This is a genomic window from Stenotrophomonas sp. SPM (genome assembly GCF_003105135.1).
GTDB lineage: Bacteria > Pseudomonadota > Gammaproteobacteria > Xanthomonadales > Xanthomonadaceae > Stenotrophomonas.
In genome coordinates this window covers 1-49,389 of record NZ_QETL01000017.1, presented here as the reverse complement: position 1 = coordinate 49,389, position 49,389 = coordinate 1, and the positions used below count along the sequence as shown (strand labels likewise).

At 67.4% G+C, this 49,389-nt stretch carries 46 protein-coding genes; 18 read left to right on the top strand and 28 right to left on the bottom strand.

The window, feature by feature from the left end; translation table 11 throughout:
* The first annotated feature begins 184 nt into the window (after window positions 1-184).
* Entirely contained in the window at window positions 185-2,293 is a 2,109-nt protein-coding gene (locus DCO49_RS06490; RefSeq protein WP_116863317.1) for a TonB-dependent receptor, read from the top strand.
* A 39-nt stretch (window positions 2,294-2,332) separates the two neighbouring features.
* On the opposite strand, the gene DCO49_RS06485 is transcribed toward DCO49_RS06490, so the two are convergent.
* The 4 genes from DCO49_RS06485 to DCO49_RS06470 form a co-directional block, all read right to left on the bottom strand.
* Window positions 2,333-2,812, bottom strand: coding sequence for a hypothetical protein (locus DCO49_RS06485; RefSeq protein WP_243402678.1), 480 nt, complete (start codon window positions 2,810-2,812; stop codon window positions 2,333-2,335).
* 61 nt (window positions 2,813-2,873) lie between these two features.
* Window positions 2,874-3,662 carry a hypothetical protein gene (locus DCO49_RS06480; RefSeq protein WP_133249398.1) on the bottom strand — a complete coding sequence of 263 codons (789 nt, stop codon included), beginning with the start codon at window positions 3,660-3,662 and terminating at the stop codon, window positions 2,874-2,876.
* Between the two features lie 71 nt (window positions 3,663-3,733).
* Window positions 3,734-4,513 carry a hypothetical protein gene (locus DCO49_RS06475; protein WP_116863314.1) on the bottom strand — a complete coding sequence of 260 codons (780 nt, stop codon included), beginning with the start codon at window positions 4,511-4,513 and terminating at the stop codon, window positions 3,734-3,736.
* Between the two features lie 79 nt (window positions 4,514-4,592).
* Window positions 4,593-5,174, bottom strand: coding sequence for a TetR/AcrR family transcriptional regulator (locus DCO49_RS06470; protein WP_116863313.1), 582 nt, complete (start codon window positions 5,172-5,174; stop codon window positions 4,593-4,595).
* Between the two features lie 69 nt (window positions 5,175-5,243).
* Here DCO49_RS06470 and DCO49_RS06465 point away from each other — a divergent pair, with 69 nt between their 5' ends.
* Complete coding sequence (locus DCO49_RS06465) at window positions 5,244-5,789, top strand: thioesterase family protein (RefSeq protein WP_116863312.1); 546 nt, start codon at window positions 5,244-5,246, stop codon at window positions 5,787-5,789.
* Between the two features lie 9 nt (window positions 5,790-5,798).
* Here DCO49_RS06465 and DCO49_RS06460 read toward each other — a convergent pair whose 3' ends face one another.
* The 8 genes from DCO49_RS06460 to DCO49_RS06425 form a co-directional block, all read right to left on the bottom strand.
* Window positions 5,799-6,266, bottom strand: coding sequence for a hypothetical protein (locus DCO49_RS06460; protein WP_133249397.1), 468 nt, complete (start codon window positions 6,264-6,266; stop codon window positions 5,799-5,801).
* A gap of 31 nt (window positions 6,267-6,297) precedes the next feature.
* On the bottom strand, window positions 6,298-7,092 hold the full coding sequence (locus DCO49_RS06455) for an SGNH/GDSL hydrolase family protein (RefSeq protein ID WP_116863310.1): 795 nt from the start codon (window positions 7,090-7,092) through the stop codon (window positions 6,298-6,300).
* Between the two features lie 8 nt (window positions 7,093-7,100).
* Window positions 7,101-7,520 (bottom strand): hypothetical protein, encoded by a 420-nt coding sequence (locus DCO49_RS06450; protein WP_116863309.1) that lies wholly within the window; start codon window positions 7,518-7,520, stop codon window positions 7,101-7,103.
* Window positions 7,521-7,613: 93 nt separating this feature from the next.
* A complete protein-coding gene (locus tag DCO49_RS06445; RefSeq protein ID WP_116863308.1) occupies window positions 7,614-10,001 on the bottom strand; it encodes a GH92 family glycosyl hydrolase in 2,388 nt (795 codons plus the stop codon).
* Window positions 10,002-10,137: 136 nt separating this feature from the next.
* Window positions 10,138-10,479 carry a hypothetical protein gene (locus DCO49_RS06440; RefSeq protein ID WP_116863307.1) on the bottom strand — a complete coding sequence of 114 codons (342 nt, stop codon included), beginning with the start codon at window positions 10,477-10,479 and terminating at the stop codon, window positions 10,138-10,140.
* An 18-nt stretch (window positions 10,480-10,497) separates the two neighbouring features.
* Entirely contained in the window at window positions 10,498-10,824 is a 327-nt protein-coding gene (locus tag DCO49_RS06435; RefSeq protein ID WP_116863306.1) for a hypothetical protein, read from the bottom strand.
* Window positions 10,825-10,946: 122 nt separating this feature from the next.
* Window positions 10,947-13,409, bottom strand: a complete 2,463-nt coding sequence (locus DCO49_RS06430; protein ID WP_116863305.1) for a prolyl oligopeptidase family serine peptidase — start codon at window positions 13,407-13,409, stop codon at window positions 10,947-10,949.
* A 181-nt stretch (window positions 13,410-13,590) separates the two neighbouring features.
* The gene (locus tag DCO49_RS06425) at window positions 13,591-13,920 is read right to left on the bottom strand and encodes a hypothetical protein (RefSeq protein WP_116863304.1); all 330 of its coding nucleotides are present in this window, start codon (window positions 13,918-13,920) and stop codon (window positions 13,591-13,593) included.
* Window positions 13,921-14,076: 156 nt separating this feature from the next.
* Between DCO49_RS06425 and DCO49_RS06420 the strand changes: the two genes are divergently transcribed.
* Complete coding sequence (locus DCO49_RS06420; protein ID WP_108769241.1) at window positions 14,077-14,853, top strand: HipA family kinase; 777 nt, start codon at window positions 14,077-14,079, stop codon at window positions 14,851-14,853.
* Window positions 14,831-15,223, top strand: coding sequence for a DUF3037 domain-containing protein (locus DCO49_RS06415; RefSeq protein WP_116863303.1), 393 nt, complete (start codon window positions 14,831-14,833; stop codon window positions 15,221-15,223). The genes DCO49_RS06420 and DCO49_RS06415 overlap by 23 nt, the downstream gene beginning before the upstream one ends.
* 114 nt (window positions 15,224-15,337) lie before the next feature.
* Here DCO49_RS06415 and DCO49_RS06410 read toward each other — a convergent pair whose 3' ends face one another.
* The 8 genes from DCO49_RS06410 to ligA all read right to left on the bottom strand — a co-directional run bounded on the left by DCO49_RS06410 (window position 15,338) and on the right by ligA (window position 28,445).
* On the bottom strand, window positions 15,338-16,750 hold the full coding sequence (locus DCO49_RS06410; protein WP_116863302.1) for a serine hydrolase domain-containing protein: 1,413 nt from the start codon (window positions 16,748-16,750) through the stop codon (window positions 15,338-15,340).
* 89 nt (window positions 16,751-16,839) lie between these two features.
* Window positions 16,840-19,380, bottom strand: a complete 2,541-nt coding sequence (locus DCO49_RS06405; protein WP_116863301.1) for a membrane-bound PQQ-dependent dehydrogenase, glucose/quinate/shikimate family — start codon at window positions 19,378-19,380, stop codon at window positions 16,840-16,842.
* 215 nt (window positions 19,381-19,595) lie between these two features.
* Window positions 19,596-22,310, bottom strand: a complete 2,715-nt coding sequence (gene gyrA, locus DCO49_RS06400) for a DNA gyrase subunit A (protein ID WP_116863300.1) — start codon at window positions 22,308-22,310, stop codon at window positions 19,596-19,598.
* A 193-nt stretch (window positions 22,311-22,503) separates the two neighbouring features.
* Window positions 22,504-23,568 (bottom strand): S-methyl-5-thioribose-1-phosphate isomerase, encoded by a 1,065-nt coding sequence (gene mtnA, locus DCO49_RS06395; protein WP_116863299.1) that lies wholly within the window; start codon window positions 23,566-23,568, stop codon window positions 22,504-22,506.
* 47 nt (window positions 23,569-23,615) lie between these two features.
* Window positions 23,616-24,356 (bottom strand): DUF3011 domain-containing protein, encoded by a 741-nt coding sequence (locus DCO49_RS06390; protein WP_116863298.1) that lies wholly within the window; start codon window positions 24,354-24,356, stop codon window positions 23,616-23,618.
* 132 nt (window positions 24,357-24,488) lie between these two features.
* Window positions 24,489-25,430 (bottom strand): EF-P lysine aminoacylase EpmA, encoded by a 942-nt coding sequence (gene epmA / locus DCO49_RS06385; RefSeq protein ID WP_207776467.1) that lies wholly within the window; start codon window positions 25,428-25,430, stop codon window positions 24,489-24,491.
* Between the two features lie 11 nt (window positions 25,431-25,441).
* Entirely contained in the window at window positions 25,442-25,927 is a 486-nt protein-coding gene (locus tag DCO49_RS06380) for a GNAT family N-acetyltransferase (RefSeq protein WP_116863296.1), read from the bottom strand.
* Window positions 25,928-25,979: 52 nt separating this feature from the next.
* Complete coding sequence (gene ligA / locus DCO49_RS06375; RefSeq protein WP_116863295.1) at window positions 25,980-28,445, bottom strand: NAD-dependent DNA ligase LigA; 2,466 nt, start codon at window positions 28,443-28,445, stop codon at window positions 25,980-25,982.
* 200 nt (window positions 28,446-28,645) lie between these two features.
* On the opposite strand from ligA, the gene DCO49_RS06370 reads away from it, so the two are divergent.
* On the top strand, window positions 28,646-29,758 hold the full coding sequence (locus DCO49_RS06370; protein WP_116863294.1) for a pyridoxal phosphate-dependent aminotransferase: 1,113 nt from the start codon (window positions 28,646-28,648) through the stop codon (window positions 29,756-29,758).
* Between the two features lie 168 nt (window positions 29,759-29,926).
* Window positions 29,927-30,364 (top strand): transposase, encoded by a 438-nt coding sequence (locus DCO49_RS06365; RefSeq protein ID WP_116863293.1) that lies wholly within the window; start codon window positions 29,927-29,929, stop codon window positions 30,362-30,364.
* 119 nt (window positions 30,365-30,483) lie between these two features.
* Here DCO49_RS06365 and zipA read toward each other — a convergent pair whose 3' ends face one another.
* From zipA to DCO49_RS06335, 6 genes are all read right to left on the bottom strand, one after another.
* Window positions 30,484-31,221 carry a cell division protein ZipA gene (gene zipA, locus DCO49_RS06360; protein ID WP_108769252.1) on the bottom strand — a complete coding sequence of 246 codons (738 nt, stop codon included), beginning with the start codon at window positions 31,219-31,221 and terminating at the stop codon, window positions 30,484-30,486.
* Between the two features lie 46 nt (window positions 31,222-31,267).
* Window positions 31,268-34,771: a chromosome segregation protein SMC gene (gene smc, locus DCO49_RS06355; RefSeq protein WP_116863292.1), complete on the bottom strand. Its 3,504-nt coding sequence runs from the start codon at window positions 34,769-34,771 to the stop codon at window positions 31,268-31,270.
* Between the two features lie 248 nt (window positions 34,772-35,019).
* On the bottom strand, window positions 35,020-35,472 hold the full coding sequence (gene rplI, locus DCO49_RS06350; RefSeq protein WP_079222386.1) for a 50S ribosomal protein L9: 453 nt from the start codon (window positions 35,470-35,472) through the stop codon (window positions 35,020-35,022).
* 105 nt (window positions 35,473-35,577) lie between these two features.
* Entirely contained in the window at window positions 35,578-35,808 is a 231-nt protein-coding gene (gene rpsR / locus DCO49_RS06345; RefSeq protein WP_002804494.1) for a 30S ribosomal protein S18, read from the bottom strand.
* 11 nt (window positions 35,809-35,819) lie between these two features.
* Window positions 35,820-36,257 carry a 30S ribosomal protein S6 gene (rpsF, locus tag DCO49_RS06340; protein WP_049445625.1) on the bottom strand — a complete coding sequence of 146 codons (438 nt, stop codon included), beginning with the start codon at window positions 36,255-36,257 and terminating at the stop codon, window positions 35,820-35,822.
* A 198-nt stretch (window positions 36,258-36,455) separates the two neighbouring features.
* A complete protein-coding gene (locus DCO49_RS06335) occupies window positions 36,456-36,794 on the bottom strand; it encodes an iron-sulfur cluster assembly accessory protein (protein WP_108769254.1) in 339 nt (112 codons plus the stop codon).
* A 129-nt stretch (window positions 36,795-36,923) separates the two neighbouring features.
* On the opposite strand from DCO49_RS06335, the gene asnS reads away from it, so the two are divergent.
* The 12 genes from asnS (at window position 36,924) to DCO49_RS06275 (ending at window position 47,417) form a co-directional block, all read left to right on the top strand.
* A complete protein-coding gene (gene asnS, locus DCO49_RS06330) occupies window positions 36,924-38,318 on the top strand; it encodes an asparagine--tRNA ligase (protein ID WP_116863291.1) in 1,395 nt (464 codons plus the stop codon).
* Between the two features lie 33 nt (window positions 38,319-38,351).
* The gene (locus tag DCO49_RS06325) at window positions 38,352-38,651 is read left to right on the top strand and encodes a hypothetical protein (protein WP_116863290.1); all 300 of its coding nucleotides are present in this window, start codon (window positions 38,352-38,354) and stop codon (window positions 38,649-38,651) included.
* Between the two features lie 7 nt (window positions 38,652-38,658).
* Window positions 38,659-38,973: a hypothetical protein gene (locus tag DCO49_RS06320; RefSeq protein ID WP_108769257.1), complete on the top strand. Its 315-nt coding sequence runs from the start codon at window positions 38,659-38,661 to the stop codon at window positions 38,971-38,973.
* A gap of 10 nt (window positions 38,974-38,983) precedes the next feature.
* Entirely contained in the window at window positions 38,984-39,622 is a 639-nt protein-coding gene (locus DCO49_RS06315) for an FMN-binding negative transcriptional regulator (protein WP_116863289.1), read from the top strand.
* A gap of 71 nt (window positions 39,623-39,693) precedes the next feature.
* On the top strand, window positions 39,694-40,356 hold the full coding sequence (gene can, locus DCO49_RS06310) for a carbonate dehydratase (RefSeq protein WP_116863288.1): 663 nt from the start codon (window positions 39,694-39,696) through the stop codon (window positions 40,354-40,356).
* A 19-nt stretch (window positions 40,357-40,375) separates the two neighbouring features.
* The gene (locus tag DCO49_RS06305) at window positions 40,376-40,897 is read left to right on the top strand and encodes a 3-hydroxyanthranilate 3,4-dioxygenase (protein WP_116863287.1); all 522 of its coding nucleotides are present in this window, start codon (window positions 40,376-40,378) and stop codon (window positions 40,895-40,897) included.
* A gap of 138 nt (window positions 40,898-41,035) precedes the next feature.
* The gene (gene kynU, locus DCO49_RS06300; RefSeq protein ID WP_116863286.1) at window positions 41,036-42,310 is read left to right on the top strand and encodes a kynureninase; all 1,275 of its coding nucleotides are present in this window, start codon (window positions 41,036-41,038) and stop codon (window positions 42,308-42,310) included.
* A gap of 31 nt (window positions 42,311-42,341) precedes the next feature.
* Window positions 42,342-43,709 carry an NAD(P)/FAD-dependent oxidoreductase gene (locus DCO49_RS06295; RefSeq protein WP_116863285.1) on the top strand — a complete coding sequence of 456 codons (1,368 nt, stop codon included), beginning with the start codon at window positions 42,342-42,344 and terminating at the stop codon, window positions 43,707-43,709.
* Window positions 43,709-45,148 (top strand): exodeoxyribonuclease I, encoded by a 1,440-nt coding sequence (sbcB, locus tag DCO49_RS06290; RefSeq protein ID WP_116863284.1) that lies wholly within the window; start codon window positions 43,709-43,711, stop codon window positions 45,146-45,148. Before DCO49_RS06295 ends, sbcB begins: the two co-directional genes overlap by 1 nt.
* The gene (locus tag DCO49_RS06285; RefSeq protein ID WP_116863283.1) at window positions 45,145-45,831 is read left to right on the top strand and encodes a DUF2461 domain-containing protein; all 687 of its coding nucleotides are present in this window, start codon (window positions 45,145-45,147) and stop codon (window positions 45,829-45,831) included. The genes sbcB and DCO49_RS06285 overlap by 4 nt, the downstream gene beginning before the upstream one ends.
* Window positions 45,831-46,823, top strand: coding sequence for an aldo/keto reductase (locus DCO49_RS06280; RefSeq protein WP_116863282.1), 993 nt, complete (start codon window positions 45,831-45,833; stop codon window positions 46,821-46,823). Before DCO49_RS06285 ends, DCO49_RS06280 begins: the two co-directional genes overlap by 1 nt.
* A gap of 42 nt (window positions 46,824-46,865) precedes the next feature.
* Window positions 46,866-47,417 (top strand): DUF2939 domain-containing protein, encoded by a 552-nt coding sequence (locus DCO49_RS06275; RefSeq protein WP_116863281.1) that lies wholly within the window; start codon window positions 46,866-46,868, stop codon window positions 47,415-47,417.
* A gap of 73 nt (window positions 47,418-47,490) precedes the next feature.
* Here DCO49_RS06275 and DCO49_RS06270 read toward each other — a convergent pair whose 3' ends face one another.
* Together DCO49_RS06270 and DCO49_RS06265 are read right to left on the bottom strand one after the other, a co-directional pair.
* Complete coding sequence (locus DCO49_RS06270) at window positions 47,491-48,435, bottom strand: 5'-nucleotidase (RefSeq protein ID WP_108769267.1); 945 nt, start codon at window positions 48,433-48,435, stop codon at window positions 47,491-47,493.
* A 48-nt stretch (window positions 48,436-48,483) separates the two neighbouring features.
* Complete coding sequence (locus DCO49_RS06265; protein ID WP_116863280.1) at window positions 48,484-49,257, bottom strand: NAD kinase; 774 nt, start codon at window positions 49,255-49,257, stop codon at window positions 48,484-48,486.
* Window positions 49,258-49,389: the final 132 nt, after the last annotated feature.

Sequence of the window (49,389 nt, the reverse complement as noted above, 5' to 3'; positions counted from 1 at the left end):
GGGATCCGCTCGTTGCCGGCCAGCGGCCGGCACCACCAGGGATCTCTGTGCCGCCGGGCATAGCCCGGCGCTACCCGGCAATCCAAGTAAAGCCGAGCCCATGCTCGGCTTTGCTTGCAGGGGTGACGTACCGCCCGCGACCTGTTAACTTTCGCGCCACTCTCGTGGTTTACATCCTGTCCGCATGTCGCTTCCGTCCTACCGCCCCACCCCGTCCCTGCTGTTCCTGGCCGTGTCCCTCGGCCTCGCCACCACCGCCCAAGCCGCCCCACAGGCCACCACCCTCGATGCCGTGCAGGTCACTGCCGCCGATGCCAGCGCGCAGGCGCGCGAGGCGCTGAAGCGCGTGCCGGGCGCCAGCAACGTGATCGACGTGGCCAAGGCGGACAGCCGCCTGGCCAGCACTGCCGATGTGCTGGCCTACCAGCCGGGCATCAGCGCACAGTCGCCGGGCAACGAAGGCACCAAGGTGTCCGTCCGCGGCTCCGGCATCAACCGTGGCCCGGGCGCACATGCCTCCGGCATCGCGGTATCGATCGACGGCCTGCCGCTGACCGGCCCGGGCGGCACGCCCTACGAACTGCTGGAACCGCTGTGGCTGTCGCGGGTGGAAGTGCTGCGCGGCGCCAATGGTTTCGAGCGCGGCGCGTTGGCGCTGGGCGGCGCCATCGACTATGTCAGCCGCAGCGGCCGAGACTCGGCCGGCGTGCAGCTGCACTACGAGGCCGGCAGCCGCGGCTACCAGAAGCGCGGAATCAGCTGGGGCGGTGTCAGTGGCGATGTCGATTACTTCCTGGCCTACACCGACAGCGAGTTCGACGGCTACCAGCGCCACGCGCGCGGCGACGGCAAAGGCGCGGTGGCCAACATCGGCTGGCAGATCAGCCCGGACCTGCAGACCCGCTTCTTCGTGCGTTACCGCGAGACCAATCACGAAACGCCCGGGCGCCTGACCCGCGACCAGATCCGCAACGACCCGCGCGCGGCCAACCCGGCCAACCTCGCCATCGACGCGCGCCGTCCGCAGCCGGGCAGCACCTGGATCGGCAACATGACCACGCTGCAGATCGACGAAGATTCCTCGCTGCAGGCCGGGCTGGTCTACCACAAGTACCCGATGGACCTGGGCGAGAGCCTCTACCGCCAGCAGCTGGACTACGCCGACCTCAACGCCACGCTGGACTACCGTCGCCGTCATCCGCTGTTCGGCCTGGACAGCGAAACCACCGTCGGCCTGCGCGTGACCCACGACCTGGATGCCAACGTGCGCGAGTCGCTGCGCTTTGCCAGCAACGGCTATGCGGCCGGCACGCACACGCGTGATTTCCGCCATCTCGGCACCCAGAGCACGCTGCACGTCGGCAACAATCTGGCCGTGAATGATCGCCTGCGCGTGCAGACCGGTCTGGCGCTGATCAACACCCGCAGCGATGTGCAGGTGACCTGGCCCACCAGCGGCGGCCGCCTGCGTGACCACGACTGGGATTACGCGCCGCGCCTGGGCTTCACCTGGCAGCACAGTGCGCAGACGCAGTGGTTCGGCAACCTCAGCCGCTCGGTGGAAGCGCCGCACCCGTGGTCGATGATCTGGGGTTCGAACCAGTTCTTCGGCGCCGGCAACGGTCCGTCGACCGGCCGCCAGCGCACGCCGGTGCCGATGCAGAGCCAGACCGCCACCGCGCTGGAGCTGGGCGCGCGTGGCGAAGCCGCGCTGGGCCGCTGGGAACTGACCGGCTACTACGCGCACGTGAACCACGAACTGCTGAGCGTCGAGCTGCAGCCGGTGCCGAACCTGTTCGTTGCAGAGAACAACGCGAGCCCCACCGTGCACCGCGGCATCGAGGCCGGGCTGGACAGCACGCTGTGGCAGGGTGTGCCGGGCCGCCTGTCGGTGCGCCAGGCCTACACCTTCAGCGACTTCCGCTACCGCCACGACGCACGCTTCGGCAGCAACCGCCTGCCCGGCCTGCCGCAGCACAGCTACCAGGCCGAACTGCGCTTCGACCATGCCTCCGGCCTGTACGCCGCACTGAACACCGAATACGCCTCGCGCATCGCGGTGGACTACGCCAACAGTTATTGGGCCGACAGCCACGTGATCTTCGGCAGCCGCATCGGCTACGACGCGCCGGGTGGCCGCTGGCAGGCTTGGGCGGAAATGCGCAACATCGGCGACCGCCACTACGCGGCCACGGTCACCCCGGGCTACAACGACGCGGGCAAGGATGTCGCGCGCTCGACGCCGGGCGAAGGCCGCGGCGTGTATGCAGGGCTGCGCTGGCGCTTTGATTGAGCGCCAGCGTGGAAACGCCGGACATTGCCCGGCGCTGCCTCAGGCGATGCGCCAGCGTGGCAGCTGCTCGCTGCGCCTCCAGATGAGCGGGGCCGCCGCCATCAGCAGCAGGGCCATCAGCCAGCGCGGCGAGGTGGTCAGAAGGCCATCGACCCACCCTGCGATGACCAGCGACGGCACCTCCTGCCACGGGCTGTAGCCCAGGTAAAGCACGCTGCCGGCGCGCCACACGAACACCAAGCCCATCGCCGCCAGGAACAGGGCCGTGCTGCGGCAGGTCCAGCGCTGCGAGGGCGTTCCCCACTCGCGGGAGACGGCGAACAGCACGCCGATGATCAGCGCGGCCATCAAGGCAACCAGACCGATATCGACCTTTCGGCCGATGCGTTCGTAGGTGCAGGCGGGGCACTTCACCTCTTCGGCAGCGATGGCGGTATCGACGGTCGGTTGCGCCGCAGGAGGCGCGGCCTGGCCCATCACGGTGAAGGGCATCAACAGCGCGAACATCGCGCCCATCATCCAACACCACATCCTGTTACTGCGTGCAGCAGATTGCATGTGCCTCTCCTTGGCGATTGACTCATTCCCGGCCGGGCCACAACGCCCGCCCTCGACGGATTCCCGATAGGGCCAGTTCGGGCCTTTCAAGCACCCACTGCCCCTCTTCCCTGTGGAACAGCATACGGGAACGCTGGCCCCCGATGCTTGAACAGTAGTCAGCGGCCACGGCGATCATGGCCCATTGGTTGTCCGCACTGAACACCGGCGTCGACAGCAGGAGGATCACGCTTTCTTCAAGGCTCTCTTCCGTTGCGGACCGCTGGCAACCCTGTTTCTGGATCGTACGCAACTGCACGAAACCCAGATGCGCAGCGCCCTCCAGCGCTGCATCCGTTACCCGCCTGCTGCGCCGGTTGGCCAGCGGCAGCTGTGCCTGCAGCTGCCGGCGCAGCAGGTACATCGGGCGCTCCTCCACCCAGTCCACCAGGTCATCGTCGTCCTGGCAGAACCGGGCATGACCTTCCGGCAGGCAGTACGGCAGTGTGTGGTCGATCACGATGGTTGCGGCAGGCACAGGATCGGACAACCGCGGTTGCACCTCGGGGCGCCAGCGGTCTGCCCTTGCAGTCCCACGGCCCCCCATCGCCATGGGCACCGGCAACGACCGGGGTGGCGGTGGCAGGATGGGGTTCCTGATCGCAAGCGCCATGATCTCCGCCTGCATCTGCGCGGTGCCAAGGTTCACCGTCGGCGGCCCGAGGGACGCGCTTTGCCAGGGTTTCAGCGTGCAGGCCAGGCACAGCAACGCTACTGCCGAGACCACAGCGGCGATGGCCCATATGCGCTTCCATGCAACGTACCTGGTCATGACCACCCACCCGGTGCTGGAGCACCCTGTGTTGAAGAAGGACCGCGCCCCTGCGGGCACGCGCAGCAACGCTACAGCGCCTGCACCACCTGCATCAGGCTGACCGCCTCCGGCGTCAGCTGCTGTGCACTCCAGCCCAGCACGGCGAAGAACACCACCAGGCCCAGCAGTGGCCAGAACGTGTGCGACAGGCACAACCGCCACCACCCCTGCGCGCCCATGCCCTGCATGCGCCAGTACAGGCCACCGACAATGGCGGCGTCCACCAGCAGCTCAGCCATCAGCACCGGTGCCGACCACACCACCCAGACGCTGGCCAGCAGCACAGTGGCCACCAGCGCGAGAAGACAGAGCACGGCCAGCAGTGGCAATCCGGCCTCCCCGTCTGCAACCTCCAACAGGGACGCACCATCGGTGTCGGTGATGGATGAGGTCGAGGCTTCAGCCCACGACGCCGAAGCACCGCCACCACCGGAGTGGCCGCCGCTGCCGCCCCACAAAGGGCCCGCGCGTGGGGAGCCGCCACCGCCGCCGCCATTGCCGGCGACCTCGGCAGCACCGTCAGCCACCGCACCCCAGCTCCAGCGGATCCAGAGCCACATCAGCAGCAGGAACACGGCATAGGCCAGCAGCATCGCCAGCGGATAACGCAGCAGCATGCTGTCCAGGCCGGCCAGGCGCAGCGCGTGCGAGGCGAGGAAACCGGCGCCGCCGGTCAGCAACACGATCAGCGCCATCTGCAGGCGCGGCCACCCGTGGTACTGCAGCTGCCGACGCGCGCGGGCGACTTCACTGCTGCGTGTCATCGGCAGCTTCAACGGCGTGCGGTTGAAGCGCTTGGTCTGCTTCATGCCGGCGCTGGGCCGGACCACAGGGAGTGCAGCATGCGGACATCCTCGCCGGGCACGCGTGGGTGCGTTCGGGTCGATTCTAGCGTGTGGGCGGCGCGGCTGCCTTCAGCAGCTGGGCGGCCACCTGGTCGAACGGGGCGATGTCCTGCAGCGCGCGGCTCATGGCCACCGCACCTTCCACGCTGGCGATGACCAGGCTGGCCAGCGCGGCCGCCTGCTCCGGCGCATGGCCGTCGGCCACGAAGGCCTGGGCCAGATGTCCCTGCCAGCGCGCGAACACTTCGGCCGCTGCCGCGCGTGGCTGGCTCGCGACCGCTTCGACCGGTTCTTCCACCGCCGCGGCCAGCACCGGGCAGCCGGCGCGGAACTGCGTGCGCAGCAGGCGCTCGCGCCACATCGCCAGGAACTGCTGCAGGCCCGGCACGGCACCGCCACGCAGCAGCTCCACCAGCAGCGCTTCCACCTTGTCGCCTGCCATCTGCGTGGCGCGGGCCAGCAGCTCCTGCTTGCCGCCCGGGAAATGGTGGTAGGTCGAGCCCAGCGGCGCCTCGGCCAGCTTGGTCACCTCACGGATGCTAGTGGCATTGAGCCCGACCCGCGCCAGCATCTGGGCGGCCGCATCGATCACGCGCTGGGGGGCATCGGACGCTCGCGGGCTCATGCCGCTCACCTTGCTAGGACAGTCGTCATAGATTAGCGTATCGCCCGTCCTATAACAGTCGTCATAGTCATGAATCTCTGGTTCCGCCTGCTCCACCTGCTGCTGTGCAGCCTGTTCCGGCCCAAGCTGGAGGCCCCGTTCGGGGTCTCGCGGCTGCCGTTCCGGGTGCTGCCCAACGACCTGGACAGCAACCTGCACATGACCAACGGCCGCTACTGGAACATCTTCGACCTGGGCCGGCTGGACCTGATCCTGCGCATGGGCCTGGGCAAGGTGGCGCTGCGTGAGAAGTGGGCACCCATCGTTGGTGCGGGCACCATCCAGTTCCGGCGCGAACTCAAGCCCTTCCAGCAGTTCACGCTGGAAACGCGGCTGGCCGGCTGGGTCGGTACGCGCATCATCATGGAGCAGCGCGTGCTGGTCGGGCGGGAGCAGAAAGTTGCCACCCGCGCGCTGCTGGTAACCGGCATCTACGACCGCCGCGCGCGCAGGTTCGTCGGCATGGAACGGATGATGGCGGCCATTGGCTGCGATACGCCGCCCTCGCCGCCACTGAGTGCGGCCGCGCAGGCGCTGCTGGCGGCGGATACGGCGCTGAAGCGCGACGACGACTGAGCGGGCGCCTTACAGGGCTTTCCGGAGTACATCCTGCAAGCGACGCTTGTGCGACTCCACCGCTTTCCAGTTCCAGTCGCACACCGGCGGAACGTCCAGCGCGCCGCGCTCGCGGGCCAGTGCGGCGCGCTCGGTCAGGGCCTGCACTTTCGCGCTGACGTTCACATCGATGGCCATCGGCAGCAGGATCGAGATCAGCCCCCAGCCGGACACCATGACCCGCGCGGAGTCACCGCGCCCGCTGTCAAACGGGCGCACGCGTACGGCGCCGCCCATGTCCGCGTACTGCACGCCGATCAGCAACATGCCGCCTGAGACCCACTGCAATGCCCTGCCGTGTTCGCACAGGGCCTCGGCAGAATCGTAGCGGCGCGGCTGCTCGCCAGCGCTTGAATAGAGTTCGGTGACCAGCACCGGGGTGCGCTTGAACACGGCGCGCGCCACGGCCTCGAGCACGTTGTCGGAGACAGCGGCCATCATGCACTCTCGATCAGAGCCTGATAAGCGCTCAGCGGCGCGACGCCGGGAGCGCCTCCAGCGCGCGTGCAATGGCCGCTTCGGCCAGCGGCGCCATCACTGCGTACCCCGCCGCGGTGGGATGGACGCCGTCAAAGGCCAACGACCGGTCAATTCCGCCTGCTGTATTGGTCAGCGCGCTGTAGTAATCCAGATACACGACTCCCTTCGCGGCAGCGTACCGCTCAAGCGCAGCGTTCAATGAACGCACCTTGGGTGCGGGTGATGTCCCGGGCAGCCAAGGGTAATCACTCACGGGCAGCACCGAGGCAAGGACCACGCCAATGCCGTGCGCCCGGGCCAGGTCCACCATCGCATGCACGTTGTCTTCAATCATGGACTGGGTGGCCAGCCCGGTATTGCCCGCCAGGTCATTGGTCCCTGCCAGAATCACCACGACCTCCGGCTTGAGGGCAATGACATCCTGGCTGAACCGCAGCAGCAGTTGCGGCGACGTCTGCCCGCCAATACCGCGGTTGATGTATCCCTTGCCTGGGAAGAACGTACTGGGGTCTTTTTCGCCCCAGTTCTGAGTGATCGAATCGCCATAGAACACGATCCGGGAAACACCTGTCTGTTTCGCTGGCAAGCGCGCGTTCGCCTCGCGATAGCGGCTGAGCTCCGGCCAGTCCGCAAGCCGTTGCTGCATGCCAGTCACTTCTTCAGGCGTGACTGCCGAGGCAGGCTTGGTCAGCAACGGGTTGATCGCAACGGCGCCCGTCTGCGCATGCGCGTGCAGTGCACAAAGAGCGGCGAAGGCTGCGATGCAGCTGCGGATCAGAATCATGCGAGGACTCATGTGTTTTCCAGTAGGAATTGACTGATTTCGCGGCGCAGATCGAGGTCGTCGGTCTGCCGCGCGGCTTCGTCGGCGAGCAGCGCAAACTCGTAACCGCGCTCTTTTTCACCCTGGTCGATGTGGCGCCGTGCCAGCTCCAGGCAGATCGACGCTTCGCCTTCGATCACGCCCAGCTGGCGCGCCTGGGTCAGCGCGCGCTCGTAGTAGCCGATGGCCACGCCGCTGTCGCTGGTGAAGTCACCCAGGGTTTCCCAGAGGAAGGGATGGTCGCGGCCTTCCACCGCCATGGCGTCGCAGTACTGCCGCAGTTCGTCGTGCAGCCGCCACTGGCTGCGGGTATCGCCGTGGGTGCTGGCATTGGCCATTTCGACCGCCACGCCCAGTACGTGCTCGTACACGTCCTGTGGAATTTCCATGGGAACCTCCTGCCGCTTGTCTGTTGCACGGTCAGGCTAGCACGGCCGGGTGGCGCCCGGCCGTGCGATGTTTCATCCACGCCTGGGGTGGATTTACCGGGGGCCGTGCGAGGGCGGTACGTCCTGCGCGCCCCACTGCTCGTTCTTCGTGCTGCCCAGCTCGAAGTCCAGCGTGCCGCCGCGCTGCACGAAGCTGGCCGGCAGCCAGCTCGCAGTGCTGGCCTTGCCATCCACCTGCAGCGACTGCACGTACGGCGCATCCATCGCTGCGCCGCGTGCACGCACCACGATCTTCGCGCCCGGGCGGGTGATCACCGCTTCGGTGAACAGCGGGCTGCCGATCACCAGGTCCGCGCGGCCCGGGTACACCGGGTACAGGCCCAGCGCCGACCACACGTACCACGAGGACATCTGGCCGAGGTCATCATTGCCGGGCATGCCCTCGGGCGTATTGGTCCAGATCTGCCGCATCGCCTGGCGCACGGTTTCCTGGGTCTTCCATGGCTGGCCGAGGAAGTTGTACAGCCACGGCGCAGCAATGGACGGTTCATTGTCCAGTTCGGCGTGCAGCGGACCGGACTTGGTCACTGCCCACGCACCGTCGGGCTTGCGGAAGAACGCATCGAGCCGCGCGATGCTGGCATCGCGGCCGCCGAGTGCCTCGAAAAGACCGGCCGGATCGAATGGCACCATCCACAGGTACTGCGCGCCACTGCCTTCGACGAAACCATCGTCGGCGGCCGGATCAAACGCCGGCCAGCTGCCATCGGCATTGCGCGGCTGGATGTAGCCCTGCGGTGCGGTGGCCTTGGGATTGTAGAGATTGCGCCACCAGCCGGAACGCTCACGGAACTGCTTTGCACCCTGCACATCACCGGCTGCAAGCGCCAGCTCGGACAGGCCGAAATCGGCGCTGACCATTTCCAGTGTGTCGGCCGCACTGCCCCAGCCCGGCGCGCCTTCCGGCATGTATTTCAGGGCAATCCACTGGTCCAGGCCCGGGCGCTGGCCCACGCACAGCACCGGGCAACCACGCTTGTCCAGATCACGTGCGGTGGGCACCGTGGCCGCCTTCTTCAGCGAGGCGTAGGCGCGCTGCAGGTCGAAGCCGCGGCCGCCGAAGGCATGGATGGCCGCCACCGACGGCGGCGACGGATCGCCGTTCATCACGCCGGTGGCGCCGGTGATGTGGGTCCAGCGATCCCAGACGCCGCCATTCTGGTCGGCCTGGTTGAGCAGCGACTGCGCCACGTCCGAGCCCACCTGCGGCTGCAGCAGGGTCAGCAGCTGCAGCTGCGAGCGGTACACATCCCAGCCCGAGTAGTTGGCGTACTGCGCCTGCTGCCGCTTGGCCAGCGCATGCACCTTGCCGTCCATGCCGCGGTAACGGCCATCGCCATCACTGTGCAGGTTGGGCGCCAGCATGGCGTGGTACAGCGCGGTGTAGAACACGGTGCGCTCGTCGGGCGTGCCACCCTTCACGCTGACCTGGCCCAGCAGTTCGTTCCACTTCGCGCGGGTGGCCGCCTGCGTGGCCGCCACGGTCGTACCCTGCGGACTCTCGCGGCGCAGGTTGGCCCGCGCGCCGGCTTCATCGACGTAGGAAATGCCGATGCGCGCGGTCACCTGCGGCGTGCGCTTGGCATCGAAACTGATCCAACCGCCCGCGCCCTTGCCTGCCGGCGGGTGGCCCTTGCTGCCATAGGTGGTGCCACCGCCGCCCTCGCGCGCGCCGCCCTGCACGGTGTCATCGCGCCAGGTGCCGCCCACTTCGAACGGCTGGTCGAACTCGGCGACGAAATGCAGGGTGTAGTAACTCTCGCGGCGGTCCTCGGCGAGGTAGCCGCAGAAGTTGCCACTGGTGACCGAACCGCGCACGGTGCGCGTGGCCGGGTCGATGATGATGGTCGAATCGCCGCTGCCCACTTCGCTGTCGGAGGTGCGGAACAGCAGGTTGGCCGGCTTGTCGGCGGGGAACTGGAACTGGCCCACCGCGGTGCGCGCCGTGGCTGCCAGGCTCACGGCCACGCCATTGTCGAGGGTGAGCGTGTAGGCGCCGGGGCTGGCGGTTTCCTTCGCGTGGTCCAGCAGGCTGGTATAGCGCACGCCGGCATCGGCCGACGACGGCGACAGCTCGACCGGCAGGGTTACCGGCATCAACGGAATATCGCCGCTGGCGCCGGTGCAGCCGGTGCCATTGACATGGGTCAGGCTGAAACCGCGCACGCCGTTGCTGCGCCACTCATAGCCACCGGGCGCGGCAATCGGGAAGCGCTTGCCCGGCAGTGCGGTCATTTCCGGGCTGAAGGCCACCATGCCGAAGGGTACCGTCGGCCCCGGGTAGACGTTGCCGGCGTTGGTGGTGCCGATGAAAGGATTGACCTCGGCGGCCAGGTCCTGCGCGGGTGCCCTGGCGGCCAGCAACGGCAGCGGGGACAGCGTCAAGACAGCGGAAACGACGACCAGCAACGAACGGGACATCGACAACTCCAGTGGAAGGAGGCACCCACGCGCCTTGAACCACTGAGGGTAGTACGCGCCCGAGCGCCCGGCGACGGGCCGGAGGTCATGGTTGGCGGTATCCGGTCATGGTCGCAGCCACCGGACCGCGCGCTGGTCAGTACAACGTGCCCAGCTTGAACAGCGGCAGGTAGGCCGCAAACATGGCCAGCGGGGTAGCCACCATCAGCGTCACGCTGCCGACCAACGCCGACAGCCGCGCCCGCCCTGCCAGCCAGGCGGCGATCACCAGCAACGGGCCAAGCCAGGCCAGTCCGTAGCTGCCTGCGAAGAACTGGGTGATCGCGGGCAACGGTTGGCCCGCTTCGGCAAACTGCTGAGCGAACTGCGGGATCGCAAACCGGCCCAGTGCGGTGCAGCCCACCGCAGCGGTGCCGCTGAACAACAGGCCGACCAGCAGCCATCCCCATCCGGTACGTCCACGTGCAGCGTTTTTCATGGCGACGTCCGTGCGCGGTCAGTACGTGCCCTGCACGAACGGCTGCCCCGCCTGCGTGGTGCCGATGATCATCGCCACCGATCGATCGTTCTTGTGGAAGCCCGCCGAACAGACCGCATCGCGGCCCTGGCCGCATTCGATCTCGGGGAAGTCCGGCAGCGGGGCCTGCCCTGATTCCAGCGGCGTGGCATGCCAGCCCGCTGCATCAAGCAGACGCTTGGCCTTGGCATAGGGCATGCCGGCGGTGATGCCCAGCGCAGCCAGTTGACCGGTCATATCCTGCGCCGACGCGATGGCCGGTGCGATGGCCAGTGACAGGAACACAGCAAGAACGATGGTTTTCATTGAGCGCATCCGTGGCAACACCAGAGCTGCAGCGTACCGCAGCGTTGCGGCAACGCAATGGCATTGCCAGCGTAGAGTCGAGCATGGCTCGACTCTACGCTGGCAATCGAGCAGGCTCGACGTTACTTCGCGTTCTTCACGTAGGTGTCGAACCAGTTCAGCATCTCCGACACCAGCTGCTCGTTCGATTCCAGCGCGGTGTACCAGTGCGGTTCGTTCGGCAGCATCACCAGGCGGGTGGTGCCACCATTGCCACGGATGGCCTGGTACAGCTTGCGCGACTGGAACGGCTCGGTGCCCGGGTTGGCATCGTCTTCGCCGTGGACCAGCAGCAGCGGCAGCTTGATCTTGTCGGCGTAGAAGAACGGCGAGGCCTTCAGGTACACGTCCTGCGCCTGCCACACCGAGCGACGCTCGTTCTGGAAGCCGAACGGGGTGAACGTCTTGTTGTACGAACCGCTGGTCGCCACGCCGGCCTTGAACAGGTTGGTGTGGGCGATCAGGTTCGCGGTCATCAGACCACCATGGCTGTGGCCGGTGACGCCGATGCGGTTGCGGTCGACCACGCCCATGTCCACGGCCTTGTCCACCGCCGCCTTGGCGTCGGCTTCCAGCTGCTCCAGGTAGGTGTCATAGGCAGTCTTCGGGTCGCCGACGATCGGGAACGAGGCGTTGTCGATGATCGCGTAGCCGGCCAGCAGCATCAGGCGGTACGGCTGCAGGCGGGTGAAGGTCTGCTGCGAACCGGACACCTGGCCGGCCTGGGCGGCGTTGGCGAAGTCGGCCGGGTACGCGTACAGGATCGCCGGCACGCGCTGGCCTTCCTTGTAGCCCGGCGGGGTGTACAGGGTGAAGGACAGATCCACGCCGTCGGCGCGCTTGTAGGTCACCAGCTGCTTCTTGATCTGGCGCACTTCCGGGGTCGGGTCGACCAGCCTGGTCAGCGCGGTGGCGGTGGACGCGAACTGCGCCTCGCCCTCCTTCGCTGCGGCAACCGCCTCACCCTGCTGGCGCACGAACGCGTTCGGCGCGTCCATCACCGACTGGTGCCAGGTCAGGTAACGGCCCGGGGTGCTGCTGAAACCGAGGAACTGCTCATACGCATCGGCATCGCTGCGGAACAGGCGCTCGCTCTTCAGCGAGCCCAGGTCCAGGCGGTCGAGGAACGGACGGTCGCCCTGCGGCGAAGCGCCCTGCCCGCGCAGGAACACGAAATTACCTTCCTGGCGCACGACCGCGGCGCCGTTGGGCAGGCGCTTGAACACCAGGTTGCCCGGGTCTCCGTACAGCTCATCGCTGGACATGTCCCACAGCAAGCGGCCTTCCTTCTTCGGCTGGTCGACATCGACGATGCGGGTCTGCACCCAGTGGCGGTTCTCGTCGTTCTCGAACATGAAGGACACGGCCGGATCCGCCGACCAGGCCAGGCCTTCGAAACGCTGTGCGGTGCGGGCGATTTCCACCGGCTTGCCATTGAACGGGGCCTTCAGCATCAGCACGCGGTCACGGTGCGGCACGGTCACCTTCCAGTCACCCTTGTCCAGCGCTTCGGCATAGACCAGGGTGGCCGGATCGGTGGAGCGCCAGTCGAAGCCACGCGGACCTTCCGGCACGCCATGCACCGGCACGCGGTCGGCCAGCGGCAGGCTGGCGATGGCGGTGGTCTTGCCGCTGGCGATGTCCAGCACCGCAACGTCGTTGGCGAAGCGCTGGTAGGTCACCGCGTGCGAGAACGGCGGCTTGATCGATTCGGTCAGCACGTGCACGCCATCGGGCGCGGCGCTGACGTCGTTGAAGATGGCGGCGCTGCCGACCGGGCGCACCTTGCCGCTGGTGGTGTCGACCACGGCCAGCTGCGAGGCGCCGTAATAGGCGAACAGCTTTTCGTCATGCGCGCTGGTCAGCGTGTCGCGGGCTTCGTAGGTGCTGCTTTCACCGCTGCTGCCCAGCGATTCCTGCGCGTCCGGGCCGGTCGGCACGCCGCCGTCGGACGGGGCTGCGCCCTGGTTGGCCGGCACCAGCTTCACCAGCAGGTTCTGGCTGCCACCCAGCCACTGCACGGTGCTGCCGAAGATCGGATTGAGCTGCACGCCCGGCACCTGCTTGACCTGGCCGGTGGCTGCATCACCCACCCACAGCTGCACGCTGGTATCGACCGCGTTCTGGAACGCGAAGTGGCTGCCATCGGCCGACCACTGCGCCGCACCGGCACAGCCCTGCGGCAGATCGACCTTGGTGGTCTTGCCGCTGGCGATTTCCACCACGCTGAAATCGGCCACGCAGGCCGGAATGCCGTAGCCACCGGGGGTGTCGTGGCGGCTGCGGTTCTTCGGCTCCAGGCGCACGCCGGCCAGCTTCAGGTACGGCTGTGCCACGCGGGCGATGGACGGATAGGTCTGCGCGGTGGTCAGCAGCAGGCGCTGCCCGCTCGGGTCGACGTTCGGTGCCGGCGGCGGCGGTGCCTTCAGCACCTTGAGCAGGTGCTCCGGCGGCTTTGCGTAGTCGGCAAGCGCCGGGCCAGCGGCCAGCAGGCCGACGGTGGCAACGGCAATGGCCGCCGCCAGAGAGGTGCGATGAATGAGCATCCTTGATCCCCTGGGGTGTGATTGGGCACCCGCCAGACAGCGGGCATCGGCCGAATCTAGCACCCCGGGGTGGGTAGTGAATGGGCCGGAAGCAATGCTCGCCGGGCGTGGCCCGGCGCTACCATCGACGTCGGCAACCTCCGGTAGCGCCGGGCCATGCCCGGCGGACGAAGGACAGCATTCACTGCTGCGCGTGCAGGTCCCACGTGGTCAGGTAATCGGGGTCGACCACGATCTCGCCGCCCGAGCGCAGCCGGTACTCACCCGGTTCCGCTGGCCGGTACTGGTCGAGCATCGGCGGCAGGTAACGTTCATGGCCATCGGCCTCGTCAGCCAACACCACCCCTTCCTCGGCACTGATGCGCAGCACCGTGCCCGAATACTGCTGCTGGTCGCGCATCTGGCCATCGCCGCCGTAACGGGTAATACCCACCAGCACCACTTTGCCGATCATCTGTTCGACCTTGGCGTCGTCCAGGATCGGCAGCAGGGGAATGGATTCGTCATTCATGGGTGCACCTCCAATGCCTGCAAGTACATCGTGGAAACGCTTGAAGGATGGCAGCTCTCGTACACCACGGCCATCCTGGCCGGTTCATGCTCCCCGAGGCTGGATGCTGCCACCGCAGGCAGCAGGGTGAAGTGAAGACTGCAGTAGAATTCGTTCATGCGCACCGTACACGCACTCCGCTACATCACCCCGCTCCGCGAAGGGGGCTCGCTGCCCGCCGTGGTCGAGACCGACGACGACGGCATGGCCGTGCTCAAGTTCCGTGGCGCTGGCCAGGGTCCGAAGGCACTGATCGCCGAGCTGATCGCCGGCGAAATGGCCCGCTCGGTCGGCCTGCCGATTCCGGAGATCCTGTTCGTGGAGCTGGACAGCGAATTCGCCCGCACCGAACCTGACCCGGAGATACAGGACCTGATCCGTGCGAGCGAGGGCCTGAACCTGGGCCTGGACTACCTGCCCGGCGCCATCAACTACGATCCGGCCGCAATGCCGGTGGACGCGGACCTGGCCTCGCGCCTGGTCTGGTTCGATGCGTTCACCAGCAATGTCGATCGCACCACGCGCAACCCCAACCTGATGGTCTGGCACCGCAAGCTGTACCTGATCGACCACGGTGCGGCGATGTACTTCCATCACGACTGGGCCAACGCCGGCGACGCCTGCGAAAAGCCCTTCGTGCTGATCCGCGACCACGTGCTGCTGCCGTTTGCCAGCCGCATTGCCGAGGTGGATGCCGAGCTGGCCGCGCGCCTGCCCGATGCGGAAATCGAGCGCATCGTTGGCCTGGTGCCGGACAGCTGGCTGGTGGACGAACCGGCGTTCGACAGCCCGCAGGCCTACCGCCAGGGCTACATCAACTACCTCAAGCACCGCCTGAAGGTGCGTGCGGTGTTCGTGCAGGAGGCCGTCCGTGCCCACGCTGCACACGTATGACTATGCGGTCATCCGCGTGGTACCGCGGGTGGAACGCGAAGAGTTCATCAACGTCGGGGTGATCGTCTCCTGCCCCGGCGCGCGCCATCTGGAAGCCGCGATCGAGATCGATGCAGCGCGCCTGCGGGCGTTCGCGCCGGCGCTTGACCTGGAAGCGCTGCAGCCGTGGCTGGATGCCATCGTGGCGATCTGCCGCGGCGACGCCAACGCCGGCCCGATCGCACAGCTGCCCGCGCGTGCGCGCTTCCATTTCCTTACGGCCAAGCGCAGCTCGATCGTGCAGATGTCGAGCACGCACGTCGGCCGCACGGCCGATCCGGAGGGCGTAGTCGAGCACCTGATGACAAAGATGGTGCGGGTGCCGCGCTGACGGGGGTAGAGTCGACCGTTGATCGACTGTCCCTCGCGACCCGCTGAAACCCCGCGCTGTACGCGATAGTCGACCAACGGTCGACTCTACCTCCAGCCGGGCGCGGCGCCTGCGCTACAGCGGCAAGAGCCGCGCGATGTAATTGACCACATTGCCGACCGCATCCGGATCAACGTTGGCCAGGCCGATGACCACGTAGCCCTGCTCGGGCAACACCACGATGGCGCTGTTCGACCCCGGCGCCCCACCCTCGTGCCCGTACTGGCGCTGGCTGCCCTGCCCCTGCACGACGAAGCCGTAGCCGTACCAGCCCTTGTGGTTCTGCGCGGTGGTGGCCTGCTGCAGCAGCGCCGGCGACAGCAGCTTGCCGCTGCGCAGCGCCTCGCAGAACTTCAGCATGTCTGCGGCGGTGCTGTACCCACCACCGGCCGACATGCCGCGCCAAGGCAGTGTCTTCGTTTCGCGCACCCAGTTCCCGTCCTTCCTGGTGTAGGCGACAGCGCGCTGCGCAACGTCCACCGTTTCCGGCTCGAAGCCCGTGTCCATCATTCCTGCCGGTCGCAGGATGTGCGCGTCCATGTAGTCGTAGTACGACTGCCCGGAAACGGCCTCGATGATGCGGCCAAGCACGATGAAACCGTAGTTGGAGTAGGCATCCTGGCTGCCGGGCGTGAACTGCGGCGCATCCTTGGCGAAGCGCTGCACGTAGTCATCCAGCGTCTTCAACGACGCCGAGTACTGGTCGAAATCATCGCCGAAGAAATCACCCAGGCCACTGGTGTGGGTCAGCAGCTGGCGTACGGTCACGGTATCGGCGACGGCCTTGTTCGGATAGGCCGGCAGGTGCCTGCCGATCAAATCGTCCAGGCTGACTTTACCGGCCTGCACCATCTGCAGAATGGCCACCGAGGTGAACATCTTGTTGGACGAGGCCAGGCGGAACTGCGTCTGTGCATCGACCGCCTTGTTCGTGCCGCGGTCGGCCAGGCCTGCGTGCCAGTCCAGCAGCACGCGCCCTTTCTGCGCCACCAGCACGCTACCCGACAGCGCGTCCTCAGCGGCCAAGGCGTCCAGCTTTGCGCGGGCATCAGCCATCAACACCGGCAAGGCGACACGGGCAGGCTGGTACTTTTCCGGCGTAGGTGTGCCTTCCAGCTGGAACAGCTTCAGTCGTGCCGGATGGGCCGGGTCCATCTCCGCGGTCATCAGCATCGCACGCTCGCTCTGCTGCGCCAGCACCAGCAGCTTCGCCTGCAGTGGCGTGCTCTCACGCACCTCCAGCAGCTTCAGTGGGCCGGTGGACTCGCGGAACTCCAGGTAATCCTGCGGGGTGCTGCCGTCCTTCTTGGCGTACCGTTCGGCGAACGCCTGCAGTTTCTCAAGACTGCCCGCATTGAAGGCAGCCAGCCAGTCATCGGCGGCACGCCGTGCCCCAGGTGCGGGCGATGCAGCGTGCGCGGCGCTCATGCACAGCAGCATCAACAGCGCCCACAGCAAGGGGCGGGCGGAAAGACAGCGCACGAACATGGCGATTCCTTCGCAGACGAGGCGTGCGGCCATCCTAGCCCAACGCCAGCCCCGCGAGGTTGGCGTTGGGGTGTCGCCCACCCATCACGTCACTTCGGCAAGGCGTACGCCATTACGTAATCGCCCTTCGGCGTTTCCATGAAGTGGTGCCCGGCCGCGACGATCACCACGTACTGGCGGCCGTCCTGCTCGTACACCATCGGGTTGGCCTGGCCACCGGCCGGCAGCTTGACGTGCCACAGCTCCTTGCCGGTCTTCAGGTCGATCGCGCGCAGCAGGTCATCGGTGGCGGCGGCAATGAAGATCAGTCCGCTGGCGGTCACCACCGCGCCACCGTTGTTGGGCGTACCAATCTCAATCGGCAGGCCGGAGCGGATGCCGAACGGGCCATTGCCACGTGCACTGCCGAACGGACGGTCCCACAGAAGCTTGCCGGTGCGCAGATCGACCGCGCGGATGCCACCGTAAGGCGGCTGCTTGCACAGCAGGCCGGTGAACGGCAGGCGCCAGCCAGCATTGACGTCGATGGCGTATGGCGTGCCGACCTGCGGGTCACCTGCACCCTCGGCACCGCCCTTGTCGTGGGTGATCTCCTCGCGCGGCCGCCAGCCCTTGCGGTCGGCTTCCGCGCGCGGCACCAGCCGGTTGTAGTTGGGCATATCGTTGTAGTTGGCCACGATCACGCCGCGACGCGTATCGATGGCCACGCTGCCCCAGTCCGAACCGCCATTGTAGCCGGGGTATTCAATCGAATGATGATCTGCACTCGGCGGCGTGTAGAAGCCTTCGTAGTGCGCCTTGCGGAACTGGATGCGGCACACCAGCTGATCAATCGGGGTGATGCCCCACATGTCCTGCTCGGTCAGATCGTGCTCGCGGCGCAGCGTGTGATACAGCGAGAACAGCTGGGTGGGCGAGCGTTGCTCCGGCTCCGCACCACCACCGGGGACCTTGCGCTCTTCGGCCGGGGTCAGCAGCTGGCCGGTGCGGCGGTCGAGGATATACATGTCGCCCTGCTTGGTCGGCAGCAGGATCGCCGGCACTTTGCCCTGCGCGGTCGGGTAGTCGATCAGGCTCGCCTGCGAGCCCATGTCGTAGTCCCAGACATCCTTGCGCACGGCCTGGAAATGCCACGCCGGCTTGCCGGTGGTCACGTCGATGGCCACCAGCGAGGTCGCGTACTTGTTCTGGTTTTCAGTGCGTGAACCGCTCCAGTAATCGCCTGCGGAATTGCCCATCGGCAGGTAGACCAGGCCCAGTTTCTCGTCGCCGGTGGCGGTGGTCCACATGTTCGGCGTACCGCGCGTGTACTCCTTGCCCTGCGCCGGCAGGCCGGTCAGTTCCGGCTGGTCCATGTCCCATGCCCAGCGCAGCTTGCCGGTCACCGCGTCGTAGGCCTGGATGACACCCGAGGGTGCATCGCGGCGCTGGCCGTCCAGCACCTGGTGGCCGGTGACGATGACGCCGCGCACGATGGCCGGCGGAGAGGTGATGGAGACGTAACCAAGCGGCGTCTTGCCCATGCCCAGGGTGATGTCGACCTGGCCATTGTTGCCGAAGTTGGCGCACGGCTTTCCGCTGTCCGCGTCCACTGCGATGATGCGGCCGTCCAGGGTGCCTTCGATGATGCGCGCGGTGCAGGCCGGGCGGTTGCCGGGCAAACTGGCCGCGCCCGGGGTCGGCGGCGGCGCCGGCAGTGCCAGATCGGCGGCCGCGTCTGCCAGTGCGGCATCGACCACGGCGGCGCCACTGGGCTGCTCGTAGTAGGACACGCCGCGGCACGCTGCGGTATAGGGAATCGACGCGTCTTTTACCTTCGGGTTGAAGCGCCAGATCTCCTTGCCGGTGCTGGCGTCGAGCGCGATCAGCTGATTGCGCGCGGTGCACAGGAACAGGCGGTTACCGATCTTCAGCGGCGTGGTTTCCGCGCCCCAGCGGTTTTCCGGCAGGTCGCCAGTGCGGAACTGCCAGGCCGGTTGCAGCGTGGCCACGTTGTCCGGGGTGATCTGATGCAGCGGCGAGAACCGCGTCGCGGCGTTGTTGCGGCCCCACGCGGCCCAGTCACCGTCGGCCGGCCGGTCAGAGGGCTGCAGGCCCGTGGCGTCCTCGGTGGGATCGATGCCGGTCGAGGCCGCCGCGTCCGGGAACGGCTGGTCGCCACGCACTTCGCCATGCGGCACGAAGGCCAGCGCGAAGGCCGCCACGAAAACCAGCATCAAGACCGCCGCAACACCACGCGATGTGCGACGCGGGAAAGGCCGCTGCAGGGTCGGCGCCAGCAGGGCCATCACGATCGCCAGTGCGGTCACCAGGCCCAGCCGTGGCACCCAGCGCCAGTAGGTGCTGCCCGATTCCCACCACGTCCACAGCAGGGTGCCGACGAAGATGAGGGCGAACAGCAGCGCGGCGCTGCGGCGGTTGCCCCACAGCAGCACGCCGCTGACCAGCATGGCGATGCCGGCGATGGCGTAGTACCAGGAACCGCCCAGCGTGAGCAGCCAGACGCCCAGGCCGCCGATGACTGCGCCGAGCAGGATCAGCAACAGGGCGAGAACGGTGGCCACCGGGTGCCGACGACGCGGCGGGAGGGTCTGGCCATCAGGCGGAACAGCGGTGGGGGCGGCAGGCATTTCTGGCTCCAGGGCACGACCATCAGGTCGGTTGGACGGGGGATTTCACCGCGGACGGCATCGTCCGCTGGTTCACCCACCGTTATCCGCCCCTGCCTGTGAAATGAATGCGTTTTTTGCGGGCGGCAACGCCCGTAGTGCGTTTTGGCCAGATCCCGCAAACAACGACGCCGGCACAAGGCCGGCGTCGTCGGGTATCTCTCATCGCGGCAGGATCACTCCTGCGCGCCGTCCTCGCTGCTGGCAGCAGCCGGGGCGCCGTCGGTCGCGGCCGGGGCGGCGGCAGCCACCTCGTCCTCGTCCTCGTCGATCGAGGCATCCATGCGCTCCACCGCCTGCAGCTTCTCGTCCTTGGACAGGCGGATCAGGGTGACGCCCTGGGTGTTGCGGCCGACGCGGCTGATTTCAGAGCCACGGGTACGCACCAGGGTGCCGCCGTCGGAGATCAGCAGGACCTCGTCATCCGAGCCCATCAGCACTGCGGCGACCAGCTTGCCGTTGCGCTCGGTGGTCTGGATGCCGATCACGCCCTGTGTGCCACGCCCCTTGCGCGGGTAGTCCGGCAGCGGGGTGCGCTTGCCGTAGCCGTTTTCGGTGGCGGTGAGGATGTAACGCAGGCTGGCGTCGTCGGCGCCGTCGATCACCGCATCGCCATTGGCTGCGATTTCGTCGACACCGTTGTCGTCCTCGTTCTCGTCCTCGCTGCCGCCGGCACTCTCGGCCACGATCAGGCTGACCACTTCCTCGCCGGCCGGCATCTTGATGCCGCGCACGCCGGTGGCGGTACGGCCCATCGAGCGGACCTTGTCCTCGCCGAAGCGCACGGTCTTGCCATTCGAGGCGAACAGCAGGATGTCACGCTCGCCGTCGGTCAGGCCGACGCCGACCAGGGCATCGCCCTCGTCCAGATTGATCGCGATCTTGCCGCGGGCCAGACGGAAGGCGAATTCGCCCAGCGGGGTCTTCTTGACCGTACCGTTCTTCGTGGCGAAGAACACGAACTGGCCATCGGCGTATTCGCGCACCGGCAGCACGGCCTGCACGCGCTCGCCCGGCTCCAGCGGGATCCAGTTGATGATCGGACGGCCACGGGCGTTGGAACCGGCTTCGGGCAGCTGGTACACCGGCAGCCAGAACACCTTGCCCGAACTGGTGAAGGTCAGCAGCGTGTCGTGCGTGTTGACCAGCCACAGCTGTTCGATGAAATCCTCTTCCTTGGTCGACGCGGCACTGCGGCCACGCCCACCACGGCGCTGCGCGCGGTACACGCTTACCGGCTGGCGCTTCACGTAACCGGCGTGCGACACGGTGACCACCACGTCTTCCGGCGCGATCAGGTCGAGGATGTCCAGGTCTTCTTCGCTGTGGCGGATCTCGGTGCGACGCTCATCGCCGAACTCGGCCATGACGTTGACCAGTTCCTCGCGGATGACCTGGCGCAGGCGGTCGGGATCTTCCAAGATGTGGATCAGCCCGGCGATCACTTCCAGCAGCTGCTTGTACTCGTCGGTCAGGCGGTCCTGCTCCAGCCCGGTCAGGCGGTGCAGGCGCATTTCCAGGATCTGCGTGGCCTGGATCTCGGTCAGCTGGTAGCCGCCCTCGATCAGGCCCACGCCCTTGGGCAGGTCGTCCGGACGCGAGGCTTCGGCACCGGCGGCGCCCAGCATCGAACCGACCAGACCCGGCTCCCACAGGCGGGCGAGCATGCGTTCGCGCGCTTCGTTGGGGTTCGGCGAGGTCTTGATCAGTTCGATCATCTCGTCGATGTTGGCCAGCGCCACGGTCAGGCCTTCCAGCACGTGGGCACGGGCACGCGCCTTGCGCAGCTCGAACACGGTGCGGCGGGTGACCACTTCGCGACGGTGGCGGACGAAGGCCTCGAGCATCTGCTTGAGGTTCATCAACTGCGGGCGGCCGTCGACCAGCGCCACCATGTTGATGCCGAACACCGATTCCATCTGCGTCTGCTGGTACAGGTTGTTCAGCACAACCTCGGCAGATTCACCGCGCTTGATCTCAATGTAGATGCGCATGCCGTCCTTGTCGGACTCATCGCGCAGCTCGCTGATGCCTTCGATCTTCTTTTCCTTGACCAGTTCGGCGATCTTTTCGATCAGACGCGCCTTGTTCACCTGGTAAGGAATTTCAGTGACGATGATCGATTCGCGGCCGTTTTCGGCCACTTCGATATCGGCACGGGCACGGATGCGCACGCGGCCACGGCCGGTGCGGTAGCCGGCGACGATGCCGGCGGTGCCGTTGATGATGCCGGCGGTCGGGAAATCGGGGCCCGGGATGTACTCCATCAGGCCGTCGACGTCGATCTCCGGGTTGTCGATCAGCGCAATGCAGGCGTTGATCGACTCGCTCAGGTTGTGCGGCGGGATGTTGGTGGCCATGCCCACCGCGATACCGGCCGAACCGTTGACCAGCAGGTTCGGGAACCGGGTCGGCATGACCGTCGGCTCCAGTTCCTTTTCGTCGTAGTTGGGCTGGAAATCGACGGTTTCCTTGTCGATGTCTGCCATCAGCTCATGCGCGAGGCGCGACATGCGCGCTTCGGTGTATCGCATCGCCGCGGCGGAGTCGCCATCGATCGAGCCGAAGTTACCCTGGCCATCGACCAGCATGTAACGCAGCGAGAACGGCTGTGCCAGACGCACCAGCGTGTCGTACACCGACTGATCGCCATGCGGGTGGTACTTACCGATGACGTCACCGACGATACGCGCCGACTTGAAGTAGGGCTTGTTGCTGTGCGCGTTCAACTCGTTCATCGCGAACAGCACGCGGCGATGCACCGGCTTGAGGCCGTCGCGCGCATCCGGGAGCGCGCGGCCCACGATCACGCTCATGGCGTAATCGAGGTAGCTCTTGCGCATCTCGTCTTCCAGGTTGACCTGGATGATTTCCTTGGCGGTTTCTGCCATTCGGGTTCCGTTGTCTGGTAGCGGTCCAGTCCGGCGCAGCCCTCTGCGGGAGGGGGTCGTGCCGGAACCTCGATTCAACCTGTGGATACTACCACAACAGGCCGTTTTCCGCCTTCCTTTACGGGGATTTTACCGGCACAAATCAGGAACTTAGGGGGTTGCCGGCCAGCGGCCGGCACTACCGGGGCCGGGGTCAACCGCCGAAGGCGGCGCGCATGTTCTCGGCGGTCGGGTTCAGGATGACCCCGCGCTCGGTCACGATGGCGTCGATCAGCTCGCCCGGGGTGACGTCGAACACCGGGTTCCAGGCGGCAATTCCCTCGGCCACGGTGCGCGTACCGCCCACGCCATACAGCTCGCCCGGGTCGCGCTGTTCGATCTCGATCTGGCTGCCGTCCACGGTGTCCATGTCCACCGTCGAGGACGGGGCCACGACCATGAACTTCACCCCGTGGTGGCGGGCGGCGATGGCCAGCTGGTAGGTGCCGATCTTGTTGGCGGTATCGCCGTTGGCGCAGATGCGGTCGGCACCGACGATCACCCACTGCACCGCACCGGTCTTCATCAGGTGCGAGGCGGCGGAATCGGCGATCAGGGTGGCATCGATGCCGTCCTGCTGCAGCTCCCACACGGTCAGGCGCGCGCCCTGCAGCCACGGCCGGGTTTCACCGGCAAACACGCGGGCGATGCGGTGCTGGGCCATGCCGGCGCGGATCACGCCCAGCGCGGTACCGAAGCCGGCGGTGGCCAGCGAGCCGGTGTTGCAATGGGTCAGCACGCCGCTGCCGGCGTCGATCAGGCCCGCGCCCAGCGCGCCCATGTGGCGGTTGGCGGCCAGGTCTTCCTCGGCGATGGCCTGAGCCTCCGCTTCCAGCAGCGCCTTCCAGTCGGCACCGGCGGCGGTCAGGCAACGGCGCATGCGGGCCAGCGCCCAGGCCAGGTTCACCGCGGTCGGGCGCGAGGCGTTCAGCCGCTGCAGGGGCGGTTCCAGCTGCTGCAGCGCATGCGCGCCGTCGGCGGCCTGCACCTCGCGCGCCGCCAGCACCACGCCCCAGGCGGCGGCAATGCCGATGGCCGGCGCACCGCGCACGGTCAGCGCGTGGATGGCGGTGGCGACGTCGTCGCTGTCATGGCAGACCACGTGTTCGACCACGAACGGCAGCTTGCGCTGGTCGAGCAGTTGCAGGGCATCGCCGGTCCACAGGATCGGGCGGATATGGTCGTAGCGGGCGTAGTCGAGGTCGGTGGCAGTGTTCATGGGCCCATTGTAGGGCCACGCCCCGCGTGGTTGGAGCCTGCCCGGGCTCAATTCACCGAGAATTCGGCGCGGCAGCCGCCGTCCACCCAGATGCCGTTGCGGCTCCAGCCCCAGGTCTTGCCTTCCTCGCAGGCTGTGCCGGACAGCTGCTTGATGACCTTGGCCTCGGTGGAAATGGTGGCGCCGCAGAAGCGCCGCCGCTTGGACTTGGATTCGCAGGTCAGCTTGCGGGCCACGTCGACGAAACGACCCGCATCGTCGGCCACTTCGAAATCGCCCTGGCAGCCGCGGCTGGTCCAGACTTCATTGCGCTTGTAGCCCCAGCCCTGCCCTTCGCGGCACGGCAGCACCGAGAGCTGGCGCAGCAGTCGCACCGGCGCGCCATCCAGCCGCACCGGGCAGCTCTGCGGGCGGCCATTGGATTCGCAGCGCACCACGCGGCGCACCAGGTGCTTGCTCTTGCCTTCGCCGGCAGCGGCGGAGCTGGCGGCAGCTTCAGCGCCGCGCGCACGGAATTCGGCACGGCAGCCCAGGGTCACCCACACGCCACTGCGGTCGGTGCCCCACTCACTGCCACGGATGCAGGTGTTGCTCGACAGCTGGCGCACCAGGTCGACGCCGTTGCTGACGTCGATGTCGCAGTGCACCCAGCCCATGTCGCGCGATTCGCAGGTCACCACTTCGCCCTCGTAGCCCGCCGCCTGGGCAGACGCCGACGACGGCAGCAGGCCGCCCCATATCGCCATGGAGTACACCGGTGCCGCGACGACCGCAAACCACTTGACCAAAGCATTCCCCAACGGAGCGGATGAACCACGATGCCAGTGTCCTGCATCAGGCGTGATAAGACCATCATCGTGTTTGCTGAATCAAGCGCGAAATCCGTTGTTTTTGTTCAGGCGCAGAGTGCGCGCGGTCGTTCAGGCGTGGGCGAAATCAAACGCAAGGACATCGGCGATGCGCGGCGTGCGGTTCATCGCCATCAGCAGGCGGTCCACGCCCACCGCCACGCCTGCACAGGCCGGCATGGCAGGCAACGCGGACAGCAGTGCCTCATCCAGCGCAGGCTGCACCTGGCCGCGCTCGTGCCGGCGCTGCTGGTCACGCTCGAAGCGCGCACGCTGTTCGCCGGCGTCGTTCAGCTCGTGATAGCCGTTGGCAAGCTCGACCGCACCCAGGTACAACTCGAAGCGCTCGGCCAGCGGCGGCGTGCCCGCGCGGATGCGTGCCAGCGCGGCCTGGCTGGCCGGCCAGTCGTGGACCACGGTCATGACCGCGTCATCGAAGTGCGGTTGGATGCGATGGGTCATCAGCAGGTCCAGCCAGTCATCGCGGGTCAGGCCGACCGGGTCGATGTGCACCTCACCCAGCGCCGCGCGCAACGCCGCTTCGTCCGCAACGAACGGATCGACGCCGGCGTGCTGCTGGAACAGCTCGCGGTAGCTGAGCACGCGCAGGGTCGCCGTGCGCCCGACCAGCGCCAGTGCTTCGCGCACCAGCTCGGCGGTCTCCTGCATCAGGCGATGGTGATCCCAGCCCACGCGGTACCACTCCAGCATGGTGAACTCGGGATTGTGGCGACCACCCGCCTCGCCGTTGCGGAACACCCGGCCGAGCTCGTAGCAGTCGCCCACGCCGGCGGCGAGCAGGCGCTTGAGTGGGAATTCCGGAGAGGTGCGCAGCCAACGGCGGCGGCCACCGGCATCGACATGGCCACTGAAATCGGTATGGAAACTGTCGATGTTCGGCTCGGTGTTGCCAGCCACCGACAGGATCGGCGTTTCCACTTCCAGCACGTCCCGCTCGGCGAAGAAGCGGCGCAGCAGCGCGTTGAGCGCGGCACGCTGCTGCAGCGCGCGCATCAGGGCCTCGCTCACAGAATGCCCTCCGGGCGCGGATGGTCCAGCGGCAGGGTCAGCAGATCGCGGGTGTCATCGATGTAGCCGCTGGCCAGGTACAGGCGCCGCGCCAGCTCGTTGTGGTGATTCACCTCCAGGCGCATGCGGCTGACACCGCGCCCGCGCGCACGCTGTTCGCAGGTGGCCAGCGCCTGCTTGCCACGGCCGCGGCCGCGCGCGCGGTGCGCCAGGTACAGCTCGTCCAGCAGCACGAAGTGCCCGCCCTGCTCCAGACTGAAGCCCATCGCGATCACCGCGTAGCCGCAGACCTCGCGCGCCTCGTCCAGCCACAGCAGCACTTCGCCGTTGCGCGGATCGGCCAGCAGCGCATCGACGCCGCGGCGTACGCGTGCGTCATCGAATTCGATCTTGTCCTCGGCGTAGAACTCGCGCATCAACGCGATCAGCACGTCCTCATCGGCGCGGGTGGCCAGGCGGAAATCCAGCGGAGCGGTCTGCATCGGGTGTCCTCTCGTGCATCAGGCCGGGCGCGCGTGGCGCCCGGCGGGGTCATCATTCGTGTTCGGCCAGGTAGGCCAGCAGGCGGTCTTCATCCCACACCGGCACGCCCAGCGACTGCGCCTTGTCCAGCTTGGAGCCGGCCTCGGTGCCCGCCACCAGGAAACTGGTCTTCTTGGAGACACTGCCGGACACCTTGGCGCCCAGCGCCTCCAGGCGGTCCTTGGCGGCATCGCGGGTGAGCTGGGACAGCGTGCCGGTGAGCACCACCGTCTGCCCATCCAGCGGACCGGCCACGACCTCGGCCAGCGCCGGCGCCTTGGCCAGGATGTGCTGCATCTCGGTTTCCGCCGCCAGCAGCATCGCGCCATGGCCGTCGGTGTCCAGCCACTGGGCGACGCCGCGCGCGGTGTCATCGGGCAGGCCGGCATTGACGAACTGGCCGTGCTCGGCGTCGAGTACGGCCTGTGCGCTGGGCAGCACGGCCACCAGCTTCTCCGCACGCAGGCGGGTGATGCCGGGAATCTCGGCTTCCACCAGCAGCTGGGCCAGGTCCAGGCCCTCGCGCAGCTTCGCGCTCGGCGGATGGGCATCGCGGATCCGCACCTGGCCGACCTGCAGCAGCGCATCGATGGCGTCCTGGTTGCCTTGCTGCTCGAAGAAGTGACCCAGTGAGCGCGCCACTTCGCCACCGATGTCCGGCACGCGCTTGAACAGCGGCCACGGCAGGCGGCGGATCAACGCCAGATCACCAAACCACAGCGCCAGCGCCTTGGCCGTGCTCTCGCCCACATGTTCGATGCCGAGTGCGAACAGCAGCCGCTCCAGGCTGGCCTCGCGGCTGGCATCGATGGCGGCGATCAGGTTGTCCGCCCACTTGGTTGCGATTTTCTTGATGTTCCATACGAAGGCGACCGGCTGCACAAGCGCCTGCGCGCGCCATGCCGGATCCTGGCCGTCGAGCTTGAGCACGGCCTTCAGCACGTCGCCACTGCCTTCGGCCGGCAGATGCGGCTTCAGATTGTTGGCCAGCGCCGAGGGATCCTCCGCATCGAGCACCAGCTTCAGGTGCAGCAGCTGGTCGCGGGTGAGCTGGTACAGGTCGGCGACGCGCTTGACGATGCCGGCGTCGACCAGGGTTTCGATGTACTTGTCACCGAGGCCGTCGATATCCATCGCGCGGCGCGAAGCGAAGTGGGCGATGGCTTCCTTGCGCTGCGCCGGGCAGGACAGTTCACCCGAGCAGCGCCACGCAGCGGCACCTTCCTCGCGCACGATCTCCGAGCCACACACCGGGCAACGGGTCGGCATCTGCCACGGGGTGGTGCCCTGCGGACGACGGTCGAGGATGACGCTGACCACTTCGGGAATGACATCGCCGGCGCGGCGCACGATCACGCTGTCGCCCACGCGCACGTCCAGGCGTGCGATCTGGTCGGCATTGTGCAGGGTGGCGTTGGACACGATCACACCGGCGACCGCCACCGGCGCCAGGCGCGCGACGGGCGTCGCGGCACCGGTACGTCCGATCTGGATCTCGATCGCCTCCACGGTGGTGCTCTGTTCCTGCGCCGGGAACTTGTGCGCGATGGCCCAGCGCGGTGCGCGCGAGACGAAGCCCATCGCCTGCTGGCCGGCGCGGTCATCCAGCTTGTAGACCACGCCATCGATATCGAACGGCAGGCCGTCGCGGCGCTCGCCGATGTCACGGTAATAGCCGAGAAGGCCATCGATGCCGTCGACCACTTTGCACAGTTCGCTCACCGGGAAGCCCCAGGCACCCAGCTGCGCCAGCGTGCCCGAATGGGTATCGGGCAGTTCCCCCCCCTGCACTTCGCCGGTGCCGTAGGCGAAGAAGCTGAGCCTGCGCTGCGCGCTGATCTTCGCATCCAACTGGCGCAGCGAACCGGCCGCGGCATTGCGCGGATTGGCCAGCACCTTCCCGCCGTGCAGGCGCGCGCGATCGTTGTAGGCCTCGAAATCGGCACGGGCCATGTAGACCTCGCCGCGCACTTCCAGCACGTCCGGCCAGTCCTGGCCGTGCAGGCGCTTGGGGATGTCACCGATCTCGCGCAGGTTGGCGGTCACGTCCTCGCCGGTGCTGCCATCGCCACGGGTGGCGCCCAGCACGAACTGGCCGTCTTCATAGCGCAGGCTGATCGCCAGGCCGTCCATCTTCGGTTCGGCCGAGAAATGCAGACTGCGGCGCCCCAGGCGCTCGTCGATGCGGCGCACGAAATCGGCCACTTCCTCATCGCTGAAGGCATTGGACAGCGACAGCATCGGCACCGCGTGGCGCACCTCGGCGAAGCGCCCGGACGGACGCGCGCCCACCTGCTGGGTGGGGCTGTCGGCGCGGGCCAGTTCCGGGTGCTCCTGCTCCAGCGCTTCCAGCTCGCGTACCAGCCGGTCGTAGTCGATGTCGGGGATCTCCGGCGCGTCCAGCTCGTGGTAGGCGCGGTTGGCCTGGGCGATCTGCCGGCGAAGGTCTTCGGCGCGTTCGGCGGGGCTGGAGCTCATCGGGATCCGATACTTCTGGGATGGCCGTGAATTCTACCGCGCTTGGGTGTCAGGCCTCGTCATGCCCGCCGCTGTAGAGTCGAGCCATGCTCGACTGGGCCGGTAGAGCAGTCGAGCATGGCTCGACTCTACAAAATCCCCGCTTGCCGCCCGCTCCCACCACCGTTAGCGTGCGGCGGTTGCCCTTCGGAATCCTGCCCGTGAACCTGTCCGCTTCCCGCCGCCACGTCCTGCAACTGGCCGGTGTCGGCCTCGTCGCCGCTGGCAGCGGCCTGCCCCGCCTCGGCCAGGCGCAGCCCGCCGCGGCTCCCGCCACCGGCCCGGTCCTGCTCAACTTCAACGAGTGCCCCTACGGCCCTTCGCCCGCCGCCCAGCAGGCCGCACGCGACAGCATCGCCGGCAGTGGTCGCTACCAGTTCGCCCTGGCTGGACAGGTGCGCGATGCCTTTGTCGCCCAGGCCGGCATCCCAGCCGGCCACGTGCGACTGTATCCCGGCTCCAGCGAGCCCCTGAACCGTGCGGCCACCTTGTGGACCGGCCCACAGGCGGCACTGGTGGTTGCCGACCCGACCTTCGAAACCCTCGGTGACATGGCTGCAGCGCGCGGCGCCCAGGTGCAGAAAATGCCACTGCGCAATGACGGTGCGCACGACCTTCGCGCAATGGCAGCAGCCGCGCATTCGCAGCCGACGGGGCTGATCTACGTCTGCAATCCCAACAACCCGACCGGCTCGATCAGCCCGCCGGCCGAGCTGGCGTGGCTGCTGGCCAACAAGCCGTCCGCCACCCGCGTGCTGCTGGACGAGGCCTATCTGCAGTACAGCGACCAGCCCAGCCTGATCGCACAGGTCGCCCAGCGCGATGACCTGATCGTGCTGCGGACGTTCTCCAAACTGTACGGTATGGCCGGCCTGCGGCTGGGCGTGGCGGCAGCCCACCCCGACCGCCTGCGCGAACTGGCCAGCCTGGGCGAGAACCCGCTGCCGGTGCCGGCGCTGGCGGCCGCACTGGCCAGCCTGCAGGACCCGCAGTTGATCGCGCAGCGCCGGTTGCAGAATGCGAAAGTGCGCCAGGCCACCATCGCCTGGCTGGGCAAGCGCGGCTTCAGCTGCGTGCCGTCCGAAGCAAACTGCTTCGTGGTGAATGTGCAGCGCGACGGCAACGCGTTCGCCAAGGCGATGGCCGACAACGGCGTGGTGATCGGCCGCAGCTGGCCGATCTGGCCGCAGCGCGTGCGGGTGACCGTCGGTACCGAAGAAGAAATGGCGGCGTTCCGCCAGGCATTCGCGAAGGTCGCCGGCGTACCGGCGTAACCCCATCCGGGTGGAAGCCGATCCGGCCCTCTGTAGAGTCGAGCCATGCTCGACTGGAGCGCGGCCTGGCCCTCTGTAGAGTCGAGCCATGCTCGACTGGGGCCTTTCTTACAGGCCTGACCGCATTCAAGCGATACCCAAGCTACTTCAGCCAGCCAATGCTGAGGCATGCCCAGTCCACGTCTCCTGAAAGGCCGTTGGTCGCAACTGCAGAACGTCTACGCGATCACCACGGTCGCTCACCAGCGCCATCGGCACTTTGATGATCCACAGCGGGCCGCCGTCGTTGTAGCGGGCCTGCAGTGGATTCAGCAAGAGCGGCGATGCCTCAACCTCGCGTGGGCGGTCATGCCAGATCACGTGCATTGGTTGATGCAACTACGCTCAGGAACCCTTGCCGCATCGGTGCAGATGATGAAATCGCGCTGTAGCCGACTGATCGGCATCGACGGGCCACTTTGGCAGCGCGGCTATCATGACCACGCAGTGCGATGTGATGAATCATTGAGAAACCAAGCGCTGTACATCGCGGCGAATCCTGTCCGTGCCGGACTGGCGGCACAGCTCGGCGAACATCCGTTTGCGTGGTGCCGTTGGTTGGATTGATGGCCGACCTTGTAGAGTCGAGCCATGCTCGACTGGGGTTTGCGCGGGGTTGCACAAGTCGAGCATGGCTCGACTCTACAAAAGGCAGTCGAGCATGGCTCGACTCTACCTTTGGGCCTTTACCAGCGCGGGGTCTTGGTCAGCGGCGGCGCCTGGTGCTGGCGGTCGTACGCACGCAGCTCATCGCGGATGTGCGCGATGCGCTGGCGGCCCAGCGCGTTGCGGCTGTCATCCAGGACCACGCCATCAAGCAGCTCGGCCATGCGCTGCACGGTCGGCAGCATCTTTTCCCAGGCATCGAGCGCGGTCAGCGGCGCCGGCAGGGTCAGGAAGAAGGCGATGGCCGGGGTTTCCATGGCGCGGATGTTGGCCATGTCGAAGCTGCCCGGCTTCATGATGCTGGCCATCGAGAAGATCGGGCCGCGCTCGGGATGGCCTTCCACCAGGCGGTGGAACACGTTCATGTGGCCAAACACCAGGCCGGTCTTCTCGGCCGCCACCACGATATCCTCGCCGCGCAGCTGCTCACCGGCGCGGGCGGCCACGAACAACGACACGATCTTGTCGAAGTCCTGCGTCGCGCGCTTGCCCAGATCGCTGCTGCCCGGATCGGTATCGGCCAGGCCAAGTTCGGCCTGCTGGCCTTCGTCGCCCAGGCCCGGCTCGCCTCGGCTCTCTGCCAAGGCCACGCCGTCTTCGCCCAGCACCGGCTCGCGACGCTCGCCGCTGGCCGGTTCGGCGCTTTCCACGCGGCGCCCCTGCGGCTTCTTCTTCGGGCGGCCAAACAGGAAGATCGCAGCCACCAGCAGCAGGCCGGCGGCCAGGATGCCGATGCGCAACAGTGCCGTGTCGGTCATTCGGTAGGTACTCCGGCTAGTTCATTCAGGTAACTAGAATGGCACGTCATGCCGCGCCCGCCAATCGCGCGGCTTCTTCCAGGTCCACGCTGACCAGGCGGCTGACGCCCGGCTCGCGCATGGTCACGCCCGAGAGCTGGTGCGCGGCCTCCATCGTCGCCTTGTTGTGGCTGACGAACAGGAACTGCACCTTCTCGCTCATTTCCTTGACCATGTTGGCCAGGCGGCCGACGTTGGCCTCGTCCAGCGGCGCGTCCACCTCGTCCAGCAGGCAGAACGGCGCGGGGTTGAGCTGGAAGATGGCGAACACCAGCGCCACCGCGGTCATCGCCTTTTCGCCACCGGACAGCAGCGAGATGCTGGACACGCGCTTGCCCGGCGGCCGCGCCATGATGGTCACGCCGGTGTCGAGCAGGTCTTCACCGGTCAGTTCCAGGTAGGCATGGCCGCCACCGAACAGGCGCGGGTACAGCGCCTGCACGCCGGCGTTGACGCGGTCGAAGGTGTCCTTGAAGCGGCCGCGGGTCTCGCGGTCGATCTTGCGGATGGCGTCTTCGAGGGTTTCCAGCGCGGTCGTCAGGTCGGTGTGCTGCGCATCCAGGTAGTCCGAACGCTGCGAGGCCTCGCCGTACTCATGGATGGCGGCCAGGTTGACCGGTTCCAACCGGCGCATGCGTCCATCGATCTGGTGCACGGCCTGTTCCCAGTCGCCCAAGCGCGCATCGTCGGGCAGCGCGTTGAGAACGTCCTGCAGCACGAAACCGGCCTTTTCCACTGCGCCCTGCAGGGTCTCGGCGCTGAGCACCAGCGCCTGCTGGTCGAGCTTGCGCTGGGAAATGCGCTCGCGCTGGGCCAGTGCCTGTTCGTCGCGTTGGTGGCGGGTCTGTTCGTAGTTGCGCAGCTCGGCGTCGATGCCGTCGAGCAGCGTGCGTGCCTCGGTCAGTACGCGGTCGGCACGCACGCGCTCTTCCAGCGCGTTCTGATGCTCGGCCTGCAGCGATTCAACCGGCGAATCGCCTTCATCCAGCTGAGAATGCAGCTCGCCCAGGCGCGAATCCAGCTGGTCACGCTGGGTGCTCATGCGCTCCAGCGCCTGGCTCAGCGAAGCCACCTGGGCACGCTGCGATTCCAGGGTCAGGGCCAGCGCATGCGAGCGTTCGCGCACCGCGCGTGCCGCTTCGCGGGCCAGGTCGCGGGCCTCGGTCAGCTGGCGGCGCTCTCCCTCCAGCCCCTGCCTCGTCGACTCCAGGTCGCCCATGCTGCTGACGGCATTTTCCAGTCGCGAGCGCGCCTCGCGCGCCTGCTCGCGGTTGACCTCCAGCGTTTCCAGCAGCTGCGACAGCTCGCCTTCGATGCGATCGATACGCGTGCGCGCCGCTTCCACCTTGCCCTGCTGGCCCTGCAGCTGGCCTGCCAGCTCGGACACCGCGCGGTGGGCCTGGTACAGCGAGCGCTGCGCGTCTTCGCGCTGCTGCTCCGCGGCCAGCAACTGCTCACGGAAACCGGCCAGCTGTTCTTCCAGCGCGGCCTCGCGGTCCTGCAGCTGTTCGATCTGCTCGCGCAGTTCGTTGATCTCGCGTTCGCGCAGCAGTGCGCCCTGCTGGGCGGCACCGGAGCGCGACACGCGCAGCCAGCCCTGGCCCAGGCGCTCACCGCCCTGGGTGATGATCGAATCGCCGTCGGGCAGGCTGCCCTGCAGCGTCTTCGCTTCGGCCAGGTCGCGGGCACCGTGCAGGTGGGCCAGCAGGCGGCGGATCGCCACCGGACCGCGCACGCGTGCGGCCAACGAGGTCGGCGCCACCTTCAGGGCCCCGCCGTCATCAGCCACCAGCGCGATGCGGCCATCGCCCAGCTCGCCCAATGCATCGACCAGGCGTGCCGGATCATCCACCAGCACGCCTTCGATCAACTGACCGAGCGCGCTTTCCACTGCATTTTCCCAGCCGGCATCGACGTCCAGGCGTTCTCCCACGCGTGCCGCCGAATCCAGGCCATGGGCTTTCAGCCACGCCACGGCAGCGCCCTGCTCCTGGCCGAGTGCGGCCTGCTGCAGGGTTTCCAACGATGCCAGCCGGCCGCGCAGCCCATTGGCCTGCTTGCGCAGCTCGGCCAGTTCGTTCTGCCCGGTGCGCTGCTGCTCCTGCACGGCGGTCACGCCCTGCTTGCGGCGTTCGACGTCGTCACCGAGTTCGTCCAGCGCGGTCTTCTGCGTTTCGTGCTGCAGGAACAGCTGCTCGAAGGCTTCCTCCAGCGCGTCCACGTCCAGCCCGGCGCGCTCGCCGGCCAGCGCCTCGCGACGGCGGTCGGCATCGAGGATCTGCTTGTCCAGGTAGTCCACGCGGGTGCGCTCGACATCGCCGGCGCGCGAGGCTTCCGAGCTCTGCGAGGTGTGCTGTTCCCAGCGCTGCTGCCAGCTGGCCAGGCGGTCTTCGGCCTCGCGCAGGCTTTCCTGCTTGATCTCGTTCTCTTCCTGCAGCGCTTCCAGCTGCGGGGTGGCATCGTCGACGGCTTCGCGCAGCACCATCAGCTTGGCTTCGTCGCCGCTGATGTGCTGGCCGAGCTCGGACAGTGCCTGCCGCGTCTCGTCGCGCGCCTTGTGCAGGCGCTGCGACAGTTCGCGCTGGTGCTGGATCTGTTGCTCGACACGGGCCAGCGTGCTGCCCACCTGGTAGACGGCAGCCTGCGCAGTATTGAGCGCGTCGGCGGCCTCCTCGCGGCGCACGCGCGAGGTCTCGATGCGCGCTTCGGCTTCACGCTGGTCGGCGATCAGCTGCTGCAGCTTGGTTTCTTCCTGCGACAGGCCTTCGCGCAGCTTCGACAGGCGCCCGTCGAGGCCGCGGAATTCCAGTGCCTTCCACTCGGCGTCCTTGACCCGGCGCTCTTCCTGCAGCGCCTGGTACTGCTCGGCCTGCCGGGCCTGGCGCTTGAGGTGCTCGAGCTGCTTGCTGATCTCGTCGCGCAGGTCGCCCAGCCGGTCGAGGTTCTCGCGGGTATGGCGGATCCGGGTTTCGGTTTCCTTGCGGCGCTCCTTGTACTTGGAGATGCCGGCGGCCTCTTCCAGGTAAACGCGCAGGTCTTCCGGTCGCGCCTCGATGATCTGGCTGATCATGCCCTGCTCGATGATCGAGTAGCTGCGCGGCCCCAGGCCGGTGCCCAGGAACAGATCGGTGATATCGCGGCGGCGGCACTTGGTGCCGTTGAGATAATAGTTGCTGCTGCCGTCGCGGCTGACGGTGCGCTTGACCGAGATTTCGTTGAACGAGGCGTACTCGCCGGAAATCGTGTGGTCCGAATTATCGAAGATCAGCTCGACGGTGGCCTGCGAGACCGGCTTGCGGGCGTTGGAACCGGAGAAGATCACGTCGGTCAGCGAATCGCCGCGCAGGCGGCTGGCCGAGCTTTCGCCCATGACCCAGCGCACGGCGTCGATGATGTTCGACTTGCCGCAGCCATTGGGCCCCACCACGCCGGTCATGTTGGTCGGCAGGTGCAGGGTGGTCGGATCGACGAACGACTTGAAGCCGGACAGCTTGATCGTGGAAAGACGCATAGAGGTTCCGGACTGGGGCCGGCGAGCGGCCTGCTTACCCTCCAAGTCATTGATCCTGCTGGGATCGCTGGCCGTGGAACGGGTGTGACGCCCTGAGTATACCGATGTGGACCGGTTCTACGAGGCATGTTCTACGGGGGGGCGTGGAACATTCCCCGGGGCCGGCCGTGCGGACAGGGGCCCGCAAAAACAAAACGGGCACCCTTGCGGGCGCCCGTTCTGGTGACACCAGGCCTTTCGGCTTGGAATCAGGCCTTTTCGGCTTCAACCACAACCTTCACGGTGGTTTCGACGTCGGCGTGCAGGTGCACCAGGACGTCGTACTCACCGATGTTGCGGAAGGCGCCTTCGCCCAGGATGACTTCGCTCTTGTTCAGCTCGAAGCCGGCAGCGGTGAAGGCATCAGCGATTTCGCGGGCGCCGACCGAGCCGTACAGCTTGCCTTCGGTCGAAGCGTTGGCGGCGATGGTCACGCTCGCGCCTTCCAGCTTGGCCTTGCGGGCGTCAGCATCGGCGTGGATGGCCTGGGCCTTGGCTTCGTATTCGGCGCGCTTGGCTTCGAACTCGGCCTTGTTGCTCTCGGTGGCCGGGACGGCCTTGCCCTGCGGCACGAGGAAGTTACGGCCGTAGCCCGGCTTCACGTCGACCAGGTCGCCCAGGTTGCCGAGGTTGGTGACTTTCTGCAGGAGGATCAGCTGCATGGTATTGCTCCAGATAAGTTATTCGTTAGCGAGGCGATACCCCGCAACAAAGGCTGTCCGAATAGCTGGCACAGCGGGGGCGGCACCGGGCCGCCCCGCCGGGCATCAGACGTCGTGGTTGTCGGTGTACGGGATCAGGGCCAGGAAGCGAGCGCGCTTGACGGCGGTCGCCAGCTGACGCTGGTACTTCGACTTGGTACCGGTGACGCGGCTCGGCACGATCTTGCCGTTCTCGGTCAGGTACTGGCGCAGGGTGTTGAGATCCTTGTAATCGATCTCCTTGACACCTTCAGCCGTGAACTTGCAGAACTTGCGGCGACGGAAGAACTTGGACATGGGAAGGCTCCTTAGGCGGCAGAAGCGGCGTCGTCGCCGGCTTCGTTGTCAGCGGTGGTGGTGGACTCGCCTTCTTCGTCGTCACGACGACGGCGCTCACCGCGCTCCGGCTTGTCACCCTTCTCGTCCTTGCTCTTCATGATCAGCGACTGCTCGGTGTCAGCCTCGTCACGCTTGATGACCAGGTTGCGCAGCACGGCGTCGTTGAAGCGGAAGCTTTCGGTCAGTTCGTTCAGAACGGCCTGGTCGGCTTCGATGTTCAGCAGCACGTAGTGCGCCTTCACCAGGTTCTGGATCGGGTACGCCAGCTGGCGGCGGCCCCAGTCTTCCAGACGGTGGATGGTGCCGTTGCCGTTCTCGACCAGCGACTTGTAGCGCTCGATCATGGCCGGGACCTGCTCGCTCTGGTCCGGGTGGACCATGAACACGATTTCGTAATGACGACTCATGTTTTTTTCTACCTTTCGGATGTGGCCTTGCGGCCGGACAGCCCCCCGCCGTGGATACCGCGGTGGGGCAAGGGTTCCCGCCAGGAAGGCAGGAAGCCGCGCATTATGGCGCAGATGGGGGTGCCGGGCAACCGGCCGGGGCCGGGCGAAGCTGAACCCGGCAGCGCCGGGTCATGCCCGGCGGCGGCAGGACCAGGCTCAGGCCTTGTCGGCGTCGGTGGTGAAGCTCTCGCCGCAGCCGCATTCAGCGGTGGCGTTCGGGTTGCTGAACGTAAAGGTCTCGCTCAGGCCGTGCTTGCCGAAGTCGATCACTGTCCCGTCCACCAGGGCCAGGCTCTTGGCGTCGACGTAGATCTTCACGCCCTCCTGGTCGAACACGGTGTCGCCCTCGCGCTCGTCACGGGCCAGGTCGGTCACGTGGCCCCAGCCGGAGCAGCCGGTCTTGGTCACGCCGAAGCGCAGGCCCAGGGCGCCGGGGGTCTGGGCAACAAAGCGCTGCACGCGCTCGAAGGCGATGGGGGTCAGGCTGACGGCCATAAGGCTCACTCCAGGGGTACGGGGACATTATAAGGAGCCAGGGTCGCGAAAAATGCCTCGCAAGCAGAACGCTGCAACCGGTAAACTCCCGTGTTCACAGATCGAGTCGATCAGCAGAGGATTCAAGTCATGACGGTGGTCAGCGTTGAACATGCGCTTGCCGGGAAGATCCCGGAAGGCGGCGAAGTCACGGTACGCGGATGGGTGCGCACGGTGCGCGGTTCAGCGAATCTGGCCTTCGTCAATGTGAGCGACGGTTCCTGCTTCGCGCCGATCCAGGTCGTGGCCAACGACACGCTGGCCAATTTCGACGAGATCAAGCGTCTGACCAGCGGCTGTTCGGTCATCGCCACCGGCACCCTGGTGAAGTCGCAGGGCAAGGGCCAGTCGTTCGAGATCCAGGCCAGCGCGCTGGAAGTGGTCGGCTGGGTCGAAGACCCGCTCACCTACCCGATCCAGCCCAAGCCGATGTCGCCGGAGTTCCTGCGTGAAGTGGCGCACCTGCGCCCGCGCACCAACCTGTTCGGCGCGGTCACCCGCATCCGCAACTGCCTCGCCCAGGCCGTGCACCGTTTCTTCCACGAGAACGGCTTCAACTGGATCAGCACCCCGATCATCACCACCTCCGACGCCGAAGGCGCCGGCCAGATGTTCCGCGTGTCCACCCTGGACATGGTGAACCTGCCGCGCGACGAGAAGGGCGCGATCGACTTCAGCCGCGACTTCTTCGGCAAGGAAACCTTCCTGACCGTGTCCGGCCAGCTGAACGTCGAGGCCTACTGCCTGGCGCTGAGCAAGGTCTACACCTTCGGCCCGACCTTCCGCGCCGAGAACAGCCATACCACCCGCCACCTGGCGGAGTTCTGGATGATCGAGCCGGAAATCGCCTTCGCCGACCTGGCCGAAGACGCACGCCTGGCCGAAGAGTTCCTGAAGTACCTGTTCCGTGCCGTGCTGAACGAGCGCGGTGACGACCTGGCTTTCATTGCCGAGCGCGTGGACAAGAACGCGATCACCAAGCTGGAAGACTTCATCAACGCACCGTTCGAGCGCATCGACTACACCGATGCGGTCAGCCTGCTGCAGAAGTCGGGCAAGAAGTTCGACTTCCCGGTCGAATGGGGCCTGGACCTGCAGACCGAGCACGAGCGCTGGCTGACCGAGGAACACGTCGGCCGCCCGGTGGTGGTGACCAACTACCCCGAGCACATCAAGGCCTTCTACATGCGTCTGAACGACGACGGCAGGACCGTCGCCGCGATGGACGTGCTGGCCCCGGGCATCGGCGAGATCATCGGCGGCAGCCAGCGCGAAGAGCGCCTGGACGTGCTGGACGCACGCATGGCCCAGTTCGGCCTGGATCGCGAACACTACAGCTGGTACCGCGATTTCCGCCGCTACGGCTCGGTGCCGCACGCCGGCTTCGGCCTCGGCTTCGAGCGCCTGGTGGTCTACGTCTGCGGCCTGTCCAACATCCGCGATGCGATCCCCTACCCGCGTGCCCCGGGCAGCGCGGACTTCTAAGCTCATCCATACGACCACGGAGGTACTGCCCCCATGACCCTGTTCTTCGCCCTCTGTTTCGTCGGCGTCGCAGTGGCCGGGTTCAGTGCCTTCGTGATCTTCTGGCCATTGACCCTGGTGCACGTGCGCGACCGCCATCCGGCGCTCGCCGCGCGCTTCGGCAATGGCGCCTTCCTCAAGCCCGATGCCCTGGCCTGGCTGCTGCGCCGCGATTACCGCCAGCAGCCGGACCGTTCGCTGTCCGGGCTGGCGACGCCGGCCTGGGTATCGCTGCTGACCCTGCTGGCCGGACTGGGCATGGCCACCCTGCTCTGGCTGGTCTCGCTCTGGTAACACATACATGAACGACAACAACGACGCACGTGACAGCTGGTGGCTGGCCAGCCTCGGCAACACCCTGATCTGGGCCCGCCTGCGCGTGCGCCCGGCCGGCACCGCCGAAGTGCTCGACAGCGACGGCAATACGCTGAGCTATGACAGCGAGGACACCGCCCGTTCGCAGCTGTTCGACGCCGAGTTCGTCGAGTACGACGGCTTGGACGAAGAAGATGCCCTGGTGCGTGGCTTCAGCCTGCACGAAGTGCAGCCACCGCAGGCCGGCAGCGATGAAGGCCTGCGCGGGCGCATGATCCAGTCGCTCGGCGCGCGCGCCTGAGGCGCACACCATGTTCACCCCACGCGACTTCGCTGAGACCGACCTGCTCTGGCTCGATCGCCTGCTGGCGCGTGATCCGTTCGTTACCGTGCTCACCACCGGCGCCGACGGCCTGCCCGAACTGACCCGGGTGCCGGTGCTGTACCGGCGCGAGGGCAACCAAGTTGAACTGCGCGGCCACTGGGCCCGCGCCAACCCGCAGTCGCGCCACGACGGCGCGGCCAAGGTGCTGGTCGACGGCCCGCACGGCTATGTGTCGGCCAGCTGGTACCCGGACAAGGAAGCCGCCTCGCGCGTGCCGACCTGGAACTACGCCGCCGCTGAACTGCGCGGCCAGCTGCAGCGCTTAGACGACACCGACGAACTGGCCCAGCTGGTCTCCGACATCGGCGACCGCTTCGAAGCCAGCGTCGGCCAGGACTGGCAGTTCGAGCCGCAGCGTGACGACCACCGTCGCCAGCTGCGCGGCATCATCGGCTTCCGCTTCCAGGTCGAGCAGGTGCAGCTGAAGCTGAAACTGAGCCAGAACCACCCCGAGGCCAACCAGCAGGCGGTGATCGCCGAACTGGAAAAGCTCGACACCCCGCATTTCACCGAGCTGGCGCAGTGGATGCGCTGGCATCGCGCGCAGACCGCCGCCAACGACTGAGCGCATTGTTTCCCGCGACGGCGCGGCCGGATGGCCACGCTCCTCGCCCACCCGACGCCAGGGACCCGAACATGAAAGACATCCATAAGCTGCTGCAGAACAACCGCGACTGGGCCGACCGCATCGAAAAGGAGGATCCCGAGTTCTTCCACCAGCTGGCCAAGCAGCAGCATCCGGAGTACCTGTGGATCGGCTGTTCCGATTCGCGCGTGCCGGCCAACCAGATCATCGGCATGGCACCGGGTGAAGTGTTCGTGCACCGCAACGTGGCGAACGTCGTGGCCCACACCGACCTGAACTGCCTGAGCGTGGTGCAGTACGCGGTTGACCAGCTGAAGGTGAAGCACATCCTGATCGTCGGCCACTACGGCTGCGGCGGCGTGCACGCCTGCCTGCACAACACCCGCGTCGGCCTGGCCGACAACTGGCTGCGCCACGTGGGCGACGTCATGCAGAAGCACACCGCGATCATCGATGCCATCGAGACCGACGAGCTCAGGCACGCCCGCCTGTGCGAACTGAACGTGATCGAGCAGGTCGCCAACCTGTGCCGCTCGACCATCGTTCAGGACGCCTGGGCCCGTGGCCAGAAGCTGATGGTGCACGGCTGGGTGTACAGCCTGAAGGACGGCCGCGTGCGCGAGATGGGCATCGACGTGGGTTCGCAGGAGGAACTGCAGCCGGCCTACGAAAAGGCCCTCTCGTACGTGCCGCGCCAAGGCAAGCGCGACTGACCTTCCGGGGAAACCGACAATGCTCGCCTCGCCGATCAACCTGCACGCTTGGATCGAAGAACACCGCCACCTGCTGAAGCCGCCGGTGGGCAACAAGATGATCGACAACGGTGACTTCATCGTGATGGTGGTGGGCGGGCCGAACTCGCGCACCGACTACCACTACGACGAAGGCCCGGAGTGGTTCTACCAGCTTGAAGGCGAGATGGTGCTGAAGGTGCAGGAAGACGGCGCGGTGCGTGACATCCCGATCCGCGCCGGCGAGATCTTCCTGCTGCCGGCCAAGGTGCCGCATTCGCCGCGGCGCCCGCCCGGCGGCATCGGCCTGGTGGTCGAGCGCAAGCGCCTGCCGCACGAGAAGGACGGCGTGATCTGGCATTGCGAGCGCTGCAACCACAAGCTGCACGAAGAGTATTTCCCGCTGCAGAACATCGAGACCGACCTGCCCAAGGTGTTCGCGCGTTACCAGGCCAGCCTGGAACTGCGCACCTGCAGTGAGTGCGGGCACGTGGACCCGTTGCCGACGCCTGCGGCGGGCTGAGCACCTGCCCCTGTAGAGCCGAGCCCATGCTCGGCTTCGTGGCCCGGCAGCCGAGCATGGGCTCGGCCCTACAGGTTCGGCGGCAGGCACGCCGCCAAGCGCTACACTGGCAGCCCCGTTGCAGCCTGTTGCCCGACCATGTCCGACCTGCTCAGCCGCACCCACGCCATCGCCCTGGACGCCGCCGATCCGCTGCGCCCGCTGCGTAACGAATTCCTGATTCCGCGCCATGGCGGCGGTGAACAGACCTACTTCGTCGGCAACTCGCTGGGCCTGCAGCCGTGTGGCGCGCAGGCCGCCGTGCAGGAAGTGATGAAGCAGTGGGGCGAGCTGGCCGTGGAAGGCCACTTCACCGGCCCCACCCAGTGGCTGTCCTACCACCGCCTGGTCAGCGCACAGCTGGCCCGCGTGGTCGGCGCGCTGCCCAGCGAAGTGGTGGCGATGAACACGCTGAGCGTGAACCTGCACCTGATGATGGTCAGCTTCTACCGCCCCACCACCGAGCGCCCGGTCATCCTGATGGAGGCCGGCGCGTTCCCGACCGACCGCCATGCGGTGGAAGCACAGATCCGTTTCCATGGTTTCGACCCGGCGCAGTGCCTGGTGGAAGTGCAGCCGGACGAAGCCAACGGCACGATCTCGATGGCCGCTATCGAGCGCGCCATCGGCGAGCACGGCGCGCGCCTGGCGCTGGTGCTGTGGCCGGGCGTGCAGTACCGCACCGGCCAGGCCTTCGACCTCGATGCGATCACCCGCCTCGCGCGCCTGCACGGCGCCCGCATCGGCTTCGACCTGGCCCACTCGGTGGGCAACCTGCCGCTGCACCTGCACGATGTCGCGCCGGATTTCGCCGTGTGGTGCCACTACAAGTACCTCAACAGCGGCCCGGGCGCCGTGGCCGGTGCCTTCGTGCACGAACGCCACCACCGCGACACCACCCTGCCGCGTTTTGCCGGCTGGTGGGGCCACGATGAAGCGACCCGCTTCCAGATGGCGCCGCAGTTCACCCCGGCCATCGGTGCCGAAGGCTGGCAGCTGAGCAACCCGCCGATCCTTGGCCTGGCCCCGCTGCGCGCATCGCTGGACCTGTTCGAGCGTGCCGGCATGGAAGCGCTGCGCCGCAAGTCGCTGGCCCTGACCGGCCTGCTCGACGCGCTGGTGCGTGCGCGCCTGCCGCAGGTGCTGGACATCGTCACCCCGTCCGAACCGGAACGCCGCGGCTGCCAGCTCTCCCTGCGCGTGCTCGCCGGCCGCGAGCGTGGCCGCGCCCTGTTCGAACACCTGCGCGCCATCGGCGTGCTCGGTGACTGGCGCGAACCGGACGTGATCCGCATCTCGCCCACCCCGCTCTACAACCGCTACCTGGACGTGCACCATTTCGTCGAGGAAGTGGAAGCCTGGGCCGGCCTCTAAGCCGCCCCCTCCCCTGCTTCTGGACAGTTCGTTGATCGCACACGCATCCCGCTCGTTGAGCATCATCGGTGCCGGCCTGGCCGGTTCCCTGCTGGCCATCCTGCTGTCACGGCAGGGCTGGCGCATCACCCTGTACGAGCGCCGCGGCGACCCGCGCGTGGCCGACTACGAAAGCGGCCGCTCGATCAACCTGGCGCTGGCCGAGCGCGGCCGCAACGCGCTGCGCCAGGCCGGCGTGGAGGACGAAGTGATGGCCCGCGCGGTGATGATGCGCGGGCGCATGGTGCACCCGCGCGAGGGCGAGCCTCAGCTGCAGCGCTACGGGCGCGACGACAGCGAAGTGATCTGGTCGATCCACCGCAGCGACCTGAACACCACGCTGCTGGAACTGGCCGAACAGGCCGGCGCCACCGTGCACTTCCACCGCCGCCTGCACACCGTCGATTTCGATGCCGGCTACGCGCGCTTCATCGATGACCGCGACGACAGCCCGCACGACATCCGTTTCGACACGTTGATCGGCGCCGACGGCGCCGGTTCGGCGCTGCGCGGTGCGATGAACCGGCGTGCGCCGCTGGGTGAGGACATCGCCTTCCTCGACCATTCCTACAAAGAACTGGAAATCCCGCCTGCGGCCGACGGCAGTTTCCGCATCGAGCGCAATGCGCTGCACATCTGGCCGCGCGGCCACTACATGTGCATCGCCCTGCCCAACCACGAAGGCACTTTCACCGTCACGTTGTTCCTGCCGAACAAGGGCGATCCAAGCTTTGCCACGGTCAACACCGGTGCGCAGGCCGAAGCGCTGTTTGCCCGCGAGTTTGCCGATACGCTGCCGCTGATCCCGGACCTGCGCGCGGACTGGGAACAGCATCCGCCCGGCCTGCTCGGCACACTCACCCTTGAGCGCTGGCACCAGGCCGGTCGCGCCGTGCTGATCGGCGATGCCGCGCACGCGATGGTGCCTTTCCACGGCCAGGGCATGAACTGCGCCTTCGAGGACTGCGTGGCGCTGGCGCGGCACCTGCACGACGCCGATGACCTGGAAGGCGCCTTCGCCGCCTTCGAGGCCGAGCGCAAGCCGAACGCGCGCGCGATCCAGCAGATGGCGCTGGAGAACTATCTGGAGATGCGCGACCGCGTGGCCGACCCGGCCTTCCTGCTGCAGCGCGAGCTGGAACAGGAACTGCAGCGGCGCTGGCCGACGCGCTTCGTGCCCCACTACACCATGGTCACCTTCCTGCACACGCCGTATGCCGAAGCGCTGCGCCGCACGGAGATCCAGCGCGACCTGCTGGTGGCGGCCACCGCCGGTCATGATTCACTGGACAACATCGACTGGGCCACGCTGGAAGCGCAGATTCACGCGCAGCTGCCGGTCCTGGAGGGCGCACACTGATGGCCGACAGCTTCCTGTTCTACGATCTCGAAACCTTCGGTCAGGACCCGCGCCGCACCCGCATCGCCCAGTTCGCGGCGATGCGCACCGATGCCGATCTCAACGTGATCGACACGCCGGTCAGCTTCTTCGTGCGCCCGGCCGATGACCTGGTGCCTTCGCCGATGGCCACCCTGGTGACCGGCATCACCCCGCAGCAGGCCATGGCCGAGGGCATCAGCGAAGCCGAAGCCTTCGACCGCATCAACGAGCAGCTGTCGCGCCCCGGCACCTGCGCACTCGGTTACAACACCCTGCGTTTCGACGACGAGTTCATCCGCTACGGGCTGTTCCGCAACTTCTACGATCCCTACGAGCGCGAGTGGCGCAACGGCAACTCCCGCTGGGACCTGCTGGACATGCTGCGGATGATGCGAGCGCTGCGCCCGGACGGCATCCAGTGGCCGCTGCGCGAGGATGGCGCCACCTCCTTCAAGCTGGAGCACCTGGCCGAAGCCAACGGCGTGCGCGAAGGCGATGCGCACGAGGCGTTGTCGGACGTGCGCGCCACCATCGGCATGGCGCGGCTGTTCAAGCAGTCGCAGCCGCGGCTGTGGGAGTACGCGCTGAAGCTGCGCGACAAGCGTTTCGTCGGCAGCCTGCTGGATGTGGCAGCGATGAACCCGGTGCTGCACATTTCCATGCGCTATCCGGCCAGCCGCCTTTGCGCCGCGCCGGTGCTGCCGCTGGCGGTGCACCCGACCATCAACAACCGGGTGATCGTGTTCGATCTGGAAGGCGAGACCGACGACCTGCTGGAGCTGCCGGCCGACGTGATCGCGCAGCGCCTGTACATGCGCGCCAGCGAACTGCCCGAGGGCGTGGCACGCGTGCCGCTGAAGGAAGTGCATCTGAACAAGGTGCCGGCGCTGGTGGCCTGGAACCATCTGCGCGCCGACGACCACGCCCGTCTGGGCCTGGACGTGGCGGCGATCGAGGCCAAGGCCGCGCGCCTGCGCGAAGTTGCCGCGCAGCTGGCCGAGAAGGTCCGCCAGGTCTTCAACCAGCCGCGGCCGGCCAGCGTGTCCGACGTGGATGCATCGCTGTATGACGGTTTCCTCGGCGCCGGCGACAAGCCGCTGCTGGCCCTGGCCCGCACCAGTGCGCCGCAGCAGCTGGCCGCGCTGGAAGGCCGCTTCCGCGACCCTCGCCTGCCCGAGCTGCTGTTCCGCTACCGCGCACGCAACCATCCCGACAGCCTCGCACCGGCTGAACGCGAGCGCTGGCAGGATTACCGCCGCCAGCGCCTGCTCGGTGAGAGCGGCCTGGGCGAACTGAACCTGCCCCAGTACCAGCAGCAGATCGAGGCGCTGGCCGCCGAAGCGCCCGATGACGCGCGCCGGACCGGCCTGCTGCAGTCGCTGCGCGACTGGGGCCACCACCTGCAGGAGACGCTGTGAGCACGTATTTCTCCGACGCCAGTTTCAAGTTCCTGCGCAGCCTGGCGCGGCATAACGACAAGACCTGGTTCAACGACCATCGCCAGCAGTACGAAGACCATGTGCGGCAGCCCTTCCTGCGCCTGCTGGGTGACCTGCAGCCGGCACTGACCGAAGTCAGCGACCATTTCCGTTCGGACACGCGCGGTGTCGGTGGCTCGCTGTTCCGCATCCACCGCGACGCACGCTTTTCCCACGACAAGTCGCCGTACAAGACCTGGCAGGGTGCGCGCCTGTTCCATGAGCGCCGCCGCGAAGTGGCTGCGCCCTCGTTCTACATCCACCTGCAGCCGGGCGAGAGTTTCGTCGGCGCCGGCCTGTGGCACCCCGAGCCGGACACGCAGCGGCGCATCCGCCATTTCATCCTCGACAACCCGGGCAGCTGGAAGGCGGCCGCGCATGCGCCCGCCCTGCGCAAGCGCTTCGATTTCGAGCAGACCGAGAAGCTGGTGCGCCCGCCGCGCGGCTTCCCGGCCGACTTCGAGTTCATCGACGACCTCAAGCACCGCAACTGGGTGATGTGGCGCACGCTGGACGACGACACCATGACCGGCCCGCGCCTGCTCTCCACCTTGGGCAAGGACCTGGCCGCGCTGGGCCCGTTCGTCGATTACCTCTGCGCTGCGCTGGACCTGGAATTCTGATGTCGCAGGAACTGCCCCTGGCCCGGCAGCGACGCCTGCTGGGCCGCACCGGCCTGCAGGTGTCGCCGATCGGCCTGGGCTGTTCCGGCTTCTGGGGCCACCGTCGCTTCGCCGAGAGCGACGCGGCCGCCGTGGTCGAACACGCACTGGCACAGGGCGTGAACCTGCTCGACACCGGCCACAACTATTCGGGCTTCCATGCCGAACCGCGCCTGGGCCGCATCCTGCGCCCACTGCTGGCGCGCGTGCCGCGTGAGTCGCTGGTGGTGTCCAGCAAGGGCGGCACGCTGACCGGCCAGGCCGGCATCAGCGGCGTCGAGCAGCGCGATTTCTCTGCCGCGGCGATCACCGCCAGCTGCGAGGCCTCGCTGCGCAACCTTGGCCTGGAGTATCTGGACATCTACCAGCTGCACGGCGCCAGCGAGCACGACATCAACGATGATCTGCTGGCCGCGCTGCAGCGCCTGCGCGAGCGCGGGCTGGTCCGCCACACGGGCATCAATACCCATTCGGCCAGCACGCTGCGCTGGATGATCGAGCACCCCGAGGCCTTCGACGTGGTGCTGCTGGACTACAACGCCCTGCAGCAGGACCGCGAGCCGCTGATCGACCAGCTGCAGGCGGCGGGCATCGGCGTGCTGGCCGGGACCGTGCTCGCACAGGGCCACCTGCTGCCAGCCCGTCCGCGCCTGCCACGGCCGGCCGACGCCTGGTACCTCGCGCGCACATGGCTGAAGCCGAGCAGCCGTGCCCTGATGCACAGCGCCCGCGCGATGCGCCGCGCGGTGGCTTCGGTGCACAGCCAGCACCCGGCGCAGACCGCCTTTGCCTATGTGCTGCAGCACCCCGGCGTGGCCAGCGGCATCCTTGGCACCACCCGCGTCTCCAGCCTGGACCAGGTGCTGCAGACCCACCTGCAGGCGCTGCAGGGCGCCGAGCGGCAGCGGCTGGTGGCGGCCTTCGGCGATGGCAGCGGCTCGCCCAGTCACTGACGCTTAACCCGCGGCGCCCGCAGTTGCGGCAGTCTGGGTGCCATGAAGAAGCTCATCGGCATCCTGCTTGCCCTCGCCCTGGCCGTCGTCGCCTGGTGGTTCAGCGGCCCATACCTGGCCGTGCATGGTCTGTCCAAGGCGATCGAACAGCGCGATACCGCCAAGCTCGAGCGCTACGTCGACTTCCCGCGCGTACGCAGCAGCCTGCGCGCCCAGCTCAACGACTACCTGGTGCGGCAGGCCGGGCCGGACGTGGCGGCCAGCCCGTTTGGCGCGCTGCTGTACGGGGTGGGTGACCAGCTGGGTGGTGCGGCGGTGGACACCATGGTCACGCCGACCGGCATCGGCGCGATGCTGCAGGGCCACGTGCTGTGGAAACGCGGCCGCAATGAACTGCAGGGCGGCGACGCGTTCGGCGCGACCGAACCGGCGCGGCCGTTGAAGAACGCCGAACATCATTTCGAAGCGCTGGACCGTTTCGTGGTGGACGTCCAGCGCGGCCCGGGCGAACCGCCGATGAGGGTGGTGCTGGAACCCCAGGGCCTGCGCTGGAAGGTGGTGGACCTGCAGCTGGGGATGTCGGGCAGCCCGTAGCTCCATGCCGCTGCGCTCGCGGGCCATGGCCCGGCGCTACCGCTGCGGCCCGCCCCATCCGGTGGCGCCGGGCTCAGCCCTCGTTGGCCACGCCGTGCGGGACGTGGCCGGCGGCCACGTGTTCGCGGGCGCTGTCTATGTTGTGCTGCGAATCATCGAAGAAGATGTCCGCGCCGAAAGCCTGCAGGAACGGGCCCTTGTGGCGGCCACCGAGGAACAGGGCCTCGTCCAGGCGCACGCCCCACTCGCGCAGGGTACGGATCACCCGCTCGTGCGCCGGCGCCGAGCGCGCGGTCACCAGCGCGGTGCGGATCGGGGCGCTGTCGCCGACCGGGAACACCTCCTGCAAGGTATGCAGAGCCGACAGGAAGCCTCGGAACGGACCGCCACTGAGCGGCTCGCGGGCGCGCTCGCGTTCGTGGCGGCCGAACGCTTCAACCCCCTGCTCGCGCGAAATGCGCTCGCTCTCGTCACCGAAGATCACCGCGTCACCATCGAAGGCGATGCGCAGCTGGCCGGCCGGGCGCCCCATGTCGATCTGGTCGGCAGCGGCCGCGGCGGTCTCGCCCGGCGGCTTGGGCAGGATCGTCGCCGCCGCGATGCCATGGCGCAGCGCACTGCGCACCGATTCGGGGTTGGCCGACAGGAACAGGTCGGTGCCGAACGGCTTCACGTAGGGCCAGGTCGGCTCACCGGCGGTGAAGGTCGCGCGGATGATGCCCAGCCCGTAGTGCTGGATCGAATTGAAGATGCGCAGGCCGGTGTCGGCCGAGTTGCGCGACAGCAGGATCACCTCGACACGCGGGTTTTCCGGGCTGGCGCCCTGGTTCAGCGCCAGCAGCTTGCGCACCACCGGAAATGCCACGCCAGGGCCCAGTATGTCGTCCTCGTGCTGGCGCTGGTACTCGGCGTACGCCGCCACGCCATCGCTCTCGAACAGCGCATGGCTTTCTTCCAGATCGAACAGCGCGCGCGAGGTCACCGCGACGGTCAGCAGACGGGGGGAGTTGTCGCCCATCGGTGGGGGTCCTTCAAGCGATCGGCGGGGGCCGGCAGCGTATTGTCGTCAAAAAACGAACTGTTCGCTCAGGATCCGGTCTTCCAGATTGTGTTCCGGGTCGAACAGCAGGGTGACCCGGTGCTCCTTCGACTCGCGGATGGTCACCTCCACCACGTCGCGGGTCTCGTGCGAATCGGCAGTGACGCTGACCGGGCGCTTGTAGGGGTCGAGCACGCGGAAGCGCACTTCGGTGTCGGCCTTGAGGATGGCACCGCGCCAGCGCCGCGGCCGGTACGGGGCCAACGGCGTCAGCGCGATGGTGTGCGAGCCCAGCGGCAGCACCGGGCCGTGCGCCGAATAGTTGTAGGCGGTGCTGCCGGCCGGGGTGGCCACCAGCACGCCATCGCCGATCAGCTCGGCCACCCGCTCCTGACCATTGAGGTCGATGCCGATGTGCGCCGCCTGGCGGGTCTGCCGCAGCAGCGAGACATCGTTGTAGGCCAACGAACCGGTGCTCGCGCCGGACTCGGTCAACGCCACCATTTCCAGCGGCCGCAGGTTGGCCGGCTCGGCGCGGGCGATACGCGCGACCACGTCATCCTCGGCACGGTACTGGTTCATCAGGAAGCCGACGGTGCCCAGTTTCATGCCGAACACCGGCTTGCCCAGGCGGCCGTGCCGGTGCAGCGTCTGCAACATGAAGCCGTCGCCGCCCAGCGGGCACAGCACGTCAGCCTGGTCGGGCGCGTGGTCGCCATAGCGGGAAACCATCGCCGCGCGGGCCATCTGTGCCGCTTCGGTGGTGCTGGCCAGGAAAGCGATGCGGGGGGTGTCGCTCATCGGTGGATCCGGGGGGAAGGCATGAGGGAGAGCATAACCGAGCGCCGCTGCGCTCGCCGGGCGTGGCCCGGCGCTACCTGGCCCCCCGCGCCCCGGTAGCGCGGGGCCATGCCCGGCGAACGGCAGACCCCC

Bases quoted from the DNA above. Each gene is read 5' to 3' on its own strand.
- DCO49_RS06335 (WP_108769254.1), bottom strand. From the start codon at position 36,794: ATGGCCGTCAGCCTGACCCCCATCGCCTTCGAGCGCGTGCAGCGCTTT.
- DCO49_RS06305 (WP_116863287.1), top strand. From the start codon at position 40,376: ATGCTCGCCTCGCCGATCAACCTGCACGCTTGGATCGAAGAACACCGC.
- DCO49_RS06435 (WP_116863306.1), bottom strand. From the start codon at position 10,824: ATGAAAACCATCGTTCTTGCTGTGTTCCTGTCACTGGCCATCGCACCG.
- DCO49_RS06265 (WP_116863280.1), bottom strand. From the start codon at position 49,257: ATGAGCGACACCCCCCGCATCGCTTTCCTGGCCAGCACCACCGAAGCG.
- DCO49_RS06490 (WP_116863317.1), top strand. From the start codon at position 185: ATGTCGCTTCCGTCCTACCGCCCCACCCCGTCCCTGCTGTTCCTGGCC.
- DCO49_RS06320 (WP_108769257.1), top strand. From the start codon at position 38,659: ATGAACGACAACAACGACGCACGTGACAGCTGGTGGCTGGCCAGCCTC.
- DCO49_RS06410 (WP_116863302.1), bottom strand. From the start codon at position 16,750: ATGTTCGTGCGCTGTCTTTCCGCCCGCCCCTTGCTGTGGGCGCTGTTG.
- DCO49_RS06480 (WP_133249398.1), bottom strand. From the start codon at position 3,662: ATGACCAGGTACGTTGCATGGAAGCGCATATGGGCCATCGCCGCTGTG.
- gyrA (WP_116863300.1), bottom strand. From the start codon at position 22,310: ATGGCAGAAACCGCCAAGGAAATCATCCAGGTCAACCTGGAAGACGAG.
- DCO49_RS06275 (WP_116863281.1), top strand. From the start codon at position 46,866: ATGAAGAAGCTCATCGGCATCCTGCTTGCCCTCGCCCTGGCCGTCGTC.
- DCO49_RS06420 (WP_108769241.1), top strand. From the start codon at position 14,077: ATGCGCACCGTACACGCACTCCGCTACATCACCCCGCTCCGCGAAGGG.
- smc (WP_116863292.1), bottom strand. From the start codon at position 34,771: ATGCGTCTTTCCACGATCAAGCTGTCCGGCTTCAAGTCGTTCGTCGAT.
- asnS (WP_116863291.1), top strand. From the start codon at position 36,924: ATGACGGTGGTCAGCGTTGAACATGCGCTTGCCGGGAAGATCCCGGAA.
- DCO49_RS06380 (WP_116863296.1), bottom strand. From the start codon at position 25,927: ATGCAGACCGCTCCGCTGGATTTCCGCCTGGCCACCCGCGCCGATGAG.
- DCO49_RS06470 (WP_116863313.1), bottom strand. From the start codon at position 5,174: ATGAGCCCGCGAGCGTCCGATGCCCCCCAGCGCGTGATCGATGCGGCC.
- DCO49_RS06450 (WP_116863309.1), bottom strand. From the start codon at position 7,520: ATGGAAATTCCACAGGACGTGTACGAGCACGTACTGGGCGTGGCGGTC.
- DCO49_RS06315 (WP_116863289.1), top strand. From the start codon at position 38,984: ATGTTCACCCCACGCGACTTCGCTGAGACCGACCTGCTCTGGCTCGAT.
- DCO49_RS06430 (WP_116863305.1), bottom strand. From the start codon at position 13,409: ATGCTCATTCATCGCACCTCTCTGGCGGCGGCCATTGCCGTTGCCACC.
- ligA (WP_116863295.1), bottom strand. From the start codon at position 28,445: ATGAGCTCCAGCCCCGCCGAACGCGCCGAAGACCTTCGCCGGCAGATC.
- DCO49_RS06475 (WP_116863314.1), bottom strand. From the start codon at position 4,513: ATGAAGCAGACCAAGCGCTTCAACCGCACGCCGTTGAAGCTGCCGATG.
- DCO49_RS06440 (WP_116863307.1), bottom strand. From the start codon at position 10,479: ATGAAAAACGCTGCACGTGGACGTACCGGATGGGGATGGCTGCTGGTC.
- can (WP_116863288.1), top strand. From the start codon at position 39,694: ATGAAAGACATCCATAAGCTGCTGCAGAACAACCGCGACTGGGCCGAC.
- DCO49_RS06445 (WP_116863308.1), bottom strand. From the start codon at position 10,001: ATGTCCCGTTCGTTGCTGGTCGTCGTTTCCGCTGTCTTGACGCTGTCC.
- DCO49_RS06465 (WP_116863312.1), top strand. From the start codon at position 5,244: ATGAATCTCTGGTTCCGCCTGCTCCACCTGCTGCTGTGCAGCCTGTTC.
- DCO49_RS06460 (WP_133249397.1), bottom strand. From the start codon at position 6,266: ATGGCCGCTGTCTCCGACAACGTGCTCGAGGCCGTGGCGCGCGCCGTG.
- rplI (WP_079222386.1), bottom strand. From the start codon at position 35,472: ATGCAGCTGATCCTCCTGCAGAAAGTCACCAACCTCGGCAACCTGGGC.
- rpsR (WP_002804494.1), bottom strand. From the start codon at position 35,808: ATGTCCAAGTTCTTCCGTCGCCGCAAGTTCTGCAAGTTCACGGCTGAA.
- DCO49_RS06325 (WP_116863290.1), top strand. From the start codon at position 38,352: ATGACCCTGTTCTTCGCCCTCTGTTTCGTCGGCGTCGCAGTGGCCGGG.
- DCO49_RS06280 (WP_116863282.1), top strand. From the start codon at position 45,831: ATGTCGCAGGAACTGCCCCTGGCCCGGCAGCGACGCCTGCTGGGCCGC.
- epmA (WP_207776467.1), bottom strand. From the start codon at position 25,430: ATGCGCGCGCTGCAGCAGCGTGCCGCGCTCAACGCGCTGCTGCGCCGC.
- sbcB (WP_116863284.1), top strand. From the start codon at position 43,709: ATGGCCGACAGCTTCCTGTTCTACGATCTCGAAACCTTCGGTCAGGAC.
- DCO49_RS06405 (WP_116863301.1), bottom strand. From the start codon at position 19,380: ATGCCTGCCGCCCCCACCGCTGTTCCGCCTGATGGCCAGACCCTCCCG.
- kynU (WP_116863286.1), top strand. From the start codon at position 41,036: ATGTCCGACCTGCTCAGCCGCACCCACGCCATCGCCCTGGACGCCGCC.
- DCO49_RS06270 (WP_108769267.1), bottom strand. From the start codon at position 48,435: ATGGGCGACAACTCCCCCCGTCTGCTGACCGTCGCGGTGACCTCGCGC.
- mtnA (WP_116863299.1), bottom strand. From the start codon at position 23,568: ATGAACACTGCCACCGACCTCGACTACGCCCGCTACGACCATATCCGC.
- DCO49_RS06455 (WP_116863310.1), bottom strand. From the start codon at position 7,092: ATGATTCTGATCCGCAGCTGCATCGCAGCCTTCGCCGCTCTTTGTGCA.
- DCO49_RS06425 (WP_116863304.1), bottom strand. From the start codon at position 13,920: ATGAATGACGAATCCATTCCCCTGCTGCCGATCCTGGACGACGCCAAG.
- rpsF (WP_049445625.1), bottom strand. From the start codon at position 36,257: ATGAGTCGTCATTACGAAATCGTGTTCATGGTCCACCCGGACCAGAGC.
- zipA (WP_108769252.1), bottom strand. From the start codon at position 31,221: ATGACCGACACGGCACTGTTGCGCATCGGCATCCTGGCCGCCGGCCTG.
- DCO49_RS06365 (WP_116863293.1), top strand. From the start codon at position 29,927: ATGCCCAGTCCACGTCTCCTGAAAGGCCGTTGGTCGCAACTGCAGAAC.
- DCO49_RS06485 (WP_243402678.1), bottom strand. From the start codon at position 2,812: ATGATGGGCGCGATGTTCGCGCTGTTGATGCCCTTCACCGTGATGGGC.